This is a genomic window from Hymenobacter sp. UYP22 (assembly GCF_040547285.1).
In the GTDB taxonomy this organism is placed as follows: domain Bacteria; phylum Bacteroidota; class Bacteroidia; order Cytophagales; family Hymenobacteraceae; genus Hymenobacter.
The window spans coordinates 56,795-113,736 of sequence record NZ_JBEPPK010000017.1 but is presented as its reverse complement, the minus strand read 5'-3'; the positions used below and the strand labels follow the sequence as shown (position 1 = coordinate 113,736).

Genomic DNA, 56,942 nt, shown 5'->3' with positions numbered 1-56,942 from the left:
CTGGCGGCCTGGGGCTGCTACCGCACGGCCCACCCCAAGGCTTTAGCGGCCAATCATTTCAACCTGGCCCCAATGCGGGAAGTGGCGCTGCTGTTTTTCGGCATTTTCCTCACCATGATGCCGGCCCTGCAGCTAGCGGCCCACGTGGCAGCCGAGCCAGCCGTGGCCAGCCGCCTTACCCCCGCAACGCTGTACTGGCTAACGGGCATTCTATCGGGGTTTCTGGATAATGCACCCACGTACGCGTCCTTTCTGGGGCTGAGCCTGGCCGGGCAGCAGCTTGATTTTGCCAACGCCACGCAGGTGCAGCAGTTTGCGGAGGCAGCGGCCACCATGCCGCTGCTGCGGGCCATTTCCAGCGGGGCCGTGCTGTTTGGGGCGCTTACTTACATTGGCAACGGCCCCAATTTTCTGGTGCGCGCCATTGCCGAGAAGGAAGGGGTACCGATGCCCGGCTTTTTCGCCTACATCGGTCGTTACGCGCTGCCCTATCTGCTGCCCGTGCTGGGCATCGTGAGCGGCTGGCTACTGTGGAGCTAATCCGGCAGCCGGGCGGGCGCGTACATTGCGTCTATGCTCCACCGGTTTACTTCTGCCCTATTTCGCCCCATTGATGTTGCCTGGTTAGTGGCGTTCCGGATTGGGGCGGGGTGGCTGCTGGCCCTGGAGCACGGGGGCGCTATTGTGCTGGGCCGGGTACACAACTACACCGAGCCCCGGTTTCATTTTCGCTATCTGGGCTGGGAATGGTTGCCCCATCCGCCACCGGCCGGCGTGTATGCTGTGTATGCGCTGGTGGTAGTGGCGGGGCTGGCCGTGGCCGCGGGCTGGCACTACCGCCTGATGGCCGCCCTTTTGGGTGCGGGTTACGTGGCCCTGCTACTGCTGGAGGAAACCGAGTATATCAACCACTTTTACCTGTATGCGCTGGTAGCAGCCGTGCTGGCAATAATGCCGGGCCACCACGCCGCCTCGGCCGATGTGCGGGCCGGCCGCGTGGCCCCTATTGGCACTATACCCGCCTGGACGCGCCTGCTGCTACTATTTCAGATTGGCCTAGTGTACGGGTTTGCGGCCCTGGCCAAGCTCAACCCCGACTGGCTGGCGGCTCGCCCGCTTACCGTGTGGCTGGCCGCCAAAGCTCATTATCCGGTAATTGGCCCGGTGCTGGCAGCGCCGGCCGCGGCCTGGGCTTTGAGCTACGGGGGCATTGTGTTGGATGCGCTGGTGGTCCCTTTGCTGCTGTGGCGCCCCACCCGCCCCTGGGCTTTTGCCGCCGCCGCCCTCTTCCATCTCACCAACGTGGTGGTGTTTGGACTAGGCACCTTTCCGTGGATGGCCCTGCTGCTGACCAGCCTGTTTTTCGCGCCCGATTTTCCGCGCCGGCTACCGGGGTTTCTGGGCCGCTGGTTTCGGGCGCGGGTGCCATTGCCCGAACCACCCTCTTTTGCAGCAGAGTCCCAGCATCGGCCATTGCGCTGGCGCTGGGTAGTAGCCGGCTTGGGCTTGTTTGCCGCGGTACAACTACTGATTCCGCTTCGTCACTTTCTTTACCCCGCCGACACGCACTGGACGGAGGAAGGCCACCGCTTTAGCTGGCACCTTATGCTGCGCACTAAATCGGGGACGGCTATTTTTCGGGTGCGCCTGCCCGGTGGTCGGGAAGAAATGGTGTGGCCCGATGCCTATCTCACGCGCAACCAAATAAATAAGCTCACCGACAGCCCCGACCTGCTGCTGCAATTTGCGCACCTGCTGGCCCAGGAATACCGGCAGCGCGGCCAGCAGCCCACCGCCATCTACTGCGAATCACGGGTGAGCCTGAACGGTTTGCCCGCTCAGCCGCTGGTGAGCCCCACGCTGAATCTGCTTTCGGTTCAGCGTGGGCTCGGTCATGCTCCCTGGATACTGCCCCGGCCCTAGTCACGCAGATTCTTTCTGCAGCGGGCATATCAGGCTCCAGCCAGAATTACACCCGGCTACTGCGGGCTCGGAGTAGCATATCGGCTAGCACCAGGTTGGTCATGGCGTCCACGATGGGTACGGCCCGGGGCAGCACGCAGGGGTCGTGGCGGCCCCGCCCGGCCAGGCTGATGGCCTCGCCTTGGTCGTTGATGGTGGCCTGGGGCTGCAGAATGGTAGCTACCGGCTTGAAAGCCACCCGAAAGTAGATATCCTGCCCATTGCTGATGCCACCCTGAATTCCGCCCGAGTGGTTGGTACGGGTGCGTACCTGCCCGTTGGTATCGGTGTAAAACTCGTCATTGTGCTCGGAGCCGAACAGCAGGACTCCGCTGAAGCCAGAACCGTACTCGAAACCCTTTACGGCGTTGATACTCAGCATAGCCCGCCCTAACTCGGAGTGCAGTTTATCAAAAACCGGTTCTCCCAATCCGGCGGGCACGCCCCGTACCACCCCCGTTACCAGGCCGCCCACCGTATCGTGCCGGTCACGCACCTGCCGAATCAGGTTGGCCATTTGCTCGGCAGTTTCGGGGTGGGGGCAGCGCACTAGGTTGGAATCAATCAGGCTTAGGTCCAGCTGCTCATAGCCTACGGGCACCTGCACTGCTCCTACCTGCGACACGTAGCTGCTGGCTCGCACCCCTTCCCGCAACAGGAGTTGCTGAGCCACGGCCCCGGCCGCTACCCGAGCCGCCGTTTCGCGGGCCGAGCTGCGGCCCCCGCCCCGAAAGTCGCGGCGGCCATACTTCTGGTCGTAAGTATAATCGGCGTGAGAGGGGCGGTAGGCGTGCTCAATGTGCGAGTAGTCGTGGCTGTGCTGGTCCTGGTTGCGGATGTACAGACTGATGGGCGTGCCAGTGGTTTCACCCCGGAAGATGCCCGATTGAATTTCTACCTGGTCGGCCTCCGAGCGGGGCGTGGTCAGCTCGCTCTGCCCCGGCCGGCGGCGGTCCAGGGCAGCCTGAATCTGCTCCTGGCTTACGGGCAGTCCCGCCGGGCAGCCGTCTACTATCACGCCAATCCCCGGCCCGTGCGATTCTCCAAAGGTGGTAATGCGAAAGAGCTGGCCGAAGGTATTCATATGGAAAAGAGGGTGCTACAGTGAAACAGCGGGGCTAATAATGCAGGAAGCTGTGCAGGTAGTATAGCAACTCAACCTGCGCTTATAGCCGCAAGTTGGACAGGAAACTACCTTTTTCACAATTTTCCTCCCTGCCTACCACTTCAGCGCCGGGCCTTCCACCACCCTGTTCCGGCTATTACCAGCAGCACTGCCACCACCAAATTGGCGTAGCGGCGCACGTCATGGTACAGGTTTCGGGGCTGGGCCGTGGCCTCGGCCTCACTCAGCGCGTCGCGGTAGAAAGGGTCATCGGGCTGAGCCCGCAACTGCGTAAGCACCTGCTGCTCACCGCGTACTACGGGGCTCAAACCAGCACGCAGCGTGTCGTAGCGGGCCTGCACCGGGTTGAAATACACCATCTGAAACAGCGTATCCAGTGCCAGAGGACCCGGCCGCCGCGCCACCACCCGAAACCGGAAGCTTTTACGCCCCCCCACCCGGCCGTTTTCGCGCGTGAGACTCTGTTGTACCTCCGGGCCGTATACTTCCGCCGCGGGGCCCGGGGGTGGTGCAACCAACTGCACGGCGGCCAAATTACCTTCTCCCTCCACGGCGAAGGTGTAAGTAAAGGCCTGGCCCGTCCGGAAAGTAGTGCGGTCAATGGCTTCCGTCAACTCGTAGTTACCCACCGGCACCTGGTCGCGCAGGGGATGAGGCGGCAGGGGCAGCACGGCCACGGTGACCGCCGCCGAGCGGTAGGTTTTGTAGCCTTCCATACGATTATCCAAACCCGCTTCCGGCTTCTTGGCCACCCGATACTTCAGCATCTGCAACTCTACCGCTGGAAAATTCAGCGGCTGCGTGTTCAGCGGGTACAGTTCTGCTTCCCACAGACGGTAGCGCAGAAAGGGTTTGCCGCCTACAACCACGTTTTCGGGCAGCACTTCCTGCTCATCAAACCCCTCTTCCCAAACGCTCCGCTGGCGCAGCTGCCGAATAATACCTGGCAGCTGTCCAGCAAAGTTGTGGAAGTTCAGTACCGCTTGGTCTTGGGGTGTGAGGTAAAAATACAGTCCCACATGCACCCCAGCGCCCACAAACACGCGCTGTTTATCCGGCACCAAGGCCAGAAATGCCTGATCCTGGGGCTCCACATACTCCTGGGGCTTGGGCTTGCCAAACAGCTGATCCAGCAGTCCAATACCCTGCAAGGGGGCGGCGGCCGGGGGTGGCACGGCTTGCGGCTGGGGCCCTACTTTAAGCGTCACGCCCCCCGATTCTACCGTGAGCCCGTTGATTTTCATGGTAAAGGGCTTTACCACATAGGTGCCCTCGGCATAGGCTGCGTACCGCTGGGTAATGGTCAGTTCCGAAAATGTTTTTCCCTCCACAATGCGCGTGGTCGTCGTGCTCGACTTTCCGCTTTTCTTAAAACCCTCCACGTCCGGAAAAGCAGAGTACCGCTCCAGCGGTGCGCCTCGCAGGGTAAAACTGATAGTGAAATACTCGTTGATGGGAAAAGCGGCAGTACTCGTTTTCAGCGTGGCGCTAGGGGCAGTGGTCTGTTGCGCCTGCACCTCCGGCACCAACATCAACCGGAGCAACAGAGAAAAAACCAGAAACAGACGCATGGGCAAGCAACAGCAGGGTAGAAATCAAAGCTACCAAAAAGTAGCCGCTGAGTGCGCTGTGCAGGCTGAGGCTCAACTGGCTTCAGCCTGCTGAACAACCAGTTACCGAATTACCGGTATAAGATTATGGCTTTCCTAAATCCGTGATGGTTGAGCCGGCGTATTTGCTCACATAACCACCTACCCCTTCCGGTAGCCCAGAAATTCTGGGTTTCTCACAAAAACCGCCGTGCGGCGGGTGGCTTCTTATTGCCCTATTTTTTCACCCAACCAGTACTCATCATGTCCGATAACAAACTCCTCGGCAGCGACGAAGCGGAATTCGCCAAGCCACTGTACACGCCCATCAAGCGGCGCTCCTTCTTTATGTACGCGGGCGCTACGGCCGGTGCCACAGCACTGCTGCTGGCTGGCTGCGACGACGATGACAACAACACCGACAACATGCCCGGCATGGTGAACGTGGGTTCGGGCAGCGTTGGCGTACTAAACTATGCCTATGCTCTGGAGCAACTGGAAGCTGCTTTCTACACCCAGCTGCGCACCGGCACTTACTATACTGGCCTGGCTTCCGGCAGTGCAGAAAAGCAAATCCTGGACGACCTGTACTACCACGAAGTAATTCACCGCGAATTCTTTAAAGCAGCGCTGACCCGTGATGCTGCCTCGTCTATTATTAAACCGCTGGAGCCTGATTTCTCCTCCATCAACTTCACCAACCGCGCTAGCGTGCTGGGTGCAGCCAAAGCATTCGAAGACCTGGGAGTAGCAGCTTACAATGGTGCTGCCCGTTTCTTGGGCACCGACAACGCTGGCCTGAACTACTTGGTAGCCGCCGGTAAAATTGTTTCGGTGGAAGCCCGTCACGCCGCTATCATCCGCGACTTGCTGTCGGAAGGTTCCTTCGTCGATTCCGATGTTGTGACCATCGCCACCAACGGGCTGGAGATTTCCAAGACGCCAACGGAGGTAGCTACCGTGGCCAACACGTATCTGAAGGACGGCTCTAAGCTGAATGTTTCCGGCCTCGTGTAGTCTGGTTGCCCTTCCTACTTCCATCTAAAATTCGCACTCAGTTATGAATTTCTTCCAAATCCTCTCCGAAATCGAAAAGACCGACCCAGAAGTCTTCGAACGTTTCGATTCGCGCCGCCAGGTATTCAAACACCTGACCGGCTTCGGCAAAAAAATGACGGCCGCAGCTTTGCCATTGGCAATGGGCGCCATCTTCAATAAAGCATACGGACAATCTTCGAGCGCACCCAGCGTAAACGATGTTCTGAACTTCGCTCTGAAGCTGGAATATCTGGAAGCTTACTTCTACAACCTGGGCCTGTCGGGCGACGGCACAATCGACAACAACACGACCACGGCCACTCAGACCGCACTGCGGACTCAGCTTAGCGCTACTAACCTGTCGTCGCTGCTGAAAATCCGTACCGATGAGAACAACCACGTGAAGTTTTTGCGCGCAGCCCTCGGCAACAACGCCATTGCTGCACCGGCTGTTTCGCAGTTTGACTTCACTGGCGGTAAAGGCAGCAACGCCGGTCCGTTTGCGGGCGTGTTCACCAATGCTGCGCTGTTTCTGGCCGTAGCTCAGTCGCTGGAAGATACCGGCGTACGGGCTTACAAAGGCGGTGCTCCCTACTTGGCTTCCAATAAGGATGTGCTGACAGCAGCCCTGAACATTCACTCGGTTGAGGCCCGCCACGCTTCCCGCCTGCGCACCATGCGCCGCGGTGGCCCGGCCAACAACAACGCTTCGGCTACGGCTGGTGCTGGTACCGGTGCTTCGCCCAAGAGCTGGATTTCCGGCCAGGATGGCGGTGGTGCTTCGCCTGCCCAAACGGCTCCTATTTATGCTGCAGGCTCGGCCCCAGCTTATACCCCTGCCGGCATTACGTTCCCCGCTGAGGACAACGTGACGCAGGGTGCTACTGGTGCAGCCCCTGGTGTAAACCTGCAGACGGCTCTGGCTTCGCTGAATTTCCCAGCCGCCGCCTTCTCCGAGGCCTTCGACGAGCCCCTGGATGTGCCAACGGTTTCTACCATTGCTCGTACGTTCACCATCACGGGTAGCACGCTGTTCTAAGCGTAGCCTCTTTTTGGTACTTACATCTACAAGGATGGCCCCACCGGCCATCCTTGTTTTGTTTGGCAGCCCATGCAACGCTGTCCGCTCCCTGATTATCTTCCTGCTAGACCATCCCATCATAACAGGCTATCTTTGTTGAGTTGGAACCGACTGTTTTTCGCTCTGGTATCGCCCAACCTTTTCTTATGCACACTCCTTCTTCTCCGGCGCAGCTGCTTGCCCGCCGCTCTTTCCTTCGGGTAGCAGGTGCCACTGCTGCTACCTCGGTCCTGGTGCTAACTGGTTGCGGCTCCGACGACACCCCCACGCCAACCAGCACCACCACGGTTGTAAGCCTGCCCGGCGACGACAACGGGGTACTTAACCTGGCTTACTTGCTGGAGCAATTGGAAGCTGCTTTTTACCAGAAGGTAGTCGATGCATTTCCTACTGATTTTACGGCCGAGGATAAAGCTGCCTTTATTGACCTGCGCGACCATGAGGTAATCCACCGTGAGTACCTCAAGTTTGCCTTGGGCAACAACATCTATGACAGCGCAGCCCCTGGGGCACTGGTGTTCAACTTCTCCTCGTTCACGCTTACCAGCCGGGCCGGAGTGTATGCGGCGGCCCGTACCCTGGAGGATATTGGTGTGGGCGCCTACAACGGAGCCGCCAAGCTGCTCTCCAATGCAAATTACCTAGTGGCGCTTGGCAAGCTGGCTTCCGTAGAGGCCCGACACGCGGCCTTTGTGCGGGAGCAGGCCCAGCCGGGCTCCTTCGCGGCGGCTGATATAGTAGGCACCACTGGTCTGGATACAGCAAAAACGCCTGCTGAGGTAGCCACTCTGCTAACCCCCTATTTGCCGGCCACCTTGGACGTATCCCGTCTATCCGCCCTTTCCTAAGTTTTCAGCCTGTTGCTTTCTATGGATTTTCTTGATGCACTGGCCCGCTTGGCCACCCTCGATACCACCAATACGGCTGAAGTGCTGGCCCCTCGCCGCCTGGCCCTTTCGCGGCTGAGCCAAGCAGGCACGGCTTTGTTGCCAGCTCTGTTTACCACTCTCGTAACCCCCGCCGAGGCTGGCACCACTCAAACACTCACCCGCCTTGATGCCCTAAAACTGGCGCTGAAGCTTGAAAACCTGCAGAATGCATTTTACTCGCGGGCATTGGGGCTAACAGCGGGCGGGCCGGCCAACCCAACCGTTTTTTTTGGTAGCACCGCTGTTCAGACCGCCATTCAAACCATCCAGACGCATCAGAGTCAGCACAGCACGTTGCTTACTACGTTGATTACCAACTCTGGCGGCACGCTTGATGCTGCTCCCCGCTACGATTTTTCGGGCAGCAAAAACGGTAGTCAAGCAGCCCTGTACCCTGATGTGTATACCAACCTGGACACCTTTCTGAAAGTAGCCCAACTGCTGGAAGATGCTGGTGTGCGCGCCTACAAAGGCCAGGTAACGGCTTTGCAGTCGGATAACGCGCTGCTGGAAGCGGCCATTCGCATGCACTCCACCGAGGCCCGGCACGCCGCCCACATCCGCACGCTCCGGCGGCAGCGGGGCGCAGTGGTTAAAAGCTGGGTTAGCCCCTCCGATACGGCAATTACCACCACCGGCACTACCGCCGACAGTGTGTACAGCGGTGAGGCCAACACCTTGCAGTACATTACTTCTAATACCACCGTCACCAAAGTACCGTTTGACTCTACTTTGCCCATCAACGTGGGCACGCCCGCGCTCAGCGCAGCAGCAATTCTAGCCAAGGTGGCCGAAGCCTTCGATGAACCCTTGGAAGCGCAAGCTGCCGAAAGCGTATTACAGCTGTTCACGTATTGATTTGGTAACGGCGGGGTCATACCTCACTCACACTGGATTCTCAATTTTGCCCCCGGTAACGGCTCTAAGCAATAGGCCAATACCAGGGGCAAAGTGCGTTTTATAGCAAACATTATATACTCCAACTTGTATTTACAGGACAACAGTTTGTATATTTCAGCAAAGCTCTCAAGATAATCTAACACTTGTTAGCCTTTTTTTCTCTGCTCCGTACAACTCCCTGCTTACCCTCCCCCGCTCTGTTTACCCCACTACCAGCTAACCTCAATACCCATGCTCGAGTACGCTAAAACCATTCTGCTCAAAGTGAGCTTTGACCGAATTCTTTTCGAAAAAGAATTGCGCAAAGCCCTTCGCAACCTCGTGCCAGTTGAGCTGTCTGAATTGAAAGCTTGGTGCTATCAGCAGTTCTCCAAACTGTACCGCCGGGTGCTGAACCGCGTGTTTCGCCAGGCTGTCAGCGCGTAACCTTTCCGCTTTCCCCACGCCGGAGCCGGGCGCCGCTTGCTTTACCGCAGGCCAGCGCCCGGCTCCGGCGTTTTTGGGTACTTTACATGCGCGGCGTTTCCGGGGCCGAGTGGTCGGGCAAAGTAGTCGGGGCTTCTTCGCCCAGTACAAATCGAATGTTGCGCTGCAGCCCCGCATAGCCTGTGCGCTTCACCGCCGATTGCCGGAACAATCCCGAAAATAGCTCGTGGGTGATTTCCCGCCAGTCACCACGCGTGAGGTCTTTCAGGGCCGGGTGGGCCGTAAACTGTGGCTCCTGATGAGGCTTCGAGAAACGATTCCAAGGACACACATCCTGGCAAATGTCGCAACCGAAAATCCAGTTGCCGAACTGCCCATTCACTTCCCGCGGAATCTGGTCTTTCAACTCGATGGTGAAGTAGCTGATGCACTTGCTGCCATCCACCACGTAGGGCTCAGTAATGGCCTGGGTTGGGCAGGCGTCCACGCACTTGGTGCAGGTGCCGCAGTAGTCTTTAATGGGGCCGTCATAGTCCAGCTCTACGTCCACAATCAGCTCGGCAATGAAGAAGAAGCTGCCGGTGCCGGGCCGGATAAGGTTGGTGTTCTTGCCCATCCAGCCCAAGCCGCTCTTCTGAGCCCAGGCCTTATCCATCACCGGCGCTGAATCGACAAAGCACCGGCCGCCCACCTCCCCTATTTCCTGCTGCATATCCTGAAGCAGTGTTTTGAGCTTGTCCTTGATGACGAAGTGATAGTCGCGGCCGTAGGCGTACTTACTCACCTTGAGCGTATCCTCGGGCTGCTGCTGGTCTTCGGGCGGGTAGTAGTTCAGCAGCAGGGAAATAACGGACCTGGCCCCATCCACCAGCAGGCGCGGGTCGAGGCGCTTGTCGAAGTGGTTGGCCATGTAGGCCATCTGCCCGTTCATGTTGTGATTCAGCCAGTTTTCCAGCCGTGGTGCTTCCTCCTCCAGAAAGCCCGCTTGGCTGATACCGCAGTACATAAACCCCAGCTCCGCCGCCCGGCGTTTGATGAAAGCAGTATAATGGGCGGTGGGCAGCATGGCAGTAAGGTGGTGAACTACAAAAATACGTCATCCTAAGCACAGCAAAGGACCTCATCAGCGTTGAACAGCATAGTTCAAACGTAATGAGGTCCTTCGCTATGCTCAGGATGACAGTGAAAGCGTTAGCTAAACAACTCGCCCGTGGCCGTGTTGCCGCGCAGGTGCTGGGGCATGGGGCGGCCGAGGTGCTGGTAAGCCAGTTCAGTAGCTTCACGGCCGCGGCTGGTGCGCTTGATGAAGCCTTCCTGGATGAGAAAGGGCTCATACACTTCCTCAATGGTTTCGGCCTCGTCGCCGCAGGCGGTGGCAATGGTGCTCAGGCCCACGGGCCCGCCTTTAAACTTGTCGATGATGGTGCTCAGGATGCGGATATCCATCTCGTCGAGGCCATTCTGATCTACGTCGAGGGCATTGAGGGCAAACTCGGCAATTTCGCGGGTGATGGTGCCGGTGCCTTTGATCTGGGCGAAGTCACGGGTACGGCGCAGCAGGTTGTTGGCAATACGCGGGGTACCGCGCGAGCGGCGGGCAATTTCAAAGGCTGCATCCTCGTAAATCGGTGTGCCTAGGATTTCGGCCGAGCGCAGCACAATGCTGGTCAGGAGCTTGGAATCGTAGTACTCCAGGCGGGAGCTGATGCCGAAGCGGGCCCGCAACGGGGCCGTGAGCATGCCCGAGCGGGTGGTAGCCCCAATGAGCGTGAACGGCGACAAGGAAATCTGCACGGAGCGCGCATTCGGGCCCGAATCGAGCATGATGTCGATTCGGTAGTCCTCCATGGCCGAGTACAGGTATTCCTCCACCACCGGGTTGAGGCGGTGTATCTCGTCGATGAACAGGACGTCGTTGGGCTCCAGGTTGGTGAGCAGGCCGGCCAGGTCGGAGGGCTTGTCGAGTACCGGGCCGCTGGTCATTTTGATGCCTGATTCCAGCTCGTTGGCAATGATATGGGAGAGGGTGGTCTTGCCCAGACCGGGAGGGCCGTGCAGCAGCACGTGGTCGAGGGCTTCGCCACGGTGCTTAGCGGCGGCTACGAATACCTTCAGGTTTTCTACCACCTTGCCCTGGCCGGTGAAATCATCAAAAGAAAGCGGCCGTAGGGCTTTATCAATGTCCTTTTCAGAGGCGTCCATGTGGTCATTGCCTCCGGTCATATACGGTTCGCGCATAAGCGTAAAAAGTAAGTCGATGTGTCGAAAGGTAACACTTCCGGTCTGGGCTTGGTGCCTTTTTTAGCAAAAAATATTACACGCAGGCTATTTAACTAATGGCGTTAGCAAATAAGTTGTAAACGGCGCCGCGCAGGTTGGCGGCAGCGTGTAACTTGCAGCCTCATCCGCCGCGCCCCTATGCCTGCATCCATTTCCTGGCTTGATGCCCTACCCCCCGATTTCTACGAGCAGCTGGCCCACTGCCTGAGTCTGCATGGCATGGCCGCAGCCGAATTACTCAGCCGCCCCGAGGCCCAACAAGTAGCAGACCTAGCGCAGCTGAGTACCGGGAAAGTGCAGGCGCTAAACCAGATTCAGACCCAGGCGGACCTGTTGGGCCAGTTGGCCGCGGAGCCGCTGGCGCTGTACCATTTGCTGCTGCTGGGCCGCCTCACGCTGGAAACGTCCCTGGCAGCGCCGGTGCTGGCCTACGTGCAGCAGCAAATGCGCATTGAGCCGCCGCAGTTGGCAAAGCTCAAAACCTACTGCCTGGAGCTGAGCGGCGCGTTCCTCGTCACGCTGGAAGAGCACGTACCGGCTCCGGCAGGCTCCGCTTCCCTGAGCCTGCACCGCTTGGTAGTGGAAGAGGAATTTGCCCAGATGCTAGCCACGCAGCCCGCCCCTGCCCTGCCTGCGGCCAACTTGCGCCTGGCCGAGCCTCAGCTTCAGATGCTGCGCCTGGCCCTGCTGCTGGTACACAGCCTGCCCAATACCACCGACCACCCATTTCTGCGGGCCGTGGCTCTGCTACCCAATTTACAGCCGGCCGCCTTGGAGCCCCTTATTGAGCACCTGGGCCGGGTGCGGGCGCAGGAGCAGCTCACCCTAACCATGCCCGAGCTGGTGCAGCTCTACCAGGGCATGCAGGTGTGCGGGATGGTATTCGTGTCGGATGTGATGAGCCGCATTGGGCTGGAAGACGCGTTTCCGGTGCTATCAGAGGAGGAAATAACGGCCACGGAAGCTGCGCCGGTAAGCAACCGCCAGGCCGTGGGCGAAATGGTGAGCGGGTTCACGCACTGGGTGCAACATACCTTCCCCGACGCCCCTGAAATTCAGCAGGCCCGCCAGGAAATTCGGGAGCTAGCCGATACGCTGGGGTGAGGAAGTGGTGAAATTGTGAAAGGTGAAGTGGTGAAAAGCTAACCTATTCAAAAGGCCTTACGCCGAAGTAAAAGCCTTTCAATTCTTCAGGGCTTACCTCATTGAATAAGAAGGATTACTTCGCTCCGCTCGCAATGACAGCTTTTCACAACTTCACCTTTCACAATTTCACCCTTATACCCGCGCCAGCAGTACTTCAATTTCCAGGTGCAGCCACTCCTCTTCCCAGGCTTTGTGGGTGAGGCGGGCCGAAATAGGGTAGCCGGCATCAAGCATGCGGGCCACGGTTTCATTATGACCTTCGGGCAGGTAACCGAGCCAGAAGGCATCGGGGCCGGTGGTGTACACGCGCACGGCCCAGTCGTCGTAGGAGCTGTCGGGCTCCCGCTGCAGAGTCAGCGGCTGCTCGGGTTGCAGGTGCGGTTCGTGGGCACGCAGCCCTTCCCGGTGGGTGGTGCCGGCAATGAGGCATTCAAGCAAAACGAGCGGAGCAGCGGATGCGGGCATAAGCAGAAAGTTAGATTAGGACCGTAAATTACACGTTGGCGCGGGTTTACGCCTAGGTAACCCAGAGTGTTTGTTGGAAGTGGGGTCTGGCCCGCGCATCTAGTATGTTTGCCTTACCATGTACAGTAAAACTGAAGTCACCCAACTCCGCCAGGCTTTCTGGACTACGTTTGGGCAATATATGCAGCCTGTTCCTTCCGCCGAAGGGTTGCCCGCCAACTGGATCAACTATAAAACCGGCCTCAAACACGTGTATTTTCGCATGCAGGCCGATAACCGCCACGCCACCATCAGCATTGAGCTAACCCACCCCGATGCCGGCCTGCGGGAGCTGTTCTTCGAGCAGTTTAAAGAAGTGCGCCTGCTGTTGGAAGAGGCCACCGGCGAAGCCTGGACCTGGGAAGCGGAGGCCATAGATGCCAACGGGCAGCCCCTGAGCCGCATTTACCAGGAACTGCGCCCCGCCAACCTATTTGACCGGGAGCAGTGGCCCGCGCTGATTTCGTTCTTCAAGCCCCGCATCATGGCCCTGGATGAGTTCTGGAGCACTGGCCAGTATGCATTTGACGAGCTGCGGTAAGCCTATTGGGTAGACAAATTCACGCTTCATTGCACTACTGAGTATAGCACGGCTTGCCGCCGCCAGATAGTGCCCGATTTGCGGTAGACGCACAAGTCCCAGCCATCCCCGTAACTCACAGCTACTAAAGCACTTTTCCGGCTTTTTGCAAAAAGCATTTCTCCAATTGCATATATCCGGTAGCTGCCATAGTGATATAGCAGCGTGTCATTGAATCGATATTCGGCTTGCCAACCTAGCTGCCGTTGCAGCCGGCTGCTGATGGCCTGCAACGTGTCCCGGGAAAGTATCTGCACCCAAGGTTGTCTGATCATAGCTGGATCGAACCTGAAATTCTGAGCGTCAGCCATCTGCTGTTTCATGTAATCAATATCGGCAGCAGAGAAGTGGCGCAGCAAAGCGCTGTACTCCTCTGTACCAACAGTTGCCTTCTCAAGGAACGGTACGGCTTCGGCATATGCATGATCCAGCAGAAGTAGCCGCACGGCTGGGGTATCGGTAGGTGTGACTCGCCAATAGTAGTGGCCATTGGCACCTTTTTTCACCGAAGAAAGGGCCTGCGGCTCCAGTTCATGCAGAATACTTCCAGCCAGTTCGTACTTGTGCGTGACTGAAATCTGTTGGCCATAACTGGTTTGGTAGTAGAAGAAGAACACCGAAAAGGCAACGTATTTTTTCATGGTTTCTACTGTGTGCTATAGCTACGCATCATTGCTGACAGGCCTGAAAGGAGGGACAGTATCAAGGAAGCAACATGAATTGTCGGTATAGAATAAGAACCTGTTTGAACAGCGGCCATGGCAACTGTGAACCGCTACTACGCAGAGGGCTGGCGGCTAATCAGCGTAGCTCCAAGTGATATCAGCGGCAGCGGAACCACCGTCTTCAGCCAGACGATTTATTATTTGGAGAAGAAGTAGCCTTATTTTTTCTCTGCTTAGAAAAGCTCCGAAGCGTATGCTTTGGGGCTTTTTTGCACTGTACACCTCAGTCCATACCTAAATCATTTGTAAAGCTGTCCGTCAGCTGAATTTCTGGAACCGATACTCCACTTCGGTCACTCGTGATGCCAATTACGGCGCGCTGCACTTCGTACAGCGTCCTGGGTCGCGGCAACAACTGAGCGTAATTCTGGGCTAGCAGCCACTCCGCTAAATCAAAAACGGTAGTCTGCGCCCAGTTGGGCGAAAGTGGAGGTGGCGAGGGTGCTGTTTCGGGCGCGGTATTTCCAAACAGGCGTTGCCACCAGTTGGGCAGGCGAGGTGACAACGGGGGCTGCGGTAAATCAGGCATTCGTAGTTGCAGGCAGGCCGCCAGCGCCGCAGCCCTAGTTGGGCTGGCCCCTAACAGTTCCAGCTTTGTCAGGGGCGTGGCTTTGGTAGTTGCCGGGGGAAGGCAGGCCAGCAGTTGGGTGAGCATCTGGTAATAGGCAGCAGTATGCGTCGGATCAGCCGACAAGCCTTTTAGCGCCGTTAGGGCAGCGGCGGCAGCGGCTACGGTATATAGTGTTTCGGCAGTCCGGTTGGGAATAGCTACCTGGAAATGCTGCTCGAATGCCACTACTAGTTCAACGATATCGAGGCCCATAGTTAATTGGTAATGCTTTGTAGAGGGAGCCATTGCCCCTGCTTCCGCTGCATAACTAGCGTTAATCTGTTCCCAACGCCGCAGAAAGTACCAAGATTCAACGTAACGGTCGTGACTGCACATCGGCCATCACATGAAAACAGCGGCGCGCTCAGAAAAGAAACATGCTGAGTTCGGTACTCACGCTTCAGATGGTCCATTGCGGTAAAAAAATCAGCGTCTGGCATACCAGGTCGCTTCATGTGCCGCCTCAGTAGCTCGACCGGAATAATTTTGCAGTCAGGCAGGAAACGAGACTCTAGCCGAAAATCAGCAGAGCGTGCGATTTGCTGGCGCATAAACGCCGTATCCGCTGCTGAAAGGATCTGCTCCGCATACAACTGCTCAAGTATCGGAGCCGATTCTTCGCCATAACGGTACTGGAAGAATCTACCTCCCCCATGTGGCGCATTCAACATGACTGGTGCATGCTCAAATAGCACGCGGCTTATCCAGAAAGCGGCCTTATGCTTGGAAAACGGGCGGGGCGGCTCAGGGTCTGACTGCGCTACTACCTGCCGTACGAAGTCGTACAGCACACTATCTGGCACCAACGGGCGCGTAGTGGCCCACTGTCGCACCACCACCGGCTTCAGGTCGGGCGGATATGCCACCCGCAGATATACGGCAACAAATACTGTTGCCAGCAGCAAAGCGGCGCTCAGAAAACAGCGGGTATTAGGTTGCATAGCGTATTCCTGCAGTTTCTAAATTGATTATTAATTGTTTAGCAGAAGCTCTAGTAAATTATAAGTATATAACCAAACAGGCATTTTCAGCTGCAGCACTGTTTGCAAACGACTGTAATTTATTGAACTCGTTGACCAACCAGTTTCGCATCTCTTCAAGTTCTTGCCCCCACCCTCTCGGATAGAGCTCCAGTTCATCCATCCTAGAGCCTACGTATCGGCTCGCAAATGTCTCTAGGGTTATATCGTTCAGGTCATTTGCAAACTGCTTGACCTCGGGAGCAGTTAGTCCGCGTGCAGGACCATAGCCTACATCATGCTCCTCTTCATTACCAATATCATGGCCACCTGTCAGCAAATATGCCAGCGGCTCGTCTCCATCCCAAGCAGTGCCCGTCAGCATGAAATGCAGCCCATGCCATGCTTTATCTAAATCCAGCTCTTGGCCCTGCGGAACATCATTATCAATAAAATCGAAGATGCCATCGGGGTTGATTAGTAACTCGCGCAAATCTGCCTTTCTGATCTTCCTGATTGTCATTCTCATTCCCATATTCACAGAATAAGCATGGATGTATCTATGCACAAAAACGGCCGCTCTGCCCAGCAGAACGGCCGTTTGAAGATACGCGGGCGGTGGCTTACTTGAACGCCTGGATACCCGTAATATCGGCCCCAGTGATGAGCAGGTGGATGTCGTGGGTGCCTTCGTAGGTCACTACCGACTCCAGGTTCATCATGTGGCGCATGATGGGATACTCGCCCGTGATGCCCATGCCGCCGTGGATCTGGCGGGCTTCGCGGGCCACGTGCAGGGCAATTTCTACGGAGTTACGCTTGGCCATCGAAATCTGGGCGCTAGTGGCTTTGCCTTCGTTTTTGAGCATGCCCAGGCGCCACACCATCAGCTGGGCCTTGGTAATTTCGGTAATCATTTCGGCCAGCTTCTTCTGCTGGAGCTGGAAGCCGGCAATTGGCTTACCGAACTGTTCCCGCTGCAACGAGTACTTCAGGGCCGATTCGTAGCAGTCGATGGCCGCGCCCAGGGCACCCCAGGCAATGCCGTAGCGGGCCGAATCGAGGCAGCTGAGCGGGCCTTTGAGGCCGTCGATGTTGGGCAGAATGTTTTCCTTGGGCACCTTCACGTTGTCGAACACCAGCTCGCCGGTGATGCTGGCGCGCAGGCTCCACTTGTTGTGGATTTCGGGGGCGGTGAAGCCTTCCATGCCCTGCTCCACAATCACCCCGCGGATGCGGCCGTTGTCGTCCTTGGCCCACACTACGGCTACCTGGCTCTGGGGCGAGTTACTGATCCAGAGCTTCGCCCCGTTCAGCAGGTAATAGTCGCCCTGGTCTTTGATGGTGGTCATCATGCCGCCGGGGTTGGAGCCGTGGTCGGGCTCGGTGAGACCGAAGCAGCCCAGCCACTCGCCGGAAGCCAGCTTAGGCAGGTATTTGCGGCGCTGCTCCTCCGAGCCGTACTGATAAATGGGGAACATCACCAAAGAGCCTTGCACCGAGGCCGTGGAGCGCATGCCGGAGTCGCCGCGCTCAATTTCCTGCATAATCAGGCCGTAGCTGATGTAGTCGAGGCCGCCGCCGCCGTACTCCGTGGGGATGGTGGGCCCGAACGCGCCCACGTCGCCGAACTTGCGCACGATATCGGAGGGGAAGTAGGCATCCTGGGCCCATTTCTCCACGTTGGGCGAAATTTCCTTTTTGACGAAGTCGCGGATGCTCTGGCGGATGAGCTTGTGCTCCTCGGTCAGCAGGTCGTCGATGTCGTAGTAATCAGTAAAGCCGGCGGCGTTCAGGGAGCCTTTGTTGCGCTGCACCTGGGCCTTGGTGGAAAGAACGTCAGCTTGCGAAGACATAGTGAAGTTGTGGGTGGGATGAGGGCCAAAGATAGGAATTTCACTACGCACAACCGGGCAGCTTATTCCCCGGTTCCGGCCCGAAAAAACCCTGACCGGTACCGGAACCAGTCAGGGTTTTGGAGGACGAGGCGGGTGGCTCGGGAATGCCTGAAGCCGGCCAGCGCCGCGCTACGCCCACAATACGACCAGAAGGCAGATTCCTGGTCGGGAAATTCACTGCCGCTTCTTGGCAAAGCGTATGCCGAAAAATAGTGTTTCGCTAATCTATTCGCAAAAAATCCTGAGAATGAAGTCGTTCAGAATTTTGACCAACTCCGAGCTAAACTTCACCAGAACGTCATTCTGAGCTTGCCAACCAGTAAACAGTCTTAGAACTTCACGCCCACTGAGGCCAGGAAATTACGAGTGGCCTGGGGGTAGTAGTAATTAAAGGTGAGCGGCTGGCCGCTGGCATCTGGGTAACCGTAGGTATAGCCGTTGGCCACATATTCCCGGTTAAGCAGATTATTCACTAGTAGGCCCAGCTCTAATTCCCGCATAAAGGAAGGCTGCACTGTATAGCGCAGGCGCAAATCAAGTACCTGGTAAGCGGCAATGGCCTTGTTGGCCGACTCGGTGTTATCGAGGTACTGGCGGCCAACGGTTTTGTAGAGCAGCGCCGCCCGCAGGCCTTTCACCGGCATTACTTCCACCGTGTGTGCCGAAACCACCGAAGGCGAGTAGGAAATGGTGGTGGTGCGGCCCTCGGCAGCAGTTAGGGGGTTGTAGTCCTTGTCGTAGGTAACGGCGCGGTAGTCCAGAATGCGGTTGCGACTCAGGGTAAGGTTGCTGCTGATGCTGAGCCAGGCCAGTGGCGCGTAGGAGCCGCTCACCTCTACGCCGGCCCGGTAGCTGCGCGGAGCATTGGTGCGCAGCGCCGTACCCACGTCGTTGAGTTGGCCGGTATTCACCAGCTGGTTGCGGTAGCGCATGTAGAACCCGTTGATTTCGGCCCGCAGAACTTGGTTGTTCACGGTGCGGTTGAGGCGGTAACCTCCTTCCAGGTCGTGCAGCTGCTCAGCCTTGGGGCCGGCATCGTTCAGGGGCCGGTCGGTGAAGTCAGAGCGCACGGGCTCCCGGTGGGCCACGGCGTAGCTGGCGTACAGCGTTTGGGTGGGGGCCAGCTGCCAGGTCAGGCCGGCTTTGGGGTTAAAAAAGGTGTAGTCGGCCTTGGCCGCTACGGGCACCTGCTTGTCCTCAATGCCGTCCAGCTCGTAGTTGATGCGGCGCACCTGCACGTCGGCGTACACGCTCAGCTTTTCCAGGGCTTGCCAGATGGCGCGGGCGTAGGCGTTGTAGTCGGTTTTGGTGGCGTCGTTGAAGTAGGAACGGTGGCGGATATTGCCTGTGGAGGCGTAGCGGGCCCAGATAACCTCACCGTAATGGTCGTTGAGGAAGCGGTTCCAGCCTCCGCCCAGCGTGGCCTGCACCTTGCCCTCGGCGGGCTGGTAGTTAAGGGCAAAAATCCCCCCGAAGAAATAGTTATCCAGCCACTTGCGGTCTACCAAATCGGTGCGCTTGATGGTGGTGGTGTTGGGGGCGGTGCCCAGCACCACGTCGGGCAGATTGTAGTCGGCCAGCTTACGGTCCAGGCGCAGGCTCTCGTAGTAGCCGAAGCCCCGGGTGAGGTGGGCGGCGGCGGCCACGTTCCAGTTGCGGCCCAAACCTTGGGTAAGGTGGAGCTGGTAGTGGTTCTGCTGGTAGTTGTCGGTCTGGTTGTCGTAGGTGTAATAGGCGTAGCGGCGGCCTTCGCGCAGGGCCCGTTCAGCATCCTCCGGGCTCAGCTCGTAGTTATCCACGTATTGCTGCAGGCCGGCGGCGTTGCGGGTGAGAGCTGGCTCGGGCACCCCGTTCCAGGCCTGATAGGTTTTCTCCCGCCCCGAGAAGGTAATAAACTTGAGCAGGGTGTTCTTCTGCTGATACCCGGCGGCCAGGTAGTAGGACTTCAGGTCGGAAGCGCCCCGCACCATGTAGCCGTCGGAGCTGATGCGCGAGAGGCGGCCATCCACGGTAAACCGGCCGTTGATGAGGCCGGTGCCAAACTGCACGTTGTTTTTCCAGGTGTTGAAGGAGCCGTAGGTGTTCTGGCTTTCGGCGTAAGCCTGCTGCCGGCTTTCCAGAGTGCTCAGGTTGAGGCTGGCCCCAAAGGCGGCGCTGCCGTTCTGGCTGGTGCCCACTCCGCGCTGCACCTGCAGGCTGCTGGTGCTGGAAGCCAGATCGGGCAGGTTCACGAAGAAGGCACCGTGGCTTTCGGCATCGTTCAGCGGTACGCCATTCACCGTCACGTTGATGCCTTCAATGCCCGTGCCCCGCACCCGCAGGTTGGTGTAGCCTACGCCATTGCCGGCATCCGAATTTACCACCACGGAAGGCGTCTGGTCGAGCAGGTAGGGAATATCCTGGCCGAAGTTGCGCTTCTGCAGGTCCTCTTTGCTCAGGTTGGTATAGGCCGTGGCCGTACGCTCATTGGCGCGGCTAGCCGTTACCAGGGCCTCGCCGGTGAGCACGCTGCCGGGCTGCAGGCTGAGGCGAAGCTGCCGGGGGCCGCTTTGGCCTTCCAGGCGCTGCACCAGGGGTTCGTAGCCCACAAAGGTGATGCGTAGCTCATGCACGCCGGCCGCCACGGCGGGCAGGGTAAACGAACCATCGGGGGCGGCGGCTACGGCCGTGCCGTCCAGCAGAATGGTGGCCCCGGGCAGGGCGCTACCGGTGCGGGCATCCAGCACCGAACCCGACACGGAGCCTTGCGCCCATGCCACTCCGGATACGGCCAGTAGGGCCACTCCGGTAATCAGAAAACTTTTCACTGGTGAAAAAATGGAAAAGATGGAACGGACCCGGTGCCAGGGGTCGGCACCACAGGTTTTTCGCTCGCGGATCGTTTGTTCCCTTCGCCGGCATTACCCGGGCAGGTTCAATGGGTATGATCTCAGCCTGGCAGAGCAGGCACCCCTAAACTATGACTCAAAGGTACACGGGAGTTTCGGTTTTGCGCTGTTGCTACCTCATAATTGGCCCGGCAGGCCCGTTTCTCTGGCCTTAGCTCGGGTTTTAGGGGCGGGAAGTAGTTGGCAAAGAAAGCTACCCAGCCGCCGCACAATGCCGCCCGGCATAGCTACTTTATTTCCTGACAATCAAGTAAATTAGCTATTCACCGGCCAGAACGGGAGGAAAGTGGGCTTCCGTAAAAACAACCCGCCCCACACCGCCGTTTCTGTCTGCAAGGCTCCTTCGAATTTCCGGTTTGTTACACCTTAGTTCACCTCGCCATGCCCTTCTCTAGCCTACTTTACCTGCTTGTTGCGTTGGTGTTCCTGGGGTTGCTGCTGGTGTTGCCCCGCCGCCGTATGCGCCAACCGCCCGCCCCCGGCAACGACGATGAGGGCGGCGAACCGTTGGATGATGGCCTACCCGACTTCGACCTGCCACCTGGCATCTCCCGCCCCATCAACGACTGGGAGCCGGATTACAACCGCCCCCGGGTGGAGGTTTGAGGTGTAGAACCGAGAAGAAAGAAGTGAGCCCTTCGTTCTAGCGGCGCGTTGCCGGAACGAAGGGCTCACTTCTTTCTTCTCAGTTCTGGATTCTGAGTTCTATAAATCCTTGGCCATGCGGATGTAGGGGATGGTGCCGCGGTAGAAGCGGTTGCCCTCGGGCTCCAGGCCAAAGGCGCGGTAGAAGTTTTCGTTCACGGCGCGGGCGTCGCACCAGATGCGCTTGGCGCCGTGGGTGCGGGCGTCATCCAACACGCGGCGCAGCAGCTGGGAGCCGATGCCCTGACCCTGGCAGTCGGGGCGGGTGGCGAATTTGCGGAAGCGGGCCACGCCCCCATCCATAAACAAGGAAATCACCGAGACGAGCTTGCCATTGCGAAAGGCCCCGTAGTGGTGGCCCTGCTCGTCCTGGTTCAGCTTCACATACTCAATGGATTCCTGGGGCCACAGTACTTCGTGGCGGAGCGGGTAGGTTTCGGCCGCCTTAATGGGGCGGATGGTAATTTCGGAGGTCATGAAGAGGTTACTCAACGGTGATGCTATGCGAGGTACTAAACTGCTGGCCGGGCTCCAGGCTCAGGATGCCTTCCTTGTTGGTGAGGGCCCGGGAGCCGGTGGTGGAGCTGGCAATGCCCTGCCAGGGCTCAATGCACACAAACGGGGCACCGGGCCCTCTGGTCCAGAGGCCCAGGTAAGGAAACCCATCGAAGCGCACCCGCACCGCGCGGCCCGAGCGGCGGCTGCGCAGGGTGAGGTGGGTAAAATCGAAGTGCTTAAACACCAGCGCATCCTGGGCAAACAGCGCGTAGCTGAGCGGCAAGGTAGCCTGCTGCTCCAGCACGGGCTCGGTCTGGCCCGTAAGCAGGCCCCCATCCAGCAAATGCCGCTGCAAAGTTACGGGATGGTCGAATATAAAGTCGTAGTCCTCGAAGGATTCATCGGGCAGCAGGGGGCAGCGGAAAGCCGGGTGCGCGCCAATGCTGAACAGCAGCTCTCCGGTGCCCGGGTTTTCAACTTCCCAGCCAATGGTGAGCATGGGCCCCGCCAGGCGGTAGGAAATGCGCAGAACGAAGGCAAACGGATACATCTGCCGGCTTTCGGCGGTGTCGCGCAACTCAAACGTCAGCTCCGCCGGGCCTTGGTGTAGTAACTGGAACTCTTGGTCGCGGGCGAAACCGTGCTGGCCCAGGGTGTAGGTGCGGCCCGCGTGTTCGTAACTGTCCTGGGGGAGGCGGCCCACCAGCGGGAAAAGCACCGGGGCGTGGCGGTTCCAGTAGGCGGCGTCGGCGGGCCAGATGTACTCCAGATTGTTGAGGTCTTTCCGAACGAAGCTGTGCAGCTCCGCCCCGTGGGTGTCCACCGCCACTCGGCACAGTTCATTTTCGAGGGTATACAGCATAGAAGGAAAAGTTGCGCCAGCCCTCAGGAACGGCGGCCGGGGTCCGAAGGTTAGGCCCGAAAGCTGGCTGGTAGCTGCCAAGCACCGGTTTTACCCAGCAACGTATCCACGTGAAAACAGGCCTGCTCCAGGCGCTCCTCCGGGGTACCGCTGATTTCGGCATAATTGGACATCTGTTCGCGCAGCTCCCGCTGGTAGAGGTCGTAGAAGTACTGGCGGTGGTTGGGGTGCTCCCGCAGCGGGTCTGGCTCCCAGGGCAAGTCCACGTTCAGCAGCAGCACCAAATCGTAACGCTGCTCCTCAATCCGGCGCAAAATCCAGGGGGGACAAATACCGAAAGCGTGCTCGGCCCAAATCTTGATTACCAGTAAATCGGTGTCGCAGAAGAACAGAGGGCGGCCTTGCAGCTGCGCGGCTTGCAGGGCGTTCTGCTCGGCGCGCAACTGCCCCTTGGCCATGCGCTCCAAATCGGCGAGGACGTAGCCCGGCCCGTGCTGTTCCAGATAGTAGCGGGCATACTCGGGAGCCCAGGTAGTGGAATAGTGCTCAGCCAGCAGCCGGCTCAAAGTGGTTTTACCCGTTGATTCGGGTCCGGTAAGGGCAACGCGCAACACGGAGAAGACGGGCAATCAAGAATGAACAATCAGAAAAAGACCAGCCCGGACTCCCACGGCCGTAGGCAGCTCCGGGTAAGCAAGGTGATTAAGCTACCGACTGCAGCGCGGCTTGCTCCCGGCGCATGGCCTGGCGCCACTCCCAGTAGCCATACACGGCCAGCCCCAGGTACAACGCGTAGAGCGCACTGGTTGGATAAAGATGCTTGTACCAGAGCAGAGGCACGTACATGATATCCACCACAATCCAGAGCCACCAGTTTTCCAGCCGCTTGCGCATCAGCAGATACTGCGCGGCCAGGCTGATAGCCGTTGTTATGGCATCCCAATGGGGCGTAGTGGCATCGGTATGGTGCTGCAGATAGTAGCCAGCGCCCAGGGTGTAAGCGGCAACAAACAGCAGACAGCCCAGCCATTCGGTAGGCCGAGTGCGTGATACCGCCAGTTTTGTCTCGTTGCGCCCCCCGTACAGCCATTGGTACCAGCCATAGAGGCTTAGCAGGATGAACAGAATCTGCAGAAAGCCGTCGGAATAGAGCCCAGCCTGGTAATACACCAGCACATACAGCGCGCAGCTGACAATGGCCACTGGAAAATTCCAGAGCGACTCGCGCGCGGCTAGCCACACACAGGCGAAGCCAGTCAGTACGGCCACCCACTCCAACGGACTGCCCCCAGCGGCGGCCGTCCAGAAATCGTACAAGGATTCTAGCACAGAAACGAACAGTATACTGCGGCGCGCCGGAGCCAATTGCACTGCTCAGCGCGCCTGCATGGTCAAAGCTAACGACTAGTGGGGTATTTTTGTGGATTCTCTGGCTTTCCTCTCTGTTTGCGGCTGCTATGCTTCCCGAAATTACCCCCTCCGACTTACACGCCCGCTTACAAAGCGGCGAGGCTATTCAGTTGATTGACGTGCGCCAACCCGAGGAATTTGCCTACTGCCGTATTGCGGGCAGCCAGCTGATTCCGCTGGGTGAGCTGGCCCGCCGCGCCGAGGAAATTGACCCCGACCAGCCTACTGTGCTCATCTGCCACCACGGGGTGCGCTCCATGCAGGCCCTGGCCTACCTGCAGCACCGCCACGAGCTCACCAACCTGCTCAACCTGCGCGGCGGCATCCACGCCTGGAGCCTGCAGGCCGACCCCTCGGTACCGGTGTACTAATGGTGAAGTTGTGAAATGGTGAAGTTATGCAGCTGTTGGACAGGTTGAACTTTAGCAGGCATCTCACGCTCCCTTTATGACCACTCACTCGCAACGAAGCTGTTTGAAAAGTATCTGAGAATCGAAAGAACGTCATGCTGAGCTTGCCGAAGCATCTCTACCAATTCATTGCAGTAGTAAGTCAAAGAAGCAGTAGAGATGCTTCGGCAAGCTCAATATGACGTTCTACCGGACTTTCTAAACAGCTTCAACTTCACCATCTCACAACCTCACCGCTTGCAACTCCCCACTCTTCCCATCCTCGACGCGCTGCCGGCGCTGCTGAGCACGCTGGAAACGCACTCCACGGCCGTGCTGCAGGCCCCGCCCGGCGCGGGCAAAACTACCCTGGTGCCGCTGGCTTTGCTGGAGGCCGCCTGGCGGGAAGGGCGGCGGATTCTGGTGCTGGAACCCCGGCGACTGGCGGCTCGCGCCGCCGCTACCCGCATGGCCCAGCTGCTCGGCGAGCCGGTGGGCCAGACGGTGGGTTACCGCATGCGCCTGGAAAGCAAGGTATCGGCCAAAACGCGCATTGAAGTAGTAACGGAGGTAATTCTGACCCGCCAGCTCCAGGATGACCCTGCCCTGGAAGGCGTGGCGGCCGTGCTGTTTGATGAGTTTCATGAGCGTAGCCTGCAAGCCGACCTGGGGCTAGCCCTGGCCCTGGATGCCCAGCAAGTGCTCCGCCCCGATTTGCGCCTGCTGGTTATGTCGGCCACTTTGGATGCCGACCGGCTGGGCCAGTGGCTGGGCGCGCCGGTGGTGCGCAGCCTGGGCCGCATGTTTCCGGTAGAAACCCACTACCTCAGTCCTCGCCGGGCCGCCACCGCCTCCAGCCGCCCCCACGAAAAGCTGCAGGATCTGGTGCCCGCCCTCGTCCGGGAGGCCCTGCAAGCCCACCCCACCGGCGACGTGCTGGTGTTTCTGCCGGGCCTGGCCGACCAGCGCCGCGTGGCCGATAAGCTGGCCTCCCTGCCGGAGCACATCGATATTCACGTGCTGCACGGGGAGCTGCCCGCCGAGCAGCAGGACGCCGCGTTGCGCCCCGCCCCGGTTGGCCGCCGCAAGGTGGTGCTGGCTACCAGCATTGCCGAAACCAGCCTGACCATTGAGGGCGTAACCATTGTGGTGGATGGAGGCTACGCCCGCGTGCCCCGCTTCGAGCCGCGCACCGGCCTCACCACCCTGGGCACCGAGCCCGTGAGCCAGGCCGCCGCCGACCAGCGCCGGGGCCGGGCCGGCCGCCTCGGGCCGGGCACCTGCTACCGCCTCTGGACGGAAACCGAGTTCCAAGCCCTCCCCCACCACCTGGCCCCCGAAATCCTCACTGCCGACCTTAGCCCGCTGGCCCTGGAGCTGGCCCTCTGGGGCGCACACGATGCCACCGCCTTACGCTGGCTGGATGCGCCCCCGGCACCGGCGCTGGCCCAGGCCCGGGAGCTGCTGGTACGCCTGCAGGCTTTGCACCCTGATGGCCGGCCCACCGCCCACGGCCGGGCCCTGGCGGGGCTGGGGCTGGCCCCGCGGTTGGCTCACCTGGTAGTACGGGGCCAGGAAATCGGGCACGGAGCCACGGCCTGCGCTTTGGCGGCCCTGCTCACGGAGCGCGACATTCTGCGCCCCGCCGACGGCTCATTCGGCCCGCCCGACTTGCGGCTCCGGCTGGAAGCCCTGAACTCGGGCCGGGCCCCGTTGCCGGGCCTGCAGCCCGATGGAGCGGCCGTGCGCCGAGTGCGGGAAGCCGCCGCCGTGCTGCGCAGCCGCGCCGGCGCCCGGGGTACCGTGGAGCCGGACGTAGCCGGTCTGCTGGCAGCCCTGGCCTACCCCGACCGCCTGGCCCAGCGCGAAACGCCGGAGCGGGCCCGGCTTGTGAGCGGGCAGCGGGCCACCTTGCCGGCAGAGTTTTTCAGTCAGCAGGATGTATTTTTTGCCGTGGCGGCCCTAGATGGGGTGGCCGCCCAGCCTCGCGCCAGCCTGGCCGCGCCCCTCAGCCGTCAGGAGCTGGAAACCCACTTTGCCGAGCAGATTGAAACCCAGGACGAGGTGCGCTGGGACGAAGCCGCCGGCCGCGTAACGGCCCGCCGCCTGCGCCGCCTCGGCGCCCTGGTGTTGTCGGATAGCAACCTGCCCAGCCCCGAGCCGGCCGCTATAACCGAGGCATTGCTGGGCGCTATCCGGGCGGGGGGCGTGGGCCGGCTGCCCTGGAGCGAGGCCACCCAACAGCTGCTGGAGCGGCTGGCGTTTCTGCATTACCACTTCCCCGAAAACTGGCCTGACGTGTCGGATGCGGCCTTGCTCACGGAGCTGGAAGACTGGCTGGGGCCTTACCTCCACGGGGTAAAATCAATGACGGAACTGGCGCGCGTTGACTTTCAGGACGCCTTGCTCAGCCGGCTGCCCACTGGCTGGGCTCAGCGCCAGGAGCTGGAGCGGCTGGCCCCAGCCCACCTGGAAGTGCCCACCGGCTCCCACATCCGGCTGGATTATGCCGAGCCGGCAGCTCCAGTGCTGGCCGTGCGCCTGCAGGAGGTGTTTGGCCTGCTGGATACGCCCACGGTGGCGGGCGGACGCGTGCCGCTTACCTTGCACCTACTCAGCCCCGGCTACCGCCCCGCCCAGGTTACCCGCGACCTACGCAGCTTCTGGACCAGCAGCTACTTTGAGGTGCGCAAGGAGCTGCGCGGACGCTACCCCAAGCACTACTGGCCCGAAAACCCCTTGGAGGCTCAAGCCATCAGAGGCACCAAGAAGCAGAATGGTTTGTAGCTCGCGGCCCGAATTGCGCGCAGCTACTCATTGCTTTACTACTTTTTCGGCTGTTTAACCCGGTTACGTACCTCATTCATCGAGAAGCACTTAAAACTTAATATTAACAATTAGGTAACCCAGGAAACAATTCGGTAACATTACTCTATGCAAAAATCTACCCCTTCTTTAATGGGGCTGATGCTGCTGACGAGCCTGCTGTTGCTGCTGACGCACCCGGGCACGGCCCAGCAGCGTACGGCCCTGCCCGCTTCCTCTACCGTCCGCCACAATACCTGGCTGATGTTTCTGAGTGACGCCCGCCTGAGTAAGCGCTGGGGGCTGCACACCGAGGTGCAAGTACTACGCACCCGCACCTCCGAGCTAGGCTCGCAGAATGTGTTTCGGGGCGGGGCCAACTACTACGCCGCCGACAACCTGGTGCTGACGGGTGGCTACGCCTACTCCCAGGCCGTAGCCGATGATAATTTCACGGGCGCTATTGGCCCCGAACACCGTCTCTACCAGCAGGTGCAACTTCATGACGTCAAGAGCCGACTGCAGCTACACCACCGCTACCGCCTGGAGCAGCGCTGGGTACAGTTTCAACCCGGGCAAGAGTTTACGTACCTGAACCGCATGCGCTACCAGCTACGCTTGGTAGTCCCACTGCTGGGCTCAGAGCTAACCAGCGGAATGCCCTACGCGGTGGCTGCCGATGAGATTTTTCTGGGTTTTGGTAAAGGCTCGAAGGGCCGGCTGTTTCAGCAGAACCGCGCTTATCTGGGCGTCGGTTACCAAATCAGTAAGGCCTCAGCGGTGGAGCTTGGCTACCTCAACCAGTTTGTGCAGCTGCCGGTAGAGAGCCGGCCGGAGCTAAATGAAAATATGCAGCTCAGCTTGTGCTTCAACCCTGATTGGCGGCGCACTATTCCAGGCCATAAGTAAATAGCTGACCTGGTTTTGATACTATTTACCTGATAAGGGAACTTTTTCTCGGTGGGCGTGAAAGGATGGCATTATCATTGGATACAGCAAATCCAGTGTTCATCCATCTTTCTTTCATACTGCTATGAAACGCACTCTTACCAGTTTATCATTACTCTGCGCTGCATTGGGGTTCTCGGGCACAGCCGCGGCCCAGGATACTGCCGGCTGGAAATTTTACTTTGAGGCCGGGCCAAAGATTACCGACTTCCGAGCTACCTCCTACGGTGGCACTTACTCTCCGCAGTCGGGTGTTTCTTCTTTCGCGGAAGAGGACCGCCGGGTGTCCGTACGCAACACTTTCTCGGCCTTTATGGATGTAAAGGCGTTCCGGCCTTTGTCGGAGCGGCTGGTGCTTTCGGGTACTGTGGGGCTGGATATGCAGCACCTGAACTACCGCACCGGCTACACCCAAACAATCAGCAACAGCGTAATTACGGCCTACGGCAACGAGCATATCAGCCGGCTGCTAACCCGGGCCCGGGCCGATTTTGGCCTGCACTACCAGGTCCGGCTAGGGGAATCGGGGCGGCTGCTGCCGGGCGTGTCGGTGGGCCAGATGGTGAACTTGAGCAAAGGCGGCTACAGCTACACGTTCATCCAACCCGGCCTCTACTTCACCAACGACCGGCTACTGCTGTCCGCTACCGTTTCGGATACGCCCTACAACGTGCTGATTCCGGGAGCCTCGCACTTTGAGGGCGAGTTACAAGGGCCCTACACTTACGATGCCGAGTACCGCATCCGTGAGTTTCAGCTAAGCATCGGGGCCAAGTTCTAACCACCCACAGACACCAATAAAAAGCCCCGTAACATATATGCTACGGGGCTTTTCATTGGTACTCGTTAGAGGTTTACTCGCCAGCGGGGTAGTCAGCGGAATCACCGAGGTCGGCTACCTGGGCTAGTTCCTGCACCAAAGCAGTGAACTTCTCGCGGGCCCCTTTTACGGCGGCTTTGCCTAGCGGCAGGTGCAGGGGTGGGTTTTCCTGGCGCACTACCTCAAACATGATGCGGGCGGCGCGCTGCGGGTCGCCGGGCTGCTTGCCGCTGTAGCTCTGAATGCCCTTGAGGTTTTCGCCCACGGTGCTGCGGTAGTCCTCAATGCTGGTGTCCACGTAGGTAGCGGAGCTGCCGGCCCACTCAGTGCGGAAGCCGCTGGGCTCAATGTTGGTGACTTTGATACCCAACGGGGCTACTTGCTGAGCCAGGCTTTCCCCAATGGCTTCGAGAGCAAATTTGCTGGCGTTGTACACCCCCACGCCCGGGAATGTTTTGAGCCCGCCAATGCTGGTGATGTTGAGCACGTGGCCACTGCGCCGCTCACGCAGATGGGGCAGCACGGCACGCAACACCCGCAGGGACCCAAACACGTTTACATCAAACTGACGCTGCACCTCGGCCTCATCAATTTCCTCAATGCTGCCCAAGGAGCCGTAACCGGCATTATTTACTACTACATCAAGCTGCCCGAAGAACTGGATGGCCTCCTGCACGGCCTGCTGCACCTGCTGCTCGTTTACCACGTCGCAGACAAAGCCCCGGGCCCGGTTGCCGTCTTTCTGGGTGAACTCATCGGCTTGCTCCTGCTTGCGGAAGGTGGCAGCCACTGAGTCGCCCTGGCTGAGGCAGTACTCGGCCAGTTCCTTGCCGAAGCCGGTGCTTACGCCGGTGATAAACCACGTTTTAGTTGCCATACAAAATCAGAATTTTCTGGAGTGAGGGGAGAGAAAACAAACTGCTCCGGGAGTGGCCTCCCGAAGCAGTTACGTGGGCCTGCGCGAGGCCCGTTGCTGGTTGTGTAAACTGGCGGCTAACGTTTTTGTTTGCCTCTAGCGGTTCTGCTGGCTGAAATACAGCTGCATCACGGTGGTAAGCTTTTCCTTAGTTAGGGGCTTGCTGACCATGCCGGCAATGGGGTAGTCCTCCAGGCGGGCCAAATCACCGGACGGCATGCTCATGGCCAGAATTACAATGACGGTAGCTTGCTGCACGGCTTGAGGCAAGTCATGAAAGGCTTCCAGGAATTCCATTCCGTTCATTATGGGCATGGCCATATCCAGCAATACCAGCACAGGCTCCTCGGGGGTTGCCGAAACGCTGCATTCCTGCAGCATGCGCAAAGCTTCCTCGCCGTTGTTGGCCGTGAGGTATTTCTCGGTCAGGCGCAGCTCATAGAGGGTGGATTCGTTCAGAAAATTGGTGGAAGGGTCGTCGTCGACGAGCAGAATAGCGGATATCTGTGGCATAGCCGGTACAGCAAATGAAAACGCGGTAATAGGAAAAGGGTCTGGCAGCATACGGGCTGCCAGTGGGTTAAATGGTGCCGGACTCCTGGAGCAGTTCGGTGATGGAGGCGGAGGTCAGAGGCTTGTGGCGGAACTCAGCCCCGAAGGCCTGGGCCCGCTGCCGGTCGGCGGGCAGCTCTGAGGAAGATACTACAATGATGCGAATGGCCCGCTGCTGTTCCGGTGACCAATGCTGGTACTCCTCCAGAAACTCAAAGCCGTCCATTACGGGCATATTCAAATCCAGCAGCACTACCACCTTGCCGGTAGGCTGCAGCTGTAGCTGGTGCAGTACTTGCAGGGCCTCCTGCCCGTTGGTGGCCAGCAGTAGCTGCACCTGGCTGGCGTAAGGACGCATCAGCCGTTGTCCCAGATAACGCGCTGCTTCGTCGTCATCGACGAGCAAAACGGTTAGGGGTTCCGCTGCCGCCGTGGAGGCAGGGGGTATTTCTGGGTTTTTCATACTAATGGCTACGCTCTGCCTTCACTATTGGTTGGGGCAATACAGCCCGAAAGATAGAACCAACTCCCACTTGGCTGGTAACGGAAAGCTGCCCGCCGGTTTTCTCAACTACCTGCTTGGCCAGATACAGCCCGATACCGGAGCCCTCTACGTGGTCGTGCAGGCGCTGAAACATACCGAAAACCCGCTGTTGCTGCTCGGGGGTAAGTCCCAATCCATTGTCCTCTACTTCCAGCACAAAAGCCTCTTCTTGGTTGAAGTGGCAGCGCACCTGCACCAAGGGCGCCCGCTCGGGGGAGCGGTATTTCAGGCCGTTGCTGAGCAGGTTATACAGCAGACTGCGCAAGTGCTTCTCGGCAAACAGCAACTGGGTGCAACTGTCGGGGGAGAGCAGTACCTGCCCACCGGTTACGGCCAGCAGCGGGGCCAGGTCGCGGCACACGTCCGCCACCACGTCCGGCAACGATACGTGCGTAATTGGCTGGTCCTGCACGTTTTGCCAACGGCTAACCTCCGTCAGGTACTTAATGGTGCGCTGAAACCGTTGCACCGAATCCTGCATCAGGCGCAGCACCGTTTCCGTATCGGCCTCGGCGGCCGGCTGGGTAAGCTCATGGCGCAAGGCTTGCAGCAGCCCATCAATGTTGGTGATGGGGGCCTTCAAATCGTGCGAGGCCATATACACGAAGGTATCCAGGTCGGCGTTGGCGCGCGTTAGTTGGGCGTTGGTGTTGCTTAGCTCGTCGGCCAGCTGCTGGGTCTGCTGCTGGTTGGCTTGCATACTCAGGCGGGCGCGTACCTGCTCCGTTTCGTCGTAGGCAAATACCAGCACGCCATCAATCTGGTCGAGCTCATTGCGGCGAGCCTGGTAGGTAAAGGTGAAGTACACCGTTTCCAGGGGCTGGCCTTCCACGCGGGCTACTTCCAGGGGCATTTCCCGGGCCATGTAAGTTTTGCCGGTGGTGTACACGTGGTGCAGCAGGGCCGGAATGGGTGTATCCGTCAACTCGGGAAGGGCCTCCAGAAGCGGGCGGTTCAGCAGGCTGCGGCCCGGAAAAATCAGTTGGTAGGCTGGGTTCACCAGTTGATAGATGAACGTAGGACCAGCCAGGATAGCAATGGGGGCGGGCACCTCCAGAAACAGGCTATGCAATAAGTTTTGCTGTTTTTGCTGCTGCTGCCGGATGCCTACCTGCTCCGTCACCTCGTAGCCCACGGCAATCAGGCTGGTGGTGTGGCCGGCCTCATCCTGCAGGGGTTGGAAGGTAAAGTCGACGTAAGCCTGCCTGGACTGACCGGTATGGGCCCGGTTTATGGTAACGGGGGCTTCGTTGATGGAGTAAGGCTGGCCGGTGCGCATCACGCCCGCCAGAATATTCTCAAAGCCCTGGCCAGCAGTATCGGGCAAGGCCTGGAAGTAGGGCTGGCCCAGCGTGTTAGCCGGCGGCCGGCCCCATATTTCGCCTATGGCGGCGTTGGCCAGCTCTATTACCAACTCCGGCCCCCGCAGGATGGCAATGGCCACGGGCGTCTGCTCAAAAATCCGGCGCAAATCGGCTTGCTGGGCTTCACGCTGGGCTTCGGCGGCCCGAATGCCCTCGGCCACACGCACTTCCAGCAGCTCGTTTTGGCGCTCAATCTGCTGCCGGGCTTCTACCTGCGCTGTCACATCGTAGGCAAACACGTAAATACCGCTAATCTCCTCTTGCTGACTACGCCGGGCCTGGTAAATAAAGTTGTAGTACCGCTGCTCCAGGTCGGTCCGGCCCTCATTGGCGTGGTCCAGTTGCACCAGCATTTCGTGGGCCGAGAATGTTTCCCCGGTTTGGTACACTTGGTCCAGCAGAGCGAAAATGGGTTGCCCCTTCAGTTCCGGCATAGCCACCGCAATGGGCAAACCTACCAGCGGCCGCGCACCTACCAACGCCTGATACGCCGGATTCACGAACTGAAAAACGTGGTCGGGACCATCAAAGACGCAGATCATGGCCGGCGCCTGCTCCAGCAAATGGTACAGGTGCTCCCGCTGGCGGTTGGCCTCCGCATAGGCGGCCAATTCGCGAGCCTCACTCTGCTGCCGGGCCTCCTGCGCGGCGGCCAGCACGGCTTCGCTCACGGGCAGGCAATTCAGCAGCATCCCCTCGCCCACCTGCTGGGCCGTTGCCCGCAGCGAAATACTGCCTCCAGGCAGGGGCAGCCCAACCACGCGCTCCACCAGCTGAGTGTGCGCGTAGGCAGCTTGCAACAGCTCCAGTATGCCGGCTGCCTGGTTTGCGGGCAGCCACTGGCTCAGGGCCAAACCGGGCGTGGCCGGGCCCAGGAGGTGTTCGGCAGCGGGGTTTAGGTAGTCAATCGTAAAGTCATGTACCGCCCCCGCTTCGTCCGTTAGGGGCAGAAAATACCCTACTCCCGCCAGCGAGTTTTCGAGCAGGGCTGGCAGTAAGCTAGCGGGAAGAGAGCGGACGCTATTCGCGAAACCAGCAGGCATAGGCAGAAATGGCAGGTACCAGCAAAGAGCTGGCCGCCGACGCAAGTTCTCACTTTCACTCCAATTTACTCCTCTGTTGGGGGCGGCAACACTACCCAGGCACCTATAAACAGATTCAGCTGCCGACCCATGACCGGGGCCAGGGTGTAGTGCGGGTTGCGGGGCGCTTGGCCCTGGTTAGGCCCTAGTGGCAAGCCTTGGTGCCTAGTCCTTGGTGATTTAATGCAAGGGTAACGAGAAAAAGAGCCGCACGAACCGCAAACCCAATTTTCTGCCGTACCTTTGACCGGCAATAAGCGGAACCTAACCTACTTGTTGCCATGGCCGACTACGCTGCCAAAATTGCCTTCGAGGCGCTTACCTACGACGACGTCCTACTGCTGCCCGGTTATTCGGAAGTACTGCCCCGCGACGCCGACCCCAGCTCCCAGCTCACCCGCAACATCCGGCTCCAGCTCCCCTTCGTTTCGGCCGCTATGGACACCGTTACGGAGGCTGAAATGGCCATTGCCCTGGCTCAGGAAGGTGGCATTGGCATCATCCACAAGAACATGAGCATCAAGGCACAGGCCGAGCTGGTCCGCCGCGTAAAGCGCTCCGAGAGCGGCATGATCCTCGACCCCTTCACCCTGGAGGAAACCGCCACCCTGGCCGATGCCCGCAAGCTGATGCGCAGCAACAACATTGGTGGAATTCCGATTGTGGATGAGCAGCGCCGCCTTAAAGGCATCCTCACCAACCGCGACCTGCGCTTCGAGAAGGACATGACCCGCTCGGTAACCGAGGTGATGACGGCCGCCCCGCTGGTAACCGCCAAGGCCGGTACCGAGCTGGCCGCCGCTGAGGATATTCTGCAGGATTCTAAGGTAGAAAAGCTGCCGGTTATTGATACCGATGGCCGTTTGGTAGGCCTCATTACCTACAAAGACATCCGGAAGCGCCGCCGTACTCCTAACGCTTGCAAGGACGAGCTGGGTCGCCTGCGCGTAGGAGCCGCCGTGGGCGTAACCGCCGACTTGCTGGACCGCGTAGCGGCCTTGGTAGAAGCTGGCGTGGACGTGGTGAGTGTGGATACGGCCCACGGCCACAGCAAAGGTGTACTGGATGCCGTGCGCAACCTCAAGCAGCAGTTTCCTAAGTTGGAAGTAATTGCCGGCAACGTAGCCACCGCTGAGGGCGCCCGTGCCCTAGCCGATGCCGGCGCCGATGCCGTGAAGGTGGGCGTGGGCCCCGGCTCTATTTGTACTACCCGCATTATTGCCGGCATTGGGGTGCCCCAACTCTCGGCAGTGCTGGAAGCGGCCCGGGGCCTGGAGGGTACCGGCGTTCCGCTCATTGCCGATGGTGGCATCAAATACTCCGGCGACGTGGTAAAGGCCCTGGCCGCTGGCGCCAGTACGGTAATGGTTGGCTCCTTGCTGGCCGGCACCGAGGAGGCGCCTGGGGAGGTAACCTTATTCGAGGGCCGCAAATACAAAAGCTACCGGGGCATGGGCTCGGTAGAGGCCATGGAGGAAGGCTCCAAGGACCGGTATTTTCAGGATGCCGAGGACGACGTGAAGAAGCTGGTACCCGAGGGCATTGTAGGCCGCGTGCCGTATAAAGGCCTGGCCGCCGAGGTGCTGTACCAACTGTCGGGGGGCTTGCGGGCCGGTATGGGCTACTGCGGGGCGGGCAGCATCGAAGCCCTGCACACGGCTCGGTTTGTACGCATCACCGGGGCAGGCCTGCGCGAGTCGCACCCCCACGATGTGCAGATTACCCGGGAAGCCCCCAACTACAGCAGCCGCTAACTAACCAGCTAAGCCCGCGCGTGTAGTACTGCTTTATCCTTTCTTGAAAAGCCAACGGCTGCAGTAGCCGTTGGCTTTTTTGCTAGGGGTGGATGCCTAGTGAGTTTGCCGGTGTTCGGATGATTGTGGTGGCTTTTTGGCTATACCCTGTATCTTGCTACTCAATTTAGCTCCCAGCCCCTACCCTGCAGTAGCAGGATTTACTGCATGTCGTTCCTCCGGAAGTTACATCCCTTCCTGTATCCTGTTTCGCTCCTGACGTGGCTTGGCTTGCTGGCCTGCATGCTGCTGTATGCGCATCCGGCACTGGCCCAGCAGGTTCCCCGCCCACCGTCCTGGCTTTTGCTGGTGCTGCAAGCTGTGTTTGCCGCCAGCATCTTCATTCAAGAGCGTAGTGCCGCTGACCGGCTCCGTGGCCTCGATTTCGTGGGCTTGCTCCGCCGCCTGGTACTGGGGCCTTGTCTGCTGGCTACCATATGCGTGGGCCTGCACTTAGTACAGCGCCTCACGGAGGACCAGATGCCCGGCGTTGGCTCCATCTTATTCACGGTAACCTACACTGTGAATATTGGCTTGTTTGTGCTACTGCTGGCTCGTACTAACTACGTATGGCGCTCCTTGGTATTGTTTCGCTCCTCCGGCAAGCTACGGAAGCAGTGGGAGGCCTTTGAGATTCTGCTAGGTGTTACCCTACTTGTGCACCTGTTTGCTCCTACTCCTACCTGGGGCTTCAACAGCGTTATATTCGGGGCCTTGGCCGCTTTTGGCGCTTACATCAGCAGCCACCAGAAGTGGGTAGCCTATCTGAGCCGACGGCAGAAGCTGGAAGCCGTGCTGCTGCAAGTGGCGGTGCTGCTTTCAATGGGGGCGTTTGTTTTCTACTTCCTGCAAACTCAGCAGGACCCTCACCTGGTAGCCCCCGATACCCAGCATACATTCCTGATTCTGAATTCTTTCTTTGCGGGCTTCTATGCCTTTATGGGCCTGCTGGTTACGGCTTTCAATCTGCCTACTGCCAGCGTGTTTGAGCAGAAGCGGGAAGAAATTCTGAGCCTGCAGCGCCTGACCCAGCTTATCCAGCGGGGTCAAACTCAGGAGGAGGTATACCGCATGTTCTTCGACTCGGCCGTACAGACAGTAAATGCCGACGCGGCCTGGCTGGATCTGTCGGCTGAAGGTGCCACCCAGCAACTGTTCCAGCAGCACATCAGCCCGGAGCAAATTACGGCCGTGCGCAGCCTGCTCACCGATTACAACCTCACCCATATTGAGTACCTGAACAACGACCTGTTCGACAGCAACGGGTTTCGGGGGCTTGACCTGCCCTATGGTTCCTTGATGGTGATGCCCCTGAGCTCCAGCAAGCGCCAGTACGGCAGCATTTACATGCTCAAGGAGCAGCCCCAGGGCTTCGACCGCGAGAACCTGAGCATTCTGCAAACCTTCGCCAGTCAGGCAGTGCTCAGCATCGAGAACCTGCAACTGGTGCAGGCTTCCTTGCATACCCAGCGGGTGCAGGACGAGCTGAAAATTGCCTCGGCCGTACAGGATAGTCTGATTCCGAAAAATCTGCCAATTGACAACTGGTTTGAAATCAGCTCCCACGCCTTGGCCGCCACGGAGGTGGGCGGCGACTTCTATGACTTCCTGCACTTACCCGGCCGCCGCTTGGCCGTGCTCATCGGCGACGTATCGGGTAAGGGCGTTACGGCGGCCTTCCACGTGGCCCAGATGAAGGGTATCTTTCATGCCCTCATGCAGGAAAACCCGCTGGCCCGCAATGAGCGGGACAAGTTTCCGGTACCCAGCAAATTTATGGCGCAGGCCAACAACGCCCTGGCCCGCTGTCTGGAGCGCTCTGCCTTTATTACCGCCTCCCTCTACATCATTGATTATGAGCATGGTGGCTTTGTTTTTGCCCGCGCCGGCCATTGCCATACGCTCTACTATCACTCCATCAAAGAGGAGGTTTCCTATTTCCGCACGACGGGGCTGGGCCTGGGTATCATCCGGAATGACACCTACGAGAAACACATCAAAAACCAGTTCTATGACTACAACCCCAGTGACGTGATGGTGATTTATACCGACGGCATTGTGGAGGCTCGAAATGGGGCCCAGGAAGAATACGGTGAGGAGCGCCTGCAGCAAATGCTGGAGAGCACCTATTATCTTGATGCCGAACAGATTAAAGAACGTATTCTGGCCGATTTAACCGAGTTCAGCCTGGGCCAGCCCATGCACGACGATCAGACGCTGCTGGTCATTAAATTCAAAGCCGCTCAACCCGAAGCTGCTCTCTAACGTAGCACCGAGCTATGAAAATAAATCAACACGTTACCGAACATACGCTCACGCTCAGCCTCGACGGCGAACTGGACGCCAGTTCCTCTGTACTCCTGGACACAGAGCTAAGCAAACCGGAAATTCTGAGTTTCCAGAAAGTACTGATTGACTGCCGCCAACTGAATTACATTTCCTCAGCGGGTCTGGGTGTGTTTATTTCCCACCTGCAAACGTTTCAGGACGCGGGCGTGAAGCTGGTGTTCTTCAACATGCAGGAGAAAGTCCACAATGTATTCGAAATCCTGGGTCTGGACTCGTTGATGACGATTGTACCCTCGGAAGCGGAAGCAGTAGCCATTTAGTCGCGTTGCACAGAACACGCAGGGAATGAAACACGCAATCCGAATTAGCTGCACACGCCGCAACCTGAAGGTGGTGCGCGACTTCGTGAGCGACTTTCTGGCAACTTACCACTTATCAGACCTGATTATCAATCAGATTGTGCTGGCAGTCGACGAGGTGGTAGCCAACTTGATTATCCACGGCAACGGGGAAGATGAGTCGCAGTTTCTGGACGTTCGGGTATCCATACGGGAGCAGGAATTTTGCATCGAGATAGAAGATCAAAATCTAACCTCCTATTCCCCCTCCAGCTACCAAGAGCCTGATCTGCAGGAGTATGTACGCATCGGCAAAAAGGGCGGTGTGGGTATGATGCTGGTCAACCGCATCATGGATCGGGTGGAGTTCACCACGCAGGATGCTCACAACTTGTGCCGCCTGTGTAAGAAACTGGGCTAGAGCACCGTTATATAGTTGGTCAAGAAAAAAGCACTCTGCTGGCAGAGTGCTTTTTTCTTGACCCTGAGCCGGCGTCCCCGACCCGGAAAAAATCCGTAAAATTGCGACTAGCAGCCATCCGTATCCGGAGCGTTTTCCGGCCGGTTTTCTGGCTTCTTCTGATTACTTACTGTATGCACAAACGCATTTTGTTTGCCGGCACCGCCGCGGCTGCCCTGCTGGCCGGGTGTCAGGCTACCAAGCCTACCACGAAGGCCGCCGCGCCCTCGGTTGAAACCCTGGGTACCACGGAAGTTCCTGCCTCTGAATTTGCCTACGTATACCGCAAGAATAACAGCTCAGCCCCCGAGTTTGGCACCAAAGCCAGCGTGCAGGAGTACCTCGACCTCTACACCAACTTCAAGCTGAAAGTGCTGGAAGCTGAGCAGCGCGGCCTCGATACTACCCAGGCCTTTAAGCGGGAGCTGGAAGGCTACCGCCAGCAATTGGCCCAGCCCTACCTCACCGAGAAAAGCGTAACCGACAAACTGGTGCGCGAAGCCTACGACCGGATGAGCAAGGAGGTGAATGCCTCGCACATCTTGGTGCGCATCACGCCCGATGCCAGCCCCAAGGACACGCTGGCCGCTTACCAGAAGATTACGGCCCTGCGCCAGCGCGTGACCAGTGGTGAGGACTTTGCGAAAGTAGCCCGCGAGAATTCCGAAGACCCTTCAGCCGCCGAAAACGGAGGCAAGCTGGGTTACTTCACGGCCATGCAGATGGTGTACCCCTTCGAATCGGTAGCGTACAGCACGCCGGCGGGGCAGGTGTCGCAGCCGGTGCGTACGCGCTTTGGCTACCACATTATCAAGGTGAATGATGTGCGCTCGGCCCAGGGCGAAATCAAAGTAGCCCACCTGATGGTGCGCACCACGCCCGGCATGCCCGCGGCTGATTCCGTTACGACCAAAAAGAAGGTAGATGAGCTGTACAGCCGCCTTACCCGCCAAGGCGCAGCCTGGGACAAACTGGTGTCGCAATTCTCGGAGGATGCCGGCTCAGCGGCCAACGGCGGTGAGCTGCCGCCCTTCGGCACCGGCCGCATGATTCCGAGCTTCGAGGAAGCAGCTTTCAAGCTGCAGAAGCCCGGTGATATTTCCCGCCCCGTACAGACGCCTTACGGCTGGCACATTATCAAGCTGATTGAGAAGCAGCCAGTGCCTTCCTTCGAGGCGATGGAGCCCACCTTGAAAAGCAAAGTTGCCAAAGACTCCCGCTCGGAGCTAAACAAAGCGGCTTTCCTGAAGCGGGTGCGCACGGAAAACCGCTTCACCGAGACAGGAGCAGCCAAGGATTACGCCTTTGCTAAAACCGACACGGCGCTGGTAGGTGGCCGGTTCCAGTACACGGCCCCGCCCGCTCCCGCCAAGGCCACTAAAACTACCACAGATAACTCCACGCTGTTCACGATTGGCGGCAAGCCCTACCTGGTGAAGGATTTCTTGACCTACGCCCAGCAAAACCAACGGCCCCGCCCCGGGGCCGAGCCCCGCTTCGTGGCCCAGCAACTCTATGACCAGTACGTGGAGCAAAGCCTGGTGGAGTTTGAAAAGGCTAACCTGGAAAACAAGTACGAAGACTACCGCATGCTGGTGAAAGAGTACCGTGACGGGATTCTGCTGTTCCAGCTCATGGATGAGAAGGTGTGGAGCAAGGCGATTGAAGACACCGTAGGCCTGCAAAAGTTCTTCGCCGACAACCAGGCCAACTACCGCTGGGAGCCCCGGGTGCAGGCCACCGTTATCAGCGCCGCCTCACCCGAGCTATTAGCCAAAGCCCAACAGCTTCAGAAAGCGGGCCGCTACCAGCTTACTACCGGCCTGCCCGCACCGGTAGCCTTCCGTACCGGCTCAGCCGAAGCCCCGAGTAACGCCCTAACGGCGCTGGCTGAGCAACTGCTGGCCGATGCAAGCCTGAATTTGCGGGCCGTGGGCCACATTAAAAAAGGCGAAACGCCGGCCCTGGCTCGGCGGCGGGCCGAGGCCGTAGTGGCAGCACTGCGGGCGCAGGGAGTACCAGCCAGCCGCCTCAGCAGCGGTGCCGATACTAAGCCCGCTGCCGCCTACACCACGTTTGAGCTGACCACTACCAATGTAACTGCTCTGGAAGGTCTGCTCAACACCCAAAACCCACTGGCGGTGCAAGTGCAGCAGCGCAGCTTCCAGAAAGGCGATAGTAAAGCGGTAGACCAGTTCCTGAACAGCGCCCCCGGTACCTACACTACCCAACAGGACGGCCGCTACTACGCCATCATCGTTGATAAGCAACTGCCGGCCGGCCCTAAAACGCTAGCCGAGGCCCGCGGTCAGGCTACCTCCGACTACCAGAACTACTTGGAAAAACAGTGGATTGGGCAGCTGCGGGAGAAATACCCGGTAAAGATCAACCAGCCCGAGGTAGACAAGCTGGTGACGAAATAGGGTAAGCCAGTAGGAAAAAAGGCAGAAAGCCAAAGCCAGTTCGAGCCGTGTAGGGCCACGCTGGTTTTGGCTTTCTGCCTTTTCCTGGCCACTAGTTCGCCGCTGTTGCAACCTCCGCTGGCTGGCTGGTCTCTCTTTGCCACCTAGGGGCACTAACTGGGTGCTTCCCGGTGTTTTTGCCGGAGAAAGGATTTATGATGAAATTTACGGGCGGCTTGTGGCGTTTTGCCTGTCGTCTGGCTCTGGCAGCACTGAGTTGCCGGCAGCATTACAGAAATACTCCATGATTAAAATAGTAGGGGCCCGCAAGGCGCTGTTGAGTGCAGTTGTGGTAGCAGTATCGGCCACAACCAGCTTTGCTCAGTTGGGGGTAGGCCGCCCAGCAGGCCAGAAAGTAGTGGATGGCATCATTGCCAAGGTGGACAACCAGATTGTGCTGCGCTCCGACCTGGAAACCATTTTTGCCCAGGAAACTGCCCGGGCCGAGGGCAAACCGTTGGCCCCCGATACGAAATGCCGCATTCTGCAAAGTCTGGCATTGAACAAACTGCTGCTGGCTAAAGCCGAAACTGACTCCGTAGTAGTAGAAGACACCCAGGTGAAAAGCGAATTAGACCGCCGTATGGCCTATTTCGTGCAGCAGATTGGCTCCGAGAAGAAGCTGGAAGAATACTACAACAAGCCCCTCAAGCAGCTCAAGGAAGAGCTGCGGGTGCAGGTGAAAGAGCAGTTGGTACAGCAGAAAATGCAGGACCAGATTGCCGGTAAGGTGTCGGTGACGCCCCGGGAGGTGCGGCAGTTCTTCAACAAAATGCCCAAAGACAGCCTGCCCTACTACTCCACGGAGGTGGAAGTAGGCCAAATTGTGAAGCTGGCTAAAACCAACTCGAAGTCCAAACAGGCGGCCCAAACCAAGCTCAACGATATCCGGGCGCGCATTGTGGCTGGGGAGGATTTTGCTACGCTGGCCAAACAGTTTTCCCAAGACCCCGGCTCGGCCGTGGAAGGCGGCTACCTGGGTTTCTTTAAGCGCCGGGAGCTGGTGCCTGAGTACGAAGCCGCCGCTCTGCGCCTGGAGCCAGGCGGATTGTCGCCCATTGTAGAGTCGCAGTTTGGATTTCACCTGATTCAGCTGATTGAGCGCAAAGGCGACTCCTACAGCACCCGCCACATCCTGCTCAAACCCGAGACCGGCACAGCGGACACCAACGAAGCGGCCCAGGATCTTGCAAAAATCCGCCGCCGCATCATGGCCGACAGCCTCTCGTTTGCCAAGGCCGCCAAGGATAATTCCGACGATAAGATTTCGGGCGGTAACGGCGGCATGCTCACCAACCGCCGCGACGAAAGCACCTACCTTCCCCTCGACCAGCTCGACCCGGCCATTTTCTTCACCATTGATACCATGAAGGTGGGCAGCATCACGCCGCCCATGCCCTACCGCACCGACGATGGGAAGGATGCCGTGCGGATTCTGTATTTGAAGTCGAACCACCCGCCTCACCAGGCCAACATCCAGGACGACTACCAGAAAATTGCGGCGGCAGCTCTCAACGAGAAGAAAAACAAAGCCCTGGACGCTTGGTTTGCCCAGAACCGTGGCACCGTTTACCTCGAAGTTGACCCCGAGTACAGCGGCTGTCAGTTGCTGAATTCCGTTAATTAACGTATTCGTTTTTGGTTTTTGGTTGGTGGTTTTTGGCTTGATCAGTTGCTGAAAACCACTAACCAGAAACCATCAACCAAAAACTACCCTATGCCTTTCTCCTCCGATAAAGAAGCCGCCGACGCGTTAGCCCTTTCCTACCAGAAGCTCCTCCAGGAAATCGGCAAGGTGATTATCGGGCAGGATGAGGTGGTGCAACTGGTGCTTACGGCTGTGTTTTCGCAGGGCCACTGCCTGCTGGTGGGCGTGCCTGGCCTGGCCAAAACCCTGCTTATCCAAACCATTGCCGATTCGCTGGACCTGTCCTTCAACCGGGTGCAGTTCACGCCCGACCTGATGCCTTCCGACATCGTGGGCTCGGAAACGATGAACCAGCAGCGGGATTTTCATTTTGTGCCGGGCCCCATTTTCGCCAATATTGTACTGGCCGACGAAATCAACCGGACGCCGCCCAAAACCCAGGCCGCTCTGTTGGAAAGCATGCAGGAGTACGCCGTAACCGTGGCCGGCAAGCGGTACCCCTTGGAGCGCCCGTTTTTCGTGCTGGCCACCCAGAACCCGATTGAGCAGGAAGGCACTTACCCCCTACCCGAAGCCCAGCTGGACCGTTTTATGTTCAACATTGAGCTGGGCTACCCCAGCTACGAGGCCGAGTTGCAGATTGTCAAAAACACTACCTCTGACCGTAAGCCCAGCGTAAGCAAGGTGCTGACGGCCGCCGAAATTCAGGCGTTTCAGCAGTTGGTACGCCGGGTGCCGGTGGCCGATAACGTGGTGGAGTACGCCGTGGGCTTGGTACACAAAACCCGCCCCAACACTGGCCGGGCTGCAGCCCGCGCCACGCAGTTGCTGGAATGGGGCGCCGGCCCCCGGGCCTCCCAGCACTTAATTGTGGGGGCTAAATGCCACGCCTTGTTGCACGGTAAATACTCCCCCGACATTGAAGACGTAAAAGCGGTAGCCCTCCCCATCCTGCGGCACCGTCTGGTCCGTAACTTCAAAGCGGAAGCCGAAGGCATTACGGTGGACCAGATAGTAAAAGAACTCCTTTGATTAGTTCTGAGCACTGAATGATAAGAGTTGAGTCTGGGGCAATGTGTGCTCTTTCACTCTATTTCACTCATCATTCAGCCCTCAGAACTCATAATTTTCTAACAGAATGGAAGCAGCCGGTTACTACCAGCAGTTTGAGCGCAACCTAGAAATTATCCTAAGCGGCTTGGAGGCAGGCCTGGATGTGCGCACCACGGCCCTCAATACCTCGTTGCCACTGGAAGTGTATGTGCTGAGCGAGGTGCTGAACCAGGGCGGTGGCCAGTTTCGCCTTACTACGGAAGCGCCATTGGAGCGCCTGCGCGAGTTTTATGGCCAGTTCCGGCAGAACCAAGCTGGCACAGAGTCCCTGCTGCAGCGCATCCTGGACGATAAGAAAGCTATGATGCGGACACCCGAAGGCCGCGTACTGACGAAAGAAATGCTGATCCGCCGCCTGGAGTACTTCAACGAGGCTGCGAGGCAGGTAAACGTCATGCGCAACCAGCAGGCGTTGGGCAGCCCCCCTCAAAGTCGCTCCGGCATTGGAGCCGAGTTGCAGAAAGGTTAATTACGGATTCGTTCTGTTACACGCATCAACTAAAAAGGCCTTCCACATGGAAGGCCTTTTTAGTTGATGCGGATAGTTGCAGCCATTATATTGGCTGAAAGCAGCTGTGTACTGCTTAGTACACGTTGGAATTTCCGATTAGCTCATAGAAGCCGCTGCCTCTTTGCGCACCTTGGTGTTTCCGTCCTTGGAATGGTTGAGCTGCAAGTCACCGGCGGGCTCCCGCTTGAGGTGATTAGGTACTTCGTCGCCGGCCGCACTCTTAGAAATTGTTACGCCTCCATCCACAAAGTACGTAGCACCGGTTACGTAGCTGGCTTCATCCGAGGCCAAGAACAGGTACACATTGGCTACTTCCTCGGGCGTACCCCGACGGCCCAGCGGCACTCCAGCCACCGTATTTTTCTCCATTTTTTGGTTCATGGGGCCAGTTTCTTTGTGCGTCCAGGCCGTATCGATGGGGCCTGGACCTACGCAGTTTACCCGCACCCCGTGCTTAGCCTGCTCCACGGCCAAGCCTTTGCTGAACGTCATCACCCAGGCCTTAGTACCGCCGTAGGGCGTAATCATGGGGGAGCCCATCTGCCCAGCTTCTGAGCCTGCCGATACGATGTTGCCCTTGGTTTTCTGCAGTTCCGGCAAGGCAGCCCGGCTCATCATGAATACCGAGTAAATGTTGTTTTTGATCATGTACTCGAAGGCCTCCACCGGATATGAATCCAGCTCGGCGGTAGCCGGAAACACCCCGGCATTATTGACAAGAACATCCAGCTTGCCGAATTCCTGCACGGCGGCTTTCACGCAGGCTTCGGCCACTGTTTGCTGGGAGATGTCACCGAGGTAGCCAATGGCCCGTCCTCCTTCAGCTAGAATTTCATCTACTACCTCCCGCACGGGGTCGGAGTCGAGGCCGACCACTACCACGGCGGCCCCTTCGCGGGCGAATTTCTTGCTGATGGCTTCTCCAATACCGGATCCGCCGCCGGTGACAATGGCTACTTTATTTGCGAGTCTTGTGGACATAATACGAACGTTGATATGAAGGAATACGGCTGGGCAGGCGTGGGGAAATTACTGGACCCTGCCAGCCAGCCGCTACGTTCTGAACGGTTTGGGAGTGCCGGAGTTACGACAGTGCAGTTTGGCAACTAAGCAAAACGGGCATTTTTGGGCCATTCTGCGTACTATGCCCAGGCCTTGTTCCCGAAATAATGTACGCCGCTCCGCCCCTGCCCGCTCCTACCGACGCTCCTCTGCACACGGCACGGCTCTTGCTCCGCCCCTACCAGCCCTCCGACGCGGACTCCTTCTTTCAGCTTATTGAAGGTAACCGTGCGCGGCTGCGCCCTTCTTTTCCGGCGCGCGAAGCAGCTACTCTCACGGCCGCCGCCGCCACCCAGGTGCTTGCCCAATTCCGACACGACTGGGCAGCCGGACGACTCTATGTGCTCGGCATCTGGCACGGTGAAACGCGGCAATACCTCGGCGACATCAGCCTGAAGCCCAACTGGACTTCTCCCGTCACAGCCGAAATTGGGTACTATCTGGCGGCCGATGCGGAAGGGTACGGCTACGCCCGCGAGGCTTTGGCGGCCGCCGTCACCTTCGGGTTTGATACGCTGCACGTGGCCCGCCTGCTTATTCGGTGCCAGGCTAGCAACCTACGCAGCTGCGCCGTGGCCGCTGCCGCCGGATTCCAGCCGCTGCCCCCCAAGCCCCGCCCCTGGCCGCTACGGGCACTTGGTACCTCTGGCATTCTGTACTACTCCCTGCGCCGGCCCGCTTGAAAGCGGCTACTGGTTTTTGACTGTACCGAGTAGAAAGCTCTGGTTGAAATTCAGATACAGCGCAAAGGAAAAATCGAACAGACCATTATTGAGGTCATAGAGCGGCTCGAAGCGGGTGGTCAGAATCACGTTACCGGGTAGCTTGTAGTCCTTAATAGCCCGCAGAATCAGTAGCTGCCGGTTCTTATCGGTGTAGCCGGGGTCAGCTACCGATACGGAAATCGACTGGTACAGCCGCCCCCCAATAGGCGAGATATAGCCATTGCCCTGCCAATACGCTAGCTGCAGGTTATTCAGGCGCGTATCCAGGCCGGCGTTCAGATAGAGGCCGGTGCCGCGCTTGTAGGGTAGCTCGTAGGTGAAGGAGTAGTCGTGGAAATAGGTAACGTAGCCATCAAAGTGGGCAGCCTGCAAGAAGCGCGAGGCCAGCGCCTTGCGCACCCGTAGACCGGTGGCTACATTGAACAGGGTTTGCAAAGGCCGGTCCACGGTGTCCAGTTGCCCGCCGCGGTGGGTGGCCGTAAACTGAAACGGCAGTTTTACTAACCAACCCACCGAGTCGCCCGCCAAGCAGCGCTCCAGGCTGAGCCCCCCCGCTACCTCTTCCTGGTAGTTGCTAAAGCGGTACTGTTGCCGCCGCCAGTTTACCCAGGCATCCAGAAAGGTGGCATCCGTTAGGTATTGGTACTGCAGACCTTCCTCAAGCCGGTCAGTCAGTACCCGCTCAAAATCATACATCGGCTCAATGTAGCCGTGCTGCAGGCTCCCCTCAATGTTGCCGAACAACAGCCGGTGGGCTCCTTGCGCATACTTGAGCGTGAATAGTGGCCGTACCTGCCGGAAGCCGCGGGAGCCGTAGTCGCGCTGTAAAAACACACCTGCCTCCAACCGCAGATTACTAGCCGGGAAGTACACTAACCGCGGAGCCAGCTGCGCTCCAAAATACGTGAGGCCGGGGTCAATCTTGTTAAAATACTCGTTGTCTTTGTTGAACAGCAGGCCCTGCACATCCAACCGAATTTGCTGCTCATAACCAGGCCCCAGGGGCAGCCGATGGTAAAAAGCCCGATTATCCAGCTGAGCCCAGCTAGCCTGTGTGCTACCCAGCCACGCTACCAACGTCAGTATCAGGACGGTAGCGGCGCGGCAATTTTCTAAAAATTTTAGCACGGAAAGAATCTGCTAAATCCGACGAATTTTTTTAGCATTGCGGGCACAAAATATAGTCCGGCGACGTTACCATGAGCCGCCCCACTCTGGCTTGCCTGGTGGGTTGCGCGGGGCCCGCAAAAGGCCTACATTCACCAAACCTACGCATTTCCAATCCAACCCCTCTCTATAATGGCTGCCACCACTGAAAAGGCCGAAAAAACTGCCGCAAACCCGCAAGCTGAAAAGTTGAAAGCCCTCCAGCTCACCCTGGATAAGCTGGACAAAAGCTACGGCAAAGGCACCGTAATGAAACTCAGCGACAACAAGGTGATGGACGTTGAAGTCATCAGCACCGGTTCGCTGGGCCTGGATATTGCACTCGGCGTAGGCGGTTTGCCCAAGGGTCGCGTTATTGAAATATACGGCCCGGAATCGTCGGGTAAGACCACGCTAACCATGCACGCCATTGCTGAAGCGCAGAAGAAAGGGGGCATTGCCGCCTTCATCGACGCCGAGCACGCGTTTGATCCGCTGTACGCCAAGAAGCTGGGCATCGACACCGAGAACCTGCTGATTGCTCAGCCCGACAACGGGGAGCAAGCCCTGGAAATTGCCGACCAGCTGATTTCCTCCGGGGCCATTGATATCATCGTAATTGACTCAGTAGCTGCACTGGTGCCCAAAGGCGAACTGGAAGGCGACATGGGCGACTCCAAAGTGGGTCTGCACGCTCGCCTGATGTCGCAGGCCCTGCGGAAGCTTACGGGTACCATCAACAAAACCGGCTGCTGCTGCATCTTCATCAACCAGCTGCGCGAAAAAATCGGCGTAATGTTCGGCTCGCCCGAAACCACCACCGGTGGTAACGCCCTGAAGTTCTACGCTTCCGTGCGTCTGGATATCCGTCGGATTGGCCAGATCAAGGAAGACAAGGACAATGTAACCGGTAACCGCACCAAGGTGAAGGTGGTGAAAAACAAAGTAGCCCCGCCCTTCAAGGTTATCGAGTTTGATATCATCTACAACGAAGGCATTTCCAAAGTAGGCGAGATTCTCGACCTGGGCGTTGATATGGGTATTATTGCCAAATCGGGCTCTTGGTTCTCGTACGATGGTAACCGTCTGGGCCAGGGTCGGGAAGGTGTTAAAACCGTACTGCTGGATAACCCCGAACTGGCCGATAAAATCGAGGCTCAGATTCGGGCCAAAGTGAAAGGTGACCCAGAAGAAGCGCTGGCCGCCATTCCAGAGGACCGCTCCATGGAGGATGACGAAACTGAAGAGCTGTAAGCTTTCCGCTTTCACACAAAAAAGCCCGCCGTTCATTTCGGCGGGCTTTTTTTATTGTCAGTAAAATCTTGTTCTACAAGAATGGGGCTGGGCAAAACCGCCTGTTCTTCCGGGCCGTACTGAACGTGTGGATAGTTGGTATAAGGCGGTTGGCAAACAAACCTTGGCGGGTGTAGCTGCTCCGTAAGAAGGTATTTTTTGCCCTGCGGAATCCGAGTATCTTTGCTGGCACCGCATTTGAGTAGGAACCGGCTATACCCCAATCTGCCGCTTATCCATGAACCGCCGCTGGCTTCTGTTTACCGTACTCTCGCTGCTGCTGACAGCCACTCTACCTGCGTTTGTGCCGGCCTCCGAAGCAACGCGCACCGTTGCCAATACCAGCTTTGAGCGCGGGGAGGTGCTGCAATACAAGGTGCACTACGGCCTGATTAACGCGGCCGAGGCTACCATTGAAGTAGACAACGAGGTGCACCGCATCAATGAGCGCCCCTGCTACAAAGCCACCGTTACGGGCCGCACCCTGGGCTCCTTCGATTTTTTCCTGCGTATCCGGGACACCTGGCGCTCCTACATCGACACTACTAGCATTCTGCCCCAACGCTTCTTCCGCAACATTGAGGAGAACAACTACCGCAAGCGTGAAACGGTGGACTTCGACCACCTGCGGGACGTGGCGGACGTGGAAAGCCACAAGAAGAATAAGGACCAGGTGAAGAAGGGCACGTTCAAAGTGCCCAACAACGTGCAGGACCTGGTTAGCGGCTTTTACTACCTGCGCACCCTCAATTACGACCAACGCAAGGTAGGCGAGGTTATCAAGGTGCAGGGCTTTTTTGACGAGGACGTGTTCAACATGGACGTCATCTACAAGGGCCGGGAAGTGGTGGAAACCAAGGCCGGCACTATTCGCACCATTCGGCTGGTGCCTAAAATGCCCAGCAATAAGTTGTTCAAAGGAGAAAACGCCATTTCGGTGTACCTCTCCGACGACCGGAACAAGGTTCCGGTACTGATTCAGGCGGAAATGTTCGTGGGCTCCGTCAAGGTGGACATGTTCAAGTACAAAGGCCTCCGAAACCGGCTAAATGTAGTGGCGCAAAAATGACATGCTGTGAAGCGGCTCCCGTTGGGGGCCGCTTTTCTTTTTTTATATCTCGTTCTTTCTCTCGCTTAAGTACCTGATGCAGACAACCCTGGTTTCCCGCCGCCGCTTGGTTATGCCGCCTCCCCGCTCCCTGGCTCCGGTGCTGCTACCTAGTCCGCCGCCCCTTGCCGATTTCGTGTGGCCCATTCCAAACCCGGTTCCGCGCAAGGAAACTGTTCGGGCCCGGCCCGCAGGTAACGAAACCATAACACGCCGTGCGCGCCGCCCGGCGGTACTTTTGTCTTCGCGCATTCTGTTTTACCCTAAACCTCCCCGCTCCGTGCAACCAACCGCCAACCCCAACGCCTACAAAATTCTGGTAGTGGACGACGACCCCGACATCGTGGAGCTGCTGGAGTACAACCTGCGCAAGGAAGGCTACGAGGTAGCCAGCGCCCCCGATGGCCGCAAGGCCTTGGAAATAGCCCCCCAGTTCGGGCCCGATATCATTCTGCTGGATGTGATGATGCCCCACCTGGATGGCATTGCCGCCTGCCGCCAGCTTCGGGAGCAACCCAAGTTCAAGGATACCTACATCATCTTCCTGACGGCCCGGGCCGAAGAATTCTCGGAAGTAGCCGCCTTCGATGCCGGCGCCGACGACTTCATTGCCAAACCCATCAAGCCCCGGGCCCTGCTCAGCCGCCTGGCCGCCTTCGTGCGCCGCGACAAAGACCCCCAGCAAACCTCGGACACTATCGAAATCAACGGTCTGAAAATTGACCGCACCGGCTTTGCCGTGTATCAGGAGGGCCGCAAAATCACGCTACCCAAAAAGGAGTTTGAATTGCTGGCCTTCCTGGCCGCCTCCCCCCATAAGGTATTCGGCCGCGACGAGCTACTGCAGAATATCTGGGGCAACGACGTGTTTGTGCTGGCCCGTACTGTGGACGTGCACGTGCGCAAAGTGCGCGAGAAAGTAGGCGACCACCACATTCAGACCATTAAGGGCGTTGGCTACAAGTTCAACACGGATAATTAGGTGAAATAGGGAGATGGTGAAATGGTGAGTTGCTATTCCAACGGCGCGGTTCGGCGCAGGTGGCCCCCGGTGCCTTCAGAACAGCAACTCACCATTTCACCATCTCTCCATTTCACCACTCCCCATGAAACTCACTGTATCCTCCCGTACCATTGCCATCATCCTGTCGTTGCTGGTGGCGGCCGTGCTGACGACGCTGGCATGGCTGGCGCCCACCATGCCCTTCCAGCAAGGCGTGCTGGCAGCGGGCGTATCGGTGGCAGCGTGTTTTCTGCTGCTGTACCTGATGTTTGAAGCCCTGATTTTTCGGGAAATCAATAACATTTATGAGAGCTTGGAGAACATCAAGCGCAAGGAGTTCCGGCGCATGTCCAACAAGTTTCTATTCCGCCCGGAGCCGCTCAAGCGCATGCGCGACGAAATTCTGGACATGGCCCAGCGCCGACAGCAGGAAATTGAGGAGCTGAAGCGCCTGCAGGTGTTGCGCCGCGAGTTCCTGGCTGATGTATCGCATGAGTTAAAAACACCCATTTTCGCCGCCCAGGGCTTCGTCCATACCATTCTGGATGATGATGACGTGGACGACTTTACCCGCAAGAAATTCCTGCAGAAAGCTGCCACCAGCCTCGACGCTCTTGACGCCTTGGTGCAGGACTTAGTAACCATTTCGCAGCTGGAAAAAGGGGTAGTTCGGATGCGCCGTCAACGGTTCAATTTGGGTGAGCTGGTGCAGGACATCTTCGAGCAACTGGAGATGAAAGCCGCCCAGCGCCAGGTAACACTGGAGCTGCAACTTCCCCAAGCGCAACCGGAAACAACGCTGGTGGTAGCTGACCGGAACCGTATTCGGCAAGTGCTTATCAACCTCATCGACAACGCCATTAAATACGGCCGCGAGAACGGGCACGTCACCGTTTCCCTGCTGCCCAACGGTAAAAGCCTGCGAGTGCAAGTGCAGGATGACGGAGAAGGAATTCCGAAGCAGTTTCAGAACCGCATTTTTGAGCGGTTCTACCGCATTGACAAAAGCCGAACCCGCGAGTCGCGGCAGGCGGGCGGCTCAGGGCTGGGGCTGGCCATCAGTAAGCATATCGTGGAAGCGCACAAATCCACTATTCGGGTGCGCAGTGAGCTGGGGCAGGGTACCGTGTTGGAGTTTAAGCTGCCAAAGCCCAAAAAGCGAGTAGCTGATAAATTAGCCGACGCGCAGGCGTAAACACTCCCGGGGCGAGGGGAGCTTTTGGGCGCGTAGCAGCGCTTTGTCGGTAAACTGCTGATTATGTTGTTTACCAGGCACTGGCGGGATTAACGGCCGCTGGCTTCTGCATCCCTGAATTACCGTGTACCTTTGCAGCTCTCTATGAAGCTGCCCAATTTCGACGACCTGATTCTGTTTGAGGACGAAGACTTCGTCATCATCAATAAGCCGCCCTTCCTAGCCACGCTCGACGAGCGGTTTGGTGGGGCGCCCAATATTTTACGCCTAGCCCGCGAGAAGTACGAGGATGTGCAGGCCTGCCACCGCCTCGATAAGGAAACCAGCGGCGCGCTGGCTCTAGCCAAAAACCCGGCCGCTTACCGCCACCTAGCCATGCAATTTGAGGACCGGCAGGTGAAGAAAGTGTACCACGCCGTGGCCTGGGGCGTGCACCAGTACGATGGCCTGCGCGTAGACCGGAGCATTGAAACCACTACCAAAGGCAAAGCCCGCTTGGCCTACAAAGGCAAACCGGCCGTAACATTGGTGCGCACCCTGGAAGCCTACGCCCGCCACACCCTGCTGGAGTGTCAGCCCATTACCGGCCGCATGCACCAGATTCGCCTGCACCTCTCCTACCTGCAAGCCCCCATTGTGGGCGACGGCATGTACGGCGGCGACGACTTCTACCTGTCGTCCCTGAAAAAGAAGTTCAACATGAAGCAGGGCGAGGAGGAGCAGCCCTTCATCAAACGGTTTGCCCTGCACGCCCGCCAGCTCACCTTCGCCAAGATGGACGGGGAGCAAGTCACCATTGAAGCCCCCTACCCCAAAGATTTCCGGGTATTGGTGGAAACGCTGCAACAGTACTCGTAAGTGAAAGGCCCTCTTTGTTAAACAGAAAGAGGGCCTTTCACTTACGAGTACTACCGGATTTTCTCAAAAATGGCCATCCGAACAGAATCAGGAGTAGGCTTGTGGCGGTTACGGGGTAAAGCACCCTGCCAGCGCAATTGGTAAGTGGGGTTGGTATGCAACGATTCAAAAGAAGTTTGGCCTTCCATACCACCATACCATTCATCCCAGAAAATCAACGTTCCAGTCGGCATCCATCGGTCAGGGTCACGCAAATCTTCAATCTTGTTGGTATAATTTCCGAAAGGATTGGTGCCAAGTGCCAACGAAAAGTAGGGGTGTGAATACACCACATGCGGTACCTGTTTACCCAATATCCATCGGGCAGCGGTATTAGCCAAGATCTGGTCTGAAGGCTGACCAAAATCCCGCTCCCAGCGCAACGCAGCGCGCGCGCCTGAAAAAACGAAGCCGACTATCCCGAGCACTAGTGTGGCCATAATCTGTTTTCGCGCTGTGCCAGTACGGCCTAAACTGGTTACCAACCCTAGGCCACGCAAAACGATTAAGCTCAGCAGTGGCACCACGCTGCACAGCACCCGCGTCAGCCCGAACGAACCAAAAATACCGAAGACCCAGAATACGGTGTGAGCCCCAATAAACACCACCACACACCCATACACCAGCAATAAGTCGGCGGTAAACTTCTCAGAGTATAGCCGCGCGGTGGGTTGCAACCACTCCCACAACATGCGCCCGCCTCCCAACCAAAACAACCCATACTGCACCCAGCCGATGGTGTCAGGTAGGCTTCGGATAAAGTGCAGCCATCCACCATTACCATACAACTCATTACGAACCGGATAGGCATTACGTGTGAATACCCACCAAAAATCATCGTACACAAACACTCCGGCTATTCCATATACAATGAAGCCCAACGTTAGCCACGGCAAGGCTCGCCAGTTGTGCGTAACCAGCACGTAAAATCCATACACCGCCAGCAGTAGAAAACCCTCGGAGCGGGCAAAAGGCAGGAAGGAAATTATGGCGGCCCCCCAGGCTACCCGCCCACGCAATGCCAGTGCTACAGCTACCATAAGCACTGCACTAAAGGTAGGCTCCGTGAGGCCCGAAAACTGAATCCGGAAGTAATCAGGGGAAGCGTAGCAGAATACAATAGTCAGCCAAGGCCAAGGCATTCGTAGGCTACTAGCTGCGTTGTAAGCCGCCGCCGTTGCTACTGCTACCAGCACGCATTGTAGCACCATCAGCCCGCGAAGGCCAGCCCGCGCTGGAAGCGCGGCCAGCTGCACTACTAACGGCTTCGACCACGACTCCAGAAAGTTAATCGGGTGCTGGAAGGCATAGTGCGCAAACAAGTAATGCATGATACTATCACTGGAATCATAAGAATTCCGTGTCAGGAATACCGTGGCTATCGAAATGCATACCAGTAATGCCAGTAAAATATACGCCCAAGGCTTGTAGGAAGCTGAGCCAGGAAATTCTGGGTGAGGAGAAGTAGTACTCATTGTACGGTAAAAGTACGGAGCTCAATCGAAGCACCTACCGCAGGTATAGTACCCCCTTCAAGCGCAATAATTACCTCCCAGCTTGCATATTGGCAGAAAGCCGGTAACTTTGTGTCCGTTTTCCCCGAACTGTGTTCGGCTTCTTCTTCATTTTCAAACGCTTATCCTCCTCCCCAATGGATCATTTGAGCTTCAAGACGGTATCCGTCAACAAAGCCAACGCCAACAAGGGCTGGGTTGTGGTTGATGCTGCCGACGCTACCCTGGGTCGTCTGGCCAGCCAAATTGCCAACATGCTGCGTGGCAAGCACAAGCCCTCCTTTACGCCCAACTCGGATTGCGGCGACAACGTCATCGTTATCAATGCTGATAACCTGCGCGTAACCGGCAAAAAGCTGACCGACAAAATCTACATCACCCACTCGGGCTACCCCGGCGGACAGAAGCGCATCAACCTGCGCGACAAGAAAGCCAAGGACTCGACCCGGGTGATTGAGCACGCCGTACGCGGCATGCTGCAAGGCAACAAACTGGGTGCCGAGCAGTTCCGCAACCTGTACGTGTACGCTGGTACCGCTCATCCCCACGAAGCGCAACAGCCCAAAGCTGTTTCTTTCACGAATCTCTAAGCCGTTAGTCGGCCCCCCTTTTAACTCTTCACTTAATGGAAATCTCCAATACCTCTGGTAGAAGAAAAACCTCGGTGGCCCGCATTTACATGCAGGCCGGGCAAGGGAATATCACTATCAACGGCCGGGACATCAAGGCTTACTTCAGCAATGAGCTCCTGGAAAACATCGTGAACCAGCCTTTGGCGACGGTCGAGCAAGTCGGCCAGTACGACATCAAGGTAAACGTGCGCGGTGGTGGCATCTCGGCTCAGGCTGAGGCTATCCGTCTGGCCATCTCGAAAGCCCTCGTAGGCGACAACGACGAAGTTCGTCCCGCCCTGAAGAAAGAAGGCTTCCTGACCCGTGACCCGCGCATGGTGGAACGTAAGAAATTCGGTAAGCGTAAAGCTCGTCGTTCGTTCCAGTTCTCGAAACGCTAATACTTCCAGAGGAACCCTATCATGGCTCAGACCACCACGTATAAAGAACTGCTTGATGCCGGTGCCCACTTTGGTCACCTTACGCGCAAGTGGGATCCGAAAATGGCGCCGTACATCTTCATGGAGAAGAACGGCATCCACATCATTGACCTGAACAAAACCCTGGCTTCGCTGGACCACGCTGCTGCGGCTATCCGCAACATCGCCAAAAGCGGCCGCAAGGTGCTGTTCGTGGCTACCAAAAAGCAGGCTCAGGAAATAGTTACTGAAGAAGCCAAGCGCCTGAAAATGCCTTTCGTTACGGATCGTTGGTTGGGTGGCATGCTCACCAACTTCACCACCGTACGCAAGTCGCTGAAGAAGATGAGCACCATCGACAAGATGGTGAAGGAAAACACCGCCTACGCGGCCCTCGCCAAGCGCGAGAAGCTGATGATGTCGCGCGAGCGGGAAAAGCTGGAGCGTGTACTGGGCGGCATTGCCGACCTGAGCCGCCTGCCCGCTGCCCTGTTCGTGGTAGACGTGAAGCGTGAGCACATTGCCGTGAAGGAAGCGCAGAAATTGGGTATTCCGGTATTCGCTATCTGCGACACGAATTCCAACCCCGAGTCGGTACAGTTCGCCATTCCCGCCAACGATGACGCCTCCAAATCCATTCAGCTCATCGTGGGCCTGATGGGTAAGGCCATCGAAGAAGGTCTGTCGGAGCGTAAAGTCGACAAAGAGGACGCCGACAAGAAGCAAGCCGAAGACGAAGGCATCCAGGAGAAGCAGAACGCCGACGAATAGTCTTGAAGAAGCTAGAAGCTAGGAGTTAGAAGTTAGAATCTGTGATGTCGGCAACTCGCCCATTCAGTTCTGACTTTTAGCTCCTAGCTTCTTTCCTTACTTCCCCCTCTCTCATTTCATTCCAACTTGTAGCTTATAGCTACTAACTCCTCCAAGAAATGGCCGCTATTACCGCCGCAGACGTAAACAAGCTGCGCACCATGACCGGTGCTGGCATGATGGATTGCAAAAAAGCCCTGACCGAGGCTGATGGCGACTTCGAAGCCGCCCGCGACATTCTGCGCAAGCAGGGTCAGAAAATTGCCGACAAGCGTGCTGAAAACGCTACTGCCGAAGGCCTCGTGCTGGCGGCCGTAAGCGAAGACGGTACCAATGGCAAGCTGGTAGCCCTGGCCTGCGAAACCGAGCCCGTTGCTAAAGTTGAAGACTTCAAAAACCTGGCCCAGCAGATTCTGGCCACGGCCGTGAAGTCGAACGCCGCTACCAAGGAAGAGCTGCTGGCTGCTTCCCAGGAGGACGGCCGCTCGCTGCAGGAGCACATCACCGACCTGATGGGCAAAATTGGCGAGAAGCTGGACGTGGTTGCCTACGAAAACGTAACTGCCGAGAAAGTTGCTTCTTACATCCACTCGGATAACAAGAAGGGCGTTCTGGTGGCCATGAAAAACGTGGGTGGCGCCGACGTAGCCACTGTAGGCCGCGACGTAGCCATGCAGATTGTAGCCATGAAGCCCGTTGCCCTCGACAAAGACGGCGTGGACGCAGCTACTATTGAGCGCGAAATCGAAATCGGCAAAGAGCAGGCGCGTGCCGAAGGCAAGCCTGAGGCTATGCTGGAAAAGATTGCCCAGGGTAAGCTGAACAAGTTCTACAAAGAGAACACCTTGCTCAACCAGGAATTCGTAAAAGATAGCTCGATGACCATCAGCCAGTTGCTCGACAAGACGCAGAAAGGCCTGACCATCTCTGACTTCAAGCGTGTAGCTATTGTAGGCTAACCACTGCCTTTACTGAGTTGAGGAGCCCACCGGTTTATAACCGGTGGGCTCTTTGCATTTCTATCCATTATATAGAAATACTTTACCCTAATTCTGCCAGTAGTATTATT

Annotated in this window: 54 protein-coding genes and 1 riboswitch (1 of these 55 cut by a window edge); of the genes, 32 read left to right on the top strand and 22 right to left on the bottom strand. The window is 58.0% G+C overall.

The window, feature by feature from the left end:
• Window positions 1-540: the 3' end of a sodium:proton antiporter gene (locus ABIB60_RS20275; RefSeq protein ID WP_354582198.1), read on the top strand. Its footprint begins 825 nt before the window's first position; 540 of the gene's 1,365 nt are visible here — the last part of the coding sequence; the start codon falls outside the window, past its left edge; its stop codon occupies window positions 538-540.
• A 33-nt stretch (window positions 541-573) separates the two neighbouring features.
• Complete coding sequence (locus ABIB60_RS20270; RefSeq protein ID WP_354582197.1) at window positions 574-1,923, top strand: HTTM domain-containing protein; 1,350 nt, start codon at window positions 574-576, stop codon at window positions 1,921-1,923.
• Between the two features lie 46 nt (window positions 1,924-1,969).
• Here ABIB60_RS20270 and aroC read toward each other — a convergent pair whose 3' ends face one another.
• Window positions 1,970-3,046, bottom strand: coding sequence for a chorismate synthase (gene aroC / locus ABIB60_RS20265; RefSeq protein WP_354582196.1), 1,077 nt, complete (start codon window positions 3,044-3,046; stop codon window positions 1,970-1,972).
• A gap of 143 nt (window positions 3,047-3,189) precedes the next feature.
• Complete coding sequence (locus ABIB60_RS20260; RefSeq protein ID WP_354582195.1) at window positions 3,190-4,659, bottom strand: BatD family protein; 1,470 nt, start codon at window positions 4,657-4,659, stop codon at window positions 3,190-3,192.
• A gap of 282 nt (window positions 4,660-4,941) precedes the next feature.
• On the opposite strand from ABIB60_RS20260, the gene ABIB60_RS20255 reads away from it, so the two are divergent.
• The 5 genes from ABIB60_RS20255 to ABIB60_RS20235 all read left to right on the top strand — a co-directional run bounded on the left by ABIB60_RS20255 (window position 4,942) and on the right by ABIB60_RS20235 (window position 9,051).
• Window positions 4,942-5,694 (top strand): ferritin-like domain-containing protein, encoded by a 753-nt coding sequence (locus ABIB60_RS20255; RefSeq protein ID WP_354582194.1) that lies wholly within the window; start codon window positions 4,942-4,944, stop codon window positions 5,692-5,694.
• Window positions 5,695-5,737: 43 nt separating this feature from the next.
• Window positions 5,738-6,754 (top strand): ferritin-like domain-containing protein, encoded by a 1,017-nt coding sequence (locus ABIB60_RS20250; RefSeq protein ID WP_354582193.1) that lies wholly within the window; start codon window positions 5,738-5,740, stop codon window positions 6,752-6,754.
• 188 nt (window positions 6,755-6,942) lie between these two features.
• Window positions 6,943-7,644, top strand: coding sequence for a ferritin-like domain-containing protein (locus ABIB60_RS20245; RefSeq protein WP_354582192.1), 702 nt, complete (start codon window positions 6,943-6,945; stop codon window positions 7,642-7,644).
• A gap of 21 nt (window positions 7,645-7,665) precedes the next feature.
• Window positions 7,666-8,583, top strand: a complete 918-nt coding sequence (locus tag ABIB60_RS20240; protein WP_354582191.1) for a ferritin-like domain-containing protein — start codon at window positions 7,666-7,668, stop codon at window positions 8,581-8,583.
• 273 nt (window positions 8,584-8,856) lie between these two features.
• Window positions 8,857-9,051, top strand: a complete 195-nt coding sequence (locus ABIB60_RS20235) for a hypothetical protein (RefSeq protein WP_354582190.1) — start codon at window positions 8,857-8,859, stop codon at window positions 9,049-9,051.
• Between the two features lie 82 nt (window positions 9,052-9,133).
• On the opposite strand, the gene queG is transcribed toward ABIB60_RS20235, so the two are convergent.
• Together queG and ruvB are read right to left on the bottom strand one after the other, a co-directional pair.
• Window positions 9,134-10,117 (bottom strand): tRNA epoxyqueuosine(34) reductase QueG, encoded by a 984-nt coding sequence (gene queG / locus ABIB60_RS20230; RefSeq protein WP_354582189.1) that lies wholly within the window; start codon window positions 10,115-10,117, stop codon window positions 9,134-9,136.
• 125 nt (window positions 10,118-10,242) lie between these two features.
• Entirely contained in the window at window positions 10,243-11,289 is a 1,047-nt protein-coding gene (gene ruvB, locus ABIB60_RS20225; protein ID WP_315996768.1) for a Holliday junction branch migration DNA helicase RuvB, read from the bottom strand.
• A 180-nt stretch (window positions 11,290-11,469) separates the two neighbouring features.
• Between ruvB and ABIB60_RS20220 the strand changes: the two genes are divergently transcribed.
• Window positions 11,470-12,435, top strand: coding sequence for a hypothetical protein (locus tag ABIB60_RS20220; protein WP_354582188.1), 966 nt, complete (start codon window positions 11,470-11,472; stop codon window positions 12,433-12,435).
• 174 nt (window positions 12,436-12,609) lie between these two features.
• Here ABIB60_RS20220 and ABIB60_RS20215 read toward each other — a convergent pair whose 3' ends face one another.
• Window positions 12,610-12,942, bottom strand: coding sequence for an HIRAN domain-containing protein (locus ABIB60_RS20215; RefSeq protein ID WP_354582187.1), 333 nt, complete (start codon window positions 12,940-12,942; stop codon window positions 12,610-12,612).
• A gap of 118 nt (window positions 12,943-13,060) precedes the next feature.
• Here ABIB60_RS20215 and ABIB60_RS20210 point away from each other — a divergent pair, with 118 nt between their 5' ends.
• Window positions 13,061-13,522, top strand: a complete 462-nt coding sequence (locus ABIB60_RS20210; protein ID WP_354582186.1) for a DUF4268 domain-containing protein — start codon at window positions 13,061-13,063, stop codon at window positions 13,520-13,522.
• Window positions 13,523-13,548: 26 nt separating this feature from the next.
• Here the strand turns inward: ABIB60_RS20210 and ABIB60_RS20205 are convergent, their stop codons facing one another.
• The 6 genes from ABIB60_RS20205 to ABIB60_RS20180 form a co-directional block, all read right to left on the bottom strand.
• Window positions 13,549-14,202, bottom strand: a complete 654-nt coding sequence (locus tag ABIB60_RS20205) for a hypothetical protein (RefSeq protein ID WP_354582185.1) — start codon at window positions 14,200-14,202, stop codon at window positions 13,549-13,551.
• A 307-nt stretch (window positions 14,203-14,509) separates the two neighbouring features.
• Window positions 14,510-15,109: an acyl carrier protein gene (locus tag ABIB60_RS20200; RefSeq protein WP_354582184.1), complete on the bottom strand. Its 600-nt coding sequence runs from the start codon at window positions 15,107-15,109 to the stop codon at window positions 14,510-14,512.
• A gap of 2 nt (window positions 15,110-15,111) precedes the next feature.
• On the bottom strand, window positions 15,112-15,837 hold the full coding sequence (locus ABIB60_RS20195; protein ID WP_354582183.1) for a hypothetical protein: 726 nt from the start codon (window positions 15,835-15,837) through the stop codon (window positions 15,112-15,114).
• A 58-nt stretch (window positions 15,838-15,895) separates the two neighbouring features.
• Window positions 15,896-16,423 carry a YfbM family protein gene (locus ABIB60_RS20190; protein WP_354582182.1) on the bottom strand — a complete coding sequence of 176 codons (528 nt, stop codon included), beginning with the start codon at window positions 16,421-16,423 and terminating at the stop codon, window positions 15,896-15,898.
• Between the two features lie 55 nt (window positions 16,424-16,478).
• Window positions 16,479-17,711, bottom strand: coding sequence for an acyl-CoA dehydrogenase family protein (locus ABIB60_RS20185; RefSeq protein WP_354582181.1), 1,233 nt, complete (start codon window positions 17,709-17,711; stop codon window positions 16,479-16,481).
• 371 nt (window positions 17,712-18,082) lie between these two features.
• Complete coding sequence (locus ABIB60_RS20180; RefSeq protein WP_354582180.1) at window positions 18,083-20,560, bottom strand: TonB-dependent receptor; 2,478 nt, start codon at window positions 20,558-20,560, stop codon at window positions 18,083-18,085.
• Between the two features lie 60 nt (window positions 20,561-20,620).
• A riboswitch (TPP riboswitch) is annotated at window positions 20,621-20,717 on the bottom strand.
• A 305-nt stretch (window positions 20,718-21,022) separates the two neighbouring features.
• Here ABIB60_RS20180 and ABIB60_RS20175 point away from each other — a divergent pair.
• Window positions 21,023-21,247 (top strand): hypothetical protein, encoded by a 225-nt coding sequence (locus ABIB60_RS20175; RefSeq protein WP_354582179.1) that lies wholly within the window; start codon window positions 21,023-21,025, stop codon window positions 21,245-21,247.
• A 99-nt stretch (window positions 21,248-21,346) separates the two neighbouring features.
• Here the strand turns inward: ABIB60_RS20175 and ABIB60_RS20170 are convergent, their stop codons facing one another.
• From ABIB60_RS20170 to pnuC, 4 genes are all read right to left on the bottom strand, one after another.
• Window positions 21,347-21,763, bottom strand: a complete 417-nt coding sequence (locus ABIB60_RS20170; protein WP_354582178.1) for a GNAT family N-acetyltransferase — start codon at window positions 21,761-21,763, stop codon at window positions 21,347-21,349.
• A 7-nt stretch (window positions 21,764-21,770) separates the two neighbouring features.
• A complete protein-coding gene (locus ABIB60_RS20165; RefSeq protein WP_354582177.1) occupies window positions 21,771-22,646 on the bottom strand; it encodes an aldose 1-epimerase family protein in 876 nt (291 codons plus the stop codon).
• Window positions 22,647-22,696: 50 nt separating this feature from the next.
• Entirely contained in the window at window positions 22,697-23,275 is a 579-nt protein-coding gene (locus ABIB60_RS20160) for an AAA family ATPase (protein WP_354582176.1), read from the bottom strand.
• A gap of 73 nt (window positions 23,276-23,348) precedes the next feature.
• A complete protein-coding gene (gene pnuC, locus ABIB60_RS20155; RefSeq protein WP_354582175.1) occupies window positions 23,349-23,975 on the bottom strand; it encodes a nicotinamide riboside transporter PnuC in 627 nt (208 codons plus the stop codon).
• Window positions 23,976-24,103: 128 nt separating this feature from the next.
• Here pnuC and ABIB60_RS20150 point away from each other — a divergent pair, with 128 nt between their 5' ends.
• The 4 genes from ABIB60_RS20150 to ABIB60_RS20135 all read left to right on the top strand — a co-directional run bounded on the left by ABIB60_RS20150 (window position 24,104) and on the right by ABIB60_RS20135 (window position 28,979).
• The gene (locus ABIB60_RS20150; protein WP_354582174.1) at window positions 24,104-24,427 is read left to right on the top strand and encodes a rhodanese-like domain-containing protein; all 324 of its coding nucleotides are present in this window, start codon (window positions 24,104-24,106) and stop codon (window positions 24,425-24,427) included.
• Between the two features lie 198 nt (window positions 24,428-24,625).
• A complete protein-coding gene (gene hrpB, locus ABIB60_RS20145) occupies window positions 24,626-27,232 on the top strand; it encodes an ATP-dependent helicase HrpB (RefSeq protein WP_354582173.1) in 2,607 nt (868 codons plus the stop codon).
• A 147-nt stretch (window positions 27,233-27,379) separates the two neighbouring features.
• Window positions 27,380-28,159 (top strand): DUF2490 domain-containing protein, encoded by a 780-nt coding sequence (locus ABIB60_RS20140; protein ID WP_354582172.1) that lies wholly within the window; start codon window positions 27,380-27,382, stop codon window positions 28,157-28,159.
• Window positions 28,160-28,283: 124 nt separating this feature from the next.
• Window positions 28,284-28,979 carry a hypothetical protein gene (locus ABIB60_RS20135; RefSeq protein WP_354582171.1) on the top strand — a complete coding sequence of 232 codons (696 nt, stop codon included), beginning with the start codon at window positions 28,284-28,286 and terminating at the stop codon, window positions 28,977-28,979.
• Window positions 28,980-29,052: 73 nt separating this feature from the next.
• Here the strand turns inward: ABIB60_RS20135 and ABIB60_RS20130 are convergent, their stop codons facing one another.
• The 4 genes from ABIB60_RS20130 to ABIB60_RS20115 form a co-directional block, all read right to left on the bottom strand.
• A complete protein-coding gene (locus tag ABIB60_RS20130) occupies window positions 29,053-29,895 on the bottom strand; it encodes an oxidoreductase (protein ID WP_354582170.1) in 843 nt (280 codons plus the stop codon).
• Window positions 29,896-30,030: 135 nt separating this feature from the next.
• Window positions 30,031-30,447 (bottom strand): response regulator, encoded by a 417-nt coding sequence (locus ABIB60_RS20125; protein ID WP_354582169.1) that lies wholly within the window; start codon window positions 30,445-30,447, stop codon window positions 30,031-30,033.
• A 67-nt stretch (window positions 30,448-30,514) separates the two neighbouring features.
• Entirely contained in the window at window positions 30,515-30,949 is a 435-nt protein-coding gene (locus ABIB60_RS20120) for a response regulator (RefSeq protein WP_354582168.1), read from the bottom strand.
• Window position 30,950: 1 nt separating this feature from the next.
• Complete coding sequence (locus ABIB60_RS20115) at window positions 30,951-33,437, bottom strand: PAS domain-containing sensor histidine kinase (protein WP_354582167.1); 2,487 nt, start codon at window positions 33,435-33,437, stop codon at window positions 30,951-30,953.
• 320 nt (window positions 33,438-33,757) lie between these two features.
• Here ABIB60_RS20115 and guaB point away from each other — a divergent pair, with 320 nt between their 5' ends.
• From guaB to ABIB60_RS20075, 8 genes are all read left to right on the top strand, one after another.
• Window positions 33,758-35,230: an IMP dehydrogenase gene (gene guaB / locus ABIB60_RS20110; protein ID WP_354582166.1), complete on the top strand. Its 1,473-nt coding sequence runs from the start codon at window positions 33,758-33,760 to the stop codon at window positions 35,228-35,230.
• A gap of 207 nt (window positions 35,231-35,437) precedes the next feature.
• On the top strand, window positions 35,438-37,534 hold the full coding sequence (locus ABIB60_RS20105) for a GAF domain-containing SpoIIE family protein phosphatase (protein WP_354582165.1): 2,097 nt from the start codon (window positions 35,438-35,440) through the stop codon (window positions 37,532-37,534).
• A gap of 14 nt (window positions 37,535-37,548) precedes the next feature.
• A complete protein-coding gene (locus tag ABIB60_RS20100) occupies window positions 37,549-37,878 on the top strand; it encodes an STAS domain-containing protein (protein ID WP_354582164.1) in 330 nt (109 codons plus the stop codon).
• 25 nt (window positions 37,879-37,903) lie between these two features.
• Window positions 37,904-38,317, top strand: a complete 414-nt coding sequence (locus tag ABIB60_RS20095; RefSeq protein ID WP_354582163.1) for an ATP-binding protein — start codon at window positions 37,904-37,906, stop codon at window positions 38,315-38,317.
• A gap of 173 nt (window positions 38,318-38,490) precedes the next feature.
• Window positions 38,491-40,779, top strand: a complete 2,289-nt coding sequence (locus ABIB60_RS20090; RefSeq protein ID WP_354582162.1) for a peptidylprolyl isomerase — start codon at window positions 38,491-38,493, stop codon at window positions 40,777-40,779.
• A 283-nt stretch (window positions 40,780-41,062) separates the two neighbouring features.
• Entirely contained in the window at window positions 41,063-42,445 is a 1,383-nt protein-coding gene (locus ABIB60_RS20085) for a peptidylprolyl isomerase (RefSeq protein WP_354582161.1), read from the top strand.
• Between the two features lie 90 nt (window positions 42,446-42,535).
• Entirely contained in the window at window positions 42,536-43,498 is a 963-nt protein-coding gene (locus ABIB60_RS20080; protein ID WP_354582160.1) for an AAA family ATPase, read from the top strand.
• A 106-nt stretch (window positions 43,499-43,604) separates the two neighbouring features.
• Window positions 43,605-44,048, top strand: a complete 444-nt coding sequence (locus tag ABIB60_RS20075) for a hypothetical protein (protein WP_354582159.1) — start codon at window positions 43,605-43,607, stop codon at window positions 44,046-44,048.
• Between the two features lie 138 nt (window positions 44,049-44,186).
• Here ABIB60_RS20075 and ABIB60_RS20070 read toward each other — a convergent pair whose 3' ends face one another.
• Window positions 44,187-45,071, bottom strand: a complete 885-nt coding sequence (locus tag ABIB60_RS20070; RefSeq protein WP_354582158.1) for an SDR family NAD(P)-dependent oxidoreductase — start codon at window positions 45,069-45,071, stop codon at window positions 44,187-44,189.
• A 188-nt stretch (window positions 45,072-45,259) separates the two neighbouring features.
• Here ABIB60_RS20070 and ABIB60_RS20065 point away from each other — a divergent pair, with 188 nt between their 5' ends.
• A complete protein-coding gene (locus tag ABIB60_RS20065) occupies window positions 45,260-45,835 on the top strand; it encodes a GNAT family N-acetyltransferase (protein WP_354582157.1) in 576 nt (191 codons plus the stop codon).
• 6 nt (window positions 45,836-45,841) lie between these two features.
• Here ABIB60_RS20065 and ABIB60_RS20060 read toward each other — a convergent pair whose 3' ends face one another.
• A complete protein-coding gene (locus tag ABIB60_RS20060; RefSeq protein WP_354582156.1) occupies window positions 45,842-47,005 on the bottom strand; it encodes a lipid A deacylase in 1,164 nt (387 codons plus the stop codon).
• Between the two features lie 171 nt (window positions 47,006-47,176).
• Between ABIB60_RS20060 and recA the strand changes: the two genes are divergently transcribed.
• The 5 genes from recA (at window position 47,177) to ABIB60_RS20035 (ending at window position 52,480) form a co-directional block, all read left to right on the top strand.
• Complete coding sequence (gene recA, locus ABIB60_RS20055; protein ID WP_354582155.1) at window positions 47,177-48,277, top strand: recombinase RecA; 1,101 nt, start codon at window positions 47,177-47,179, stop codon at window positions 48,275-48,277.
• Window positions 48,278-48,554: 277 nt separating this feature from the next.
• Window positions 48,555-49,385, top strand: coding sequence for a DUF3108 domain-containing protein (locus ABIB60_RS20050; RefSeq protein WP_354582154.1), 831 nt, complete (start codon window positions 48,555-48,557; stop codon window positions 49,383-49,385).
• A 319-nt stretch (window positions 49,386-49,704) separates the two neighbouring features.
• Window positions 49,705-50,406, top strand: a complete 702-nt coding sequence (locus ABIB60_RS20045; RefSeq protein ID WP_354582201.1) for a response regulator transcription factor — start codon at window positions 49,705-49,707, stop codon at window positions 50,404-50,406.
• Window positions 50,407-50,530: 124 nt separating this feature from the next.
• Window positions 50,531-51,622 (top strand): sensor histidine kinase, encoded by a 1,092-nt coding sequence (locus ABIB60_RS20040; RefSeq protein WP_354582153.1) that lies wholly within the window; start codon window positions 50,531-50,533, stop codon window positions 51,620-51,622.
• 144 nt (window positions 51,623-51,766) lie between these two features.
• Window positions 51,767-52,480 (top strand): RluA family pseudouridine synthase, encoded by a 714-nt coding sequence (locus ABIB60_RS20035; protein WP_354582152.1) that lies wholly within the window; start codon window positions 51,767-51,769, stop codon window positions 52,478-52,480.
• 50 nt (window positions 52,481-52,530) lie between these two features.
• On the opposite strand, the gene ABIB60_RS20030 is transcribed toward ABIB60_RS20035, so the two are convergent.
• The gene (locus ABIB60_RS20030) at window positions 52,531-53,994 is read right to left on the bottom strand and encodes a hypothetical protein (RefSeq protein WP_354582151.1); all 1,464 of its coding nucleotides are present in this window, start codon (window positions 53,992-53,994) and stop codon (window positions 52,531-52,533) included.
• 176 nt (window positions 53,995-54,170) lie between these two features.
• On the opposite strand from ABIB60_RS20030, the gene rplM reads away from it, so the two are divergent.
• From rplM to tsf, 4 genes are all read left to right on the top strand, one after another.
• The gene (gene rplM, locus ABIB60_RS20025) at window positions 54,171-54,623 is read left to right on the top strand and encodes a 50S ribosomal protein L13 (protein ID WP_125417766.1); all 453 of its coding nucleotides are present in this window, start codon (window positions 54,171-54,173) and stop codon (window positions 54,621-54,623) included.
• Window positions 54,624-54,658: 35 nt separating this feature from the next.
• Entirely contained in the window at window positions 54,659-55,045 is a 387-nt protein-coding gene (rpsI, locus tag ABIB60_RS20020; RefSeq protein WP_125417763.1) for a 30S ribosomal protein S9, read from the top strand.
• A 21-nt stretch (window positions 55,046-55,066) separates the two neighbouring features.
• On the top strand, window positions 55,067-55,834 hold the full coding sequence (gene rpsB / locus ABIB60_RS20015) for a 30S ribosomal protein S2 (RefSeq protein ID WP_354582150.1): 768 nt from the start codon (window positions 55,067-55,069) through the stop codon (window positions 55,832-55,834).
• A gap of 158 nt (window positions 55,835-55,992) precedes the next feature.
• Window positions 55,993-56,832, top strand: coding sequence for a translation elongation factor Ts (gene tsf / locus ABIB60_RS20010; protein WP_354582149.1), 840 nt, complete (start codon window positions 55,993-55,995; stop codon window positions 56,830-56,832).
• The last annotated feature ends 110 nt before the right edge of the window (window positions 56,833-56,942 follow it).

Coding starts and splice junctions, on each gene's coding strand:
- ABIB60_RS20270 (WP_354582197.1), top strand. CDS start 574: ATGCTCCACCGGTTTACTTCTGCCCTATTTCGCCCCATTGATGTTGCC.
- aroC (WP_354582196.1), bottom strand. CDS start 3,046: ATGAATACCTTCGGCCAGCTCTTTCGCATTACCACCTTTGGAGAATCG.
- ABIB60_RS20260 (WP_354582195.1), bottom strand. CDS start 4,659: ATGCGTCTGTTTCTGGTTTTTTCTCTGTTGCTCCGGTTGATGTTGGTG.
- ABIB60_RS20255 (WP_354582194.1), top strand. CDS start 4,942: ATGTCCGATAACAAACTCCTCGGCAGCGACGAAGCGGAATTCGCCAAG.
- ABIB60_RS20250 (WP_354582193.1), top strand. CDS start 5,738: ATGAATTTCTTCCAAATCCTCTCCGAAATCGAAAAGACCGACCCAGAA.
- ABIB60_RS20245 (WP_354582192.1), top strand. CDS start 6,943: ATGCACACTCCTTCTTCTCCGGCGCAGCTGCTTGCCCGCCGCTCTTTC.
- ABIB60_RS20240 (WP_354582191.1), top strand. CDS start 7,666: ATGGATTTTCTTGATGCACTGGCCCGCTTGGCCACCCTCGATACCACC.
- ABIB60_RS20235 (WP_354582190.1), top strand. CDS start 8,857: ATGCTCGAGTACGCTAAAACCATTCTGCTCAAAGTGAGCTTTGACCGA.
- queG (WP_354582189.1), bottom strand. CDS start 10,117: ATGCTGCCCACCGCCCATTATACTGCTTTCATCAAACGCCGGGCGGCG.
- ruvB (WP_315996768.1), bottom strand. CDS start 11,289: ATGCGCGAACCGTATATGACCGGAGGCAATGACCACATGGACGCCTCT.
- ABIB60_RS20220 (WP_354582188.1), top strand. CDS start 11,470: ATGCCTGCATCCATTTCCTGGCTTGATGCCCTACCCCCCGATTTCTAC.
- ABIB60_RS20215 (WP_354582187.1), bottom strand. CDS start 12,942: ATGCCCGCATCCGCTGCTCCGCTCGTTTTGCTTGAATGCCTCATTGCC.
- ABIB60_RS20210 (WP_354582186.1), top strand. CDS start 13,061: ATGTACAGTAAAACTGAAGTCACCCAACTCCGCCAGGCTTTCTGGACT.
- ABIB60_RS20205 (WP_354582185.1), bottom strand. CDS start 14,202: ATGAAAAAATACGTTGCCTTTTCGGTGTTCTTCTTCTACTACCAAACC.
- ABIB60_RS20200 (WP_354582184.1), bottom strand. CDS start 15,109: ATGGGCCTCGATATCGTTGAACTAGTAGTGGCATTCGAGCAGCATTTC.
- ABIB60_RS20195 (WP_354582183.1), bottom strand. CDS start 15,837: ATGCAACCTAATACCCGCTGTTTTCTGAGCGCCGCTTTGCTGCTGGCA.
- ABIB60_RS20185 (WP_354582181.1), bottom strand. CDS start 17,711: ATGTCTTCGCAAGCTGACGTTCTTTCCACCAAGGCCCAGGTGCAGCGC.
- ABIB60_RS20175 (WP_354582179.1), top strand. CDS start 21,023: ATGCCCTTCTCTAGCCTACTTTACCTGCTTGTTGCGTTGGTGTTCCTG.
- ABIB60_RS20170 (WP_354582178.1), bottom strand. CDS start 21,763: ATGACCTCCGAAATTACCATCCGCCCCATTAAGGCGGCCGAAACCTAC.
- ABIB60_RS20165 (WP_354582177.1), bottom strand. CDS start 22,646: ATGCTGTATACCCTCGAAAATGAACTGTGCCGAGTGGCGGTGGACACC.
- ABIB60_RS20150 (WP_354582174.1), top strand. CDS start 24,104: ATGCTTCCCGAAATTACCCCCTCCGACTTACACGCCCGCTTACAAAGC.
- hrpB (WP_354582173.1), top strand. CDS start 24,626: ATGCTTCGGCAAGCTCAATATGACGTTCTACCGGACTTTCTAAACAGC.
- ABIB60_RS20140 (WP_354582172.1), top strand. CDS start 27,380: ATGCAAAAATCTACCCCTTCTTTAATGGGGCTGATGCTGCTGACGAGC.
- ABIB60_RS20135 (WP_354582171.1), top strand. CDS start 28,284: ATGAAACGCACTCTTACCAGTTTATCATTACTCTGCGCTGCATTGGGG.
- ABIB60_RS20130 (WP_354582170.1), bottom strand. CDS start 29,895: ATGGCAACTAAAACGTGGTTTATCACCGGCGTAAGCACCGGCTTCGGC.
- ABIB60_RS20125 (WP_354582169.1), bottom strand. CDS start 30,447: ATGCCACAGATATCCGCTATTCTGCTCGTCGACGACGACCCTTCCACC.
- ABIB60_RS20120 (WP_354582168.1), bottom strand. CDS start 30,949: ATGAAAAACCCAGAAATACCCCCTGCCTCCACGGCGGCAGCGGAACCC.
- ABIB60_RS20115 (WP_354582167.1), bottom strand. CDS start 33,437: ATGCCTGCTGGTTTCGCGAATAGCGTCCGCTCTCTTCCCGCTAGCTTA.
- guaB (WP_354582166.1), top strand. CDS start 33,758: ATGGCCGACTACGCTGCCAAAATTGCCTTCGAGGCGCTTACCTACGAC.
- ABIB60_RS20105 (WP_354582165.1), top strand. CDS start 35,438: ATGTCGTTCCTCCGGAAGTTACATCCCTTCCTGTATCCTGTTTCGCTC.
- ABIB60_RS20100 (WP_354582164.1), top strand. CDS start 37,549: ATGAAAATAAATCAACACGTTACCGAACATACGCTCACGCTCAGCCTC.
- ABIB60_RS20095 (WP_354582163.1), top strand. CDS start 37,904: ATGAAACACGCAATCCGAATTAGCTGCACACGCCGCAACCTGAAGGTG.
- ABIB60_RS20090 (WP_354582162.1), top strand. CDS start 38,491: ATGCACAAACGCATTTTGTTTGCCGGCACCGCCGCGGCTGCCCTGCTG.
- ABIB60_RS20085 (WP_354582161.1), top strand. CDS start 41,063: ATGATTAAAATAGTAGGGGCCCGCAAGGCGCTGTTGAGTGCAGTTGTG.
- ABIB60_RS20080 (WP_354582160.1), top strand. CDS start 42,536: ATGCCTTTCTCCTCCGATAAAGAAGCCGCCGACGCGTTAGCCCTTTCC.
- ABIB60_RS20075 (WP_354582159.1), top strand. CDS start 43,605: ATGGAAGCAGCCGGTTACTACCAGCAGTTTGAGCGCAACCTAGAAATT.
- ABIB60_RS20070 (WP_354582158.1), bottom strand. CDS start 45,071: ATGTCCACAAGACTCGCAAATAAAGTAGCCATTGTCACCGGCGGCGGA.
- ABIB60_RS20065 (WP_354582157.1), top strand. CDS start 45,260: ATGTACGCCGCTCCGCCCCTGCCCGCTCCTACCGACGCTCCTCTGCAC.
- recA (WP_354582155.1), top strand. CDS start 47,177: ATGGCTGCCACCACTGAAAAGGCCGAAAAAACTGCCGCAAACCCGCAA.
- ABIB60_RS20050 (WP_354582154.1), top strand. CDS start 48,555: ATGAACCGCCGCTGGCTTCTGTTTACCGTACTCTCGCTGCTGCTGACA.
- ABIB60_RS20040 (WP_354582153.1), top strand. CDS start 50,531: ATGAAACTCACTGTATCCTCCCGTACCATTGCCATCATCCTGTCGTTG.
- ABIB60_RS20035 (WP_354582152.1), top strand. CDS start 51,767: ATGAAGCTGCCCAATTTCGACGACCTGATTCTGTTTGAGGACGAAGAC.
- ABIB60_RS20030 (WP_354582151.1), bottom strand. CDS start 53,994: ATGAGTACTACTTCTCCTCACCCAGAATTTCCTGGCTCAGCTTCCTAC.
- rplM (WP_125417766.1), top strand. CDS start 54,171: ATGGATCATTTGAGCTTCAAGACGGTATCCGTCAACAAAGCCAACGCC.
- rpsI (WP_125417763.1), top strand. CDS start 54,659: ATGGAAATCTCCAATACCTCTGGTAGAAGAAAAACCTCGGTGGCCCGC.
- rpsB (WP_354582150.1), top strand. CDS start 55,067: ATGGCTCAGACCACCACGTATAAAGAACTGCTTGATGCCGGTGCCCAC.
- tsf (WP_354582149.1), top strand. CDS start 55,993: ATGGCCGCTATTACCGCCGCAGACGTAAACAAGCTGCGCACCATGACC.